The sequence below is a fragment of the Salipaludibacillus sp. CUR1 genome (assembly GCF_021028955.1).
Lineage (GTDB): Bacteria > Bacillota > Bacilli > Bacillales > Salisediminibacteriaceae > Salipaludibacillus.
In genome coordinates, this window is sequence record NZ_JAIWPE010000018.1 from 57,672 (window position 1) to 112,803 (window position 55,132).

The 55,132-nt window shown below is 42.9% G+C and carries 49 protein-coding genes (1 of these 49 running past the window's edge); 35 read left to right on the forward strand and 14 right to left on the reverse strand.

Annotation, left to right across the window (positions count from 1 at the left end; genetic code table 11):
• On the forward strand, positions 1-1,186 hold the 3' portion of the coding sequence (locus tag K8O68_RS04180; protein ID WP_230895685.1) for an anaerobic C4-dicarboxylate transporter family protein. 125 nt of this gene lie to the left of the window's left edge; only the last 1,186 of its 1,311 coding nucleotides appear in the window; its start codon lies beyond the left edge, outside the window; its stop codon occupies positions 1,184-1,186.
• Between the two features lie 425 nt (positions 1,187-1,611).
• On the opposite strand, the gene recQ is transcribed toward K8O68_RS04180, so the two are convergent.
• Positions 1,612-3,765, reverse strand: coding sequence for a DNA helicase RecQ (recQ, locus tag K8O68_RS04185; protein WP_230895686.1), 2,154 nt, complete (start codon positions 3,763-3,765; stop codon positions 1,612-1,614).
• Positions 3,766-3,884: 119 nt separating this feature from the next.
• A complete protein-coding gene (locus K8O68_RS04190) occupies positions 3,885-5,189 on the reverse strand; it encodes an acetamidase/formamidase family protein (RefSeq protein WP_230895687.1) in 1,305 nt (434 codons plus the stop codon).
• Between the two features lie 223 nt (positions 5,190-5,412).
• Here K8O68_RS04190 and K8O68_RS04195 point away from each other — a divergent pair, with 223 nt between their 5' ends.
• The 3 genes from K8O68_RS04195 (at position 5,413) to K8O68_RS04205 (ending at position 8,149) form a co-directional block, all read left to right on the forward strand.
• Positions 5,413-6,027, forward strand: coding sequence for an alpha/beta hydrolase (locus K8O68_RS04195; RefSeq protein ID WP_230895688.1), 615 nt, complete (start codon positions 5,413-5,415; stop codon positions 6,025-6,027).
• 8 nt (positions 6,028-6,035) lie between these two features.
• Entirely contained in the window at positions 6,036-6,641 is a 606-nt protein-coding gene (locus tag K8O68_RS04200) for a flavin reductase family protein (RefSeq protein WP_230895689.1), read from the forward strand.
• Between the two features lie 179 nt (positions 6,642-6,820).
• Positions 6,821-8,149, forward strand: a complete 1,329-nt coding sequence (locus K8O68_RS04205) for a diguanylate cyclase domain-containing protein (protein WP_230895690.1) — start codon at positions 6,821-6,823, stop codon at positions 8,147-8,149.
• A 250-nt stretch (positions 8,150-8,399) separates the two neighbouring features.
• Here K8O68_RS04205 and K8O68_RS04210 read toward each other — a convergent pair whose 3' ends face one another.
• Positions 8,400-9,650: a TraB/GumN family protein gene (locus tag K8O68_RS04210; RefSeq protein ID WP_230895691.1), complete on the reverse strand. Its 1,251-nt coding sequence runs from the start codon at positions 9,648-9,650 to the stop codon at positions 8,400-8,402.
• A 277-nt stretch (positions 9,651-9,927) separates the two neighbouring features.
• On the opposite strand from K8O68_RS04210, the gene K8O68_RS04215 reads away from it, so the two are divergent.
• Both K8O68_RS04215 and cshA read left to right on the forward strand, forming a co-directional pair.
• Positions 9,928-13,206, forward strand: coding sequence for a DEAD/DEAH box helicase (locus K8O68_RS04215; RefSeq protein ID WP_230895692.1), 3,279 nt, complete (start codon positions 9,928-9,930; stop codon positions 13,204-13,206).
• Between the two features lie 406 nt (positions 13,207-13,612).
• Complete coding sequence (gene cshA, locus K8O68_RS04220; RefSeq protein ID WP_304618742.1) at positions 13,613-15,109, forward strand: degradosome RNA helicase CshA; 1,497 nt, start codon at positions 13,613-13,615, stop codon at positions 15,107-15,109.
• Between the two features lie 368 nt (positions 15,110-15,477).
• Here the strand turns inward: cshA and K8O68_RS04225 are convergent, their stop codons facing one another.
• A complete protein-coding gene (locus tag K8O68_RS04225) occupies positions 15,478-17,169 on the reverse strand; it encodes a hypothetical protein (protein WP_230895693.1) in 1,692 nt (563 codons plus the stop codon).
• A 186-nt stretch (positions 17,170-17,355) separates the two neighbouring features.
• On the opposite strand from K8O68_RS04225, the gene K8O68_RS04230 reads away from it, so the two are divergent.
• From K8O68_RS04230 to K8O68_RS04240, 3 genes are all read left to right on the forward strand, one after another.
• Positions 17,356-19,275 (forward strand): ABC-F family ATP-binding cassette domain-containing protein, encoded by a 1,920-nt coding sequence (locus K8O68_RS04230; protein WP_230895694.1) that lies wholly within the window; start codon positions 17,356-17,358, stop codon positions 19,273-19,275.
• 167 nt (positions 19,276-19,442) lie between these two features.
• Positions 19,443-20,216 carry a TspO/MBR family protein gene (locus K8O68_RS04235; protein ID WP_230895695.1) on the forward strand — a complete coding sequence of 258 codons (774 nt, stop codon included), beginning with the start codon at positions 19,443-19,445 and terminating at the stop codon, positions 20,214-20,216.
• Positions 20,217-20,282: 66 nt separating this feature from the next.
• On the forward strand, positions 20,283-20,441 hold the full coding sequence (locus K8O68_RS04240; protein ID WP_177174220.1) for a hypothetical protein: 159 nt from the start codon (positions 20,283-20,285) through the stop codon (positions 20,439-20,441).
• Between the two features lie 233 nt (positions 20,442-20,674).
• Here the strand turns inward: K8O68_RS04240 and ytvI are convergent, their stop codons facing one another.
• On the reverse strand, positions 20,675-21,826 hold the full coding sequence (gene ytvI, locus K8O68_RS04245) for a sporulation integral membrane protein YtvI (protein WP_230895696.1): 1,152 nt from the start codon (positions 21,824-21,826) through the stop codon (positions 20,675-20,677).
• 420 nt (positions 21,827-22,246) lie between these two features.
• On the opposite strand from ytvI, the gene K8O68_RS04250 reads away from it, so the two are divergent.
• The 9 genes from K8O68_RS04250 (at position 22,247) to K8O68_RS04290 (ending at position 28,995) form a co-directional block, all read left to right on the forward strand.
• A complete protein-coding gene (locus tag K8O68_RS04250) occupies positions 22,247-23,146 on the forward strand; it encodes a diacylglycerol/lipid kinase family protein (protein WP_230895697.1) in 900 nt (299 codons plus the stop codon).
• A gap of 75 nt (positions 23,147-23,221) precedes the next feature.
• Positions 23,222-23,536, forward strand: coding sequence for a thioredoxin family protein (locus K8O68_RS04255; RefSeq protein ID WP_230895698.1), 315 nt, complete (start codon positions 23,222-23,224; stop codon positions 23,534-23,536).
• A 131-nt stretch (positions 23,537-23,667) separates the two neighbouring features.
• Entirely contained in the window at positions 23,668-23,805 is a 138-nt protein-coding gene (locus tag K8O68_RS04260; RefSeq protein ID WP_230895699.1) for a lmo0937 family membrane protein, read from the forward strand.
• 253 nt (positions 23,806-24,058) lie between these two features.
• Positions 24,059-24,625, forward strand: a complete 567-nt coding sequence (locus K8O68_RS04265; RefSeq protein ID WP_230895700.1) for a sulfurtransferase TusA family protein — start codon at positions 24,059-24,061, stop codon at positions 24,623-24,625.
• Between the two features lie 18 nt (positions 24,626-24,643).
• On the forward strand, positions 24,644-25,774 hold the full coding sequence (locus tag K8O68_RS04270; protein ID WP_230895701.1) for an MBL fold metallo-hydrolase: 1,131 nt from the start codon (positions 24,644-24,646) through the stop codon (positions 25,772-25,774).
• Between the two features lie 62 nt (positions 25,775-25,836).
• Positions 25,837-26,064, forward strand: a complete 228-nt coding sequence (locus K8O68_RS04275; RefSeq protein ID WP_230895702.1) for a sulfurtransferase TusA family protein — start codon at positions 25,837-25,839, stop codon at positions 26,062-26,064.
• 92 nt (positions 26,065-26,156) lie between these two features.
• Positions 26,157-27,821, forward strand: a complete 1,665-nt coding sequence (locus tag K8O68_RS04280; RefSeq protein ID WP_230895703.1) for a SulP family inorganic anion transporter — start codon at positions 26,157-26,159, stop codon at positions 27,819-27,821.
• Between the two features lie 9 nt (positions 27,822-27,830).
• Positions 27,831-28,400: a carbonic anhydrase gene (locus K8O68_RS04285; RefSeq protein ID WP_230895704.1), complete on the forward strand. Its 570-nt coding sequence runs from the start codon at positions 27,831-27,833 to the stop codon at positions 28,398-28,400.
• Between the two features lie 16 nt (positions 28,401-28,416).
• On the forward strand, positions 28,417-28,995 hold the full coding sequence (locus K8O68_RS04290) for a class I SAM-dependent methyltransferase (protein ID WP_230895705.1): 579 nt from the start codon (positions 28,417-28,419) through the stop codon (positions 28,993-28,995).
• A 193-nt stretch (positions 28,996-29,188) separates the two neighbouring features.
• Here the strand turns inward: K8O68_RS04290 and mreBH are convergent, their stop codons facing one another.
• Positions 29,189-30,199 (reverse strand): rod-share determining protein MreBH, encoded by a 1,011-nt coding sequence (mreBH, locus tag K8O68_RS04295; protein ID WP_230895706.1) that lies wholly within the window; start codon positions 30,197-30,199, stop codon positions 29,189-29,191.
• 247 nt (positions 30,200-30,446) lie between these two features.
• Between mreBH and K8O68_RS04300 the strand changes: the two genes are divergently transcribed.
• The 3 genes from K8O68_RS04300 to K8O68_RS04310 all read left to right on the forward strand — a co-directional run bounded on the left by K8O68_RS04300 (position 30,447) and on the right by K8O68_RS04310 (position 33,188).
• The gene (locus K8O68_RS04300; protein WP_230895707.1) at positions 30,447-31,619 is read left to right on the forward strand and encodes an acyl-CoA dehydrogenase family protein; all 1,173 of its coding nucleotides are present in this window, start codon (positions 30,447-30,449) and stop codon (positions 31,617-31,619) included.
• Positions 31,620-31,739: 120 nt separating this feature from the next.
• A complete protein-coding gene (locus K8O68_RS04305; RefSeq protein ID WP_230895708.1) occupies positions 31,740-32,375 on the forward strand; it encodes an MOSC domain-containing protein in 636 nt (211 codons plus the stop codon).
• Between the two features lie 486 nt (positions 32,376-32,861).
• A complete protein-coding gene (locus K8O68_RS04310) occupies positions 32,862-33,188 on the forward strand; it encodes a nucleoside triphosphate pyrophosphohydrolase (protein ID WP_093049103.1) in 327 nt (108 codons plus the stop codon).
• A gap of 389 nt (positions 33,189-33,577) precedes the next feature.
• Here the strand turns inward: K8O68_RS04310 and K8O68_RS04315 are convergent, their stop codons facing one another.
• The gene (locus K8O68_RS04315; RefSeq protein WP_230895709.1) at positions 33,578-34,549 is read right to left on the reverse strand and encodes a sensor domain-containing diguanylate cyclase; all 972 of its coding nucleotides are present in this window, start codon (positions 34,547-34,549) and stop codon (positions 33,578-33,580) included.
• Positions 34,550-34,657: 108 nt separating this feature from the next.
• On the opposite strand from K8O68_RS04315, the gene K8O68_RS04320 reads away from it, so the two are divergent.
• Positions 34,658-35,764, forward strand: coding sequence for an alanine racemase (locus K8O68_RS04320; protein WP_230895710.1), 1,107 nt, complete (start codon positions 34,658-34,660; stop codon positions 35,762-35,764).
• A gap of 42 nt (positions 35,765-35,806) precedes the next feature.
• Here the strand turns inward: K8O68_RS04320 and K8O68_RS04325 are convergent, their stop codons facing one another.
• Positions 35,807-36,415, reverse strand: a complete 609-nt coding sequence (locus tag K8O68_RS04325; RefSeq protein ID WP_230895711.1) for a small multi-drug export protein — start codon at positions 36,413-36,415, stop codon at positions 35,807-35,809.
• Between the two features lie 214 nt (positions 36,416-36,629).
• Here K8O68_RS04325 and K8O68_RS04330 point away from each other — a divergent pair, with 214 nt between their 5' ends.
• Positions 36,630-37,109, forward strand: coding sequence for a site-2 protease family protein (locus tag K8O68_RS04330; protein ID WP_230895712.1), 480 nt, complete (start codon positions 36,630-36,632; stop codon positions 37,107-37,109).
• 100 nt (positions 37,110-37,209) lie between these two features.
• Positions 37,210-38,583 carry an aldehyde dehydrogenase gene (locus tag K8O68_RS04335; RefSeq protein ID WP_230895713.1) on the forward strand — a complete coding sequence of 458 codons (1,374 nt, stop codon included), beginning with the start codon at positions 37,210-37,212 and terminating at the stop codon, positions 38,581-38,583.
• Between the two features lie 90 nt (positions 38,584-38,673).
• On the opposite strand, the gene K8O68_RS04340 is transcribed toward K8O68_RS04335, so the two are convergent.
• Together K8O68_RS04340 and K8O68_RS04345 are read right to left on the reverse strand one after the other, a co-directional pair.
• The gene (locus tag K8O68_RS04340; RefSeq protein ID WP_230895714.1) at positions 38,674-39,894 is read right to left on the reverse strand and encodes a GNAT family N-acetyltransferase; all 1,221 of its coding nucleotides are present in this window, start codon (positions 39,892-39,894) and stop codon (positions 38,674-38,676) included.
• Entirely contained in the window at positions 39,891-41,306 is a 1,416-nt protein-coding gene (locus K8O68_RS04345; RefSeq protein ID WP_230895715.1) for a cryptochrome/photolyase family protein, read from the reverse strand. Before K8O68_RS04345 ends, K8O68_RS04340 begins: the two co-directional genes overlap by 4 nt.
• A 166-nt stretch (positions 41,307-41,472) precedes the next feature.
• Here K8O68_RS04345 and K8O68_RS04350 point away from each other — a divergent pair, with 166 nt between their 5' ends.
• The gene (locus K8O68_RS04350) at positions 41,473-41,721 is read left to right on the forward strand and encodes a hypothetical protein (RefSeq protein ID WP_093049130.1); all 249 of its coding nucleotides are present in this window, start codon (positions 41,473-41,475) and stop codon (positions 41,719-41,721) included.
• A 200-nt stretch (positions 41,722-41,921) separates the two neighbouring features.
• On the forward strand, positions 41,922-43,250 hold the full coding sequence (locus K8O68_RS04355; protein ID WP_230895716.1) for a lysine N(6)-hydroxylase/L-ornithine N(5)-oxygenase family protein: 1,329 nt from the start codon (positions 41,922-41,924) through the stop codon (positions 43,248-43,250).
• 242 nt (positions 43,251-43,492) lie between these two features.
• Here the strand turns inward: K8O68_RS04355 and K8O68_RS04360 are convergent, their stop codons facing one another.
• Positions 43,493-43,765 (reverse strand): acylphosphatase, encoded by a 273-nt coding sequence (locus tag K8O68_RS04360; RefSeq protein WP_230895717.1) that lies wholly within the window; start codon positions 43,763-43,765, stop codon positions 43,493-43,495.
• Positions 43,766-43,964: 199 nt separating this feature from the next.
• Here K8O68_RS04360 and K8O68_RS04365 point away from each other — a divergent pair, with 199 nt between their 5' ends.
• From K8O68_RS04365 to K8O68_RS04380, 4 genes are all read left to right on the forward strand, one after another.
• On the forward strand, positions 43,965-45,068 hold the full coding sequence (locus K8O68_RS04365) for a 4Fe-4S dicluster domain-containing protein (protein WP_255717005.1): 1,104 nt from the start codon (positions 43,965-43,967) through the stop codon (positions 45,066-45,068).
• Between the two features lie 750 nt (positions 45,069-45,818).
• Positions 45,819-47,678, forward strand: a complete 1,860-nt coding sequence (gene arsA / locus K8O68_RS04370) for an arsenical pump-driving ATPase (protein WP_230895719.1) — start codon at positions 45,819-45,821, stop codon at positions 47,676-47,678.
• A 177-nt stretch (positions 47,679-47,855) separates the two neighbouring features.
• Positions 47,856-48,938 carry an ACR3 family arsenite efflux transporter gene (arsB, locus tag K8O68_RS04375; protein ID WP_230895720.1) on the forward strand — a complete coding sequence of 361 codons (1,083 nt, stop codon included), beginning with the start codon at positions 47,856-47,858 and terminating at the stop codon, positions 48,936-48,938.
• A 140-nt stretch (positions 48,939-49,078) separates the two neighbouring features.
• On the forward strand, positions 49,079-49,243 hold the full coding sequence (locus tag K8O68_RS04380; RefSeq protein WP_230895721.1) for a hypothetical protein: 165 nt from the start codon (positions 49,079-49,081) through the stop codon (positions 49,241-49,243).
• A gap of 210 nt (positions 49,244-49,453) precedes the next feature.
• Here the strand turns inward: K8O68_RS04380 and arsC are convergent, their stop codons facing one another.
• Positions 49,454-49,873 carry an arsenate reductase (thioredoxin) gene (gene arsC / locus K8O68_RS04385; protein ID WP_230895722.1) on the reverse strand — a complete coding sequence of 140 codons (420 nt, stop codon included), beginning with the start codon at positions 49,871-49,873 and terminating at the stop codon, positions 49,454-49,456.
• Between the two features lie 378 nt (positions 49,874-50,251).
• Here arsC and K8O68_RS04390 point away from each other — a divergent pair, with 378 nt between their 5' ends.
• Positions 50,252-50,989: a lysophospholipid acyltransferase family protein gene (locus tag K8O68_RS04390; RefSeq protein WP_230895723.1), complete on the forward strand. Its 738-nt coding sequence runs from the start codon at positions 50,252-50,254 to the stop codon at positions 50,987-50,989.
• A gap of 101 nt (positions 50,990-51,090) precedes the next feature.
• Positions 51,091-51,420, forward strand: a complete 330-nt coding sequence (locus K8O68_RS04395; protein WP_230895724.1) for an SCP2 sterol-binding domain-containing protein — start codon at positions 51,091-51,093, stop codon at positions 51,418-51,420.
• 166 nt (positions 51,421-51,586) lie between these two features.
• On the opposite strand, the gene K8O68_RS04400 is transcribed toward K8O68_RS04395, so the two are convergent.
• The gene (locus K8O68_RS04400; RefSeq protein ID WP_230895725.1) at positions 51,587-51,727 is read right to left on the reverse strand and encodes an FbpB family small basic protein; all 141 of its coding nucleotides are present in this window, start codon (positions 51,725-51,727) and stop codon (positions 51,587-51,589) included.
• A 352-nt stretch (positions 51,728-52,079) separates the two neighbouring features.
• Here K8O68_RS04400 and K8O68_RS04405 point away from each other — a divergent pair, with 352 nt between their 5' ends.
• From K8O68_RS04405 to K8O68_RS04415, 3 genes are all read left to right on the forward strand, one after another.
• The gene (locus K8O68_RS04405) at positions 52,080-53,051 is read left to right on the forward strand and encodes an MBL fold metallo-hydrolase (protein ID WP_230895726.1); all 972 of its coding nucleotides are present in this window, start codon (positions 52,080-52,082) and stop codon (positions 53,049-53,051) included.
• Positions 53,052-53,131: 80 nt separating this feature from the next.
• Complete coding sequence (locus K8O68_RS04410) at positions 53,132-53,575, forward strand: hypothetical protein (RefSeq protein ID WP_230895727.1); 444 nt, start codon at positions 53,132-53,134, stop codon at positions 53,573-53,575.
• A 586-nt stretch (positions 53,576-54,161) separates the two neighbouring features.
• A complete protein-coding gene (locus K8O68_RS04415) occupies positions 54,162-54,956 on the forward strand; it encodes a VLRF1 family aeRF1-type release factor (RefSeq protein ID WP_230895728.1) in 795 nt (264 codons plus the stop codon).
• Here K8O68_RS04415 and K8O68_RS04420 read toward each other — a convergent pair.
• Positions 54,949-55,132, reverse strand: a 184-nt coding sequence (locus tag K8O68_RS04420; protein WP_230895729.1) for a hypothetical protein, incomplete at its 5' end; no start/stop codon positions are given. The two genes, K8O68_RS04415 and K8O68_RS04420, sit on opposite strands and share 8 nt — an antisense overlap.

The following is a 55,132-nucleotide window of genomic DNA, read 5'->3' on the forward strand; positions in this document are numbered from 1 at the left end:
GCCCACGGCTCCGCCGATTGATGTCATGCTCATGATCGTAGCCGTTATTACGGCAGCGGGAGCCCTGCAGGCGGCAGGAGGGATGAATTATTTAGTGACTCTCGCTGAAAAAGCTTTACGGCGAAACCCTGACAGGATCACCTTTATGGCCCCTGTCGTAACGTACTTTTTCACTTTCTTCGCAGGTACAGGCCATGTCGCGTATACGTTATTGCCGGTTATATCTGAGGTAGCCCAGGAGTCAAAAGTCCGGCCTGAACGGCCGATGTCCATTGCCGTTATTGCCTCCCAGCAGGCGATCACAGCGAGCCCGATATCAGCAGCTACCGTCGCATTGCTCGCTTTACTGGCACCCTACGATATCACCCTCCTTCAAATTCTTGGAGTAACGATCCCGGCTACATTTATTGGTATTATGGTAGCAGCTTTTACTATTAGAAAACGCGGTGCGGAGCTCGATGAAGATCCTGAATATAACCATCGCTTAGAAGAAGGACTGGCGCCGATTAAAACTGAGCGTGAAAACATGGTGATCACCGGTCTTTCAAAAGTGTCGGTAGCCCTGTTTATGTTCGGGGCAGTATTAATCGTTCTGTTAGGAAGTTTTCCGGAAATGCGGCCTGCCTGGAACGTTGAAGGCGAAATCGAACAGCTGTCAATGCCTTTCGCTATCCAGATTATCATGCTTACAGTCGCAGCATTAATCATTCTTATTTGTAAAGCAGACGTGCAAAAAGTAGCAGGCGGAACAGTTTTCCGTGCAGGTATTGTCGCTGTTGTGGCTATTTTCGGGATCGCGTGGATGGGGGATACGTTCTTCCAGGCCAACATGGATACGATCGAACCGGCAGTCCAAGGCATGGTATCCGCAGCTCCATGGATTTTTGCCTTAGCCCTGTTTATAATGTCAATCTTATTAAACAGCCAGGCTGCAACAGTCAGAGCCCTTATGCCATTAGGATTGAGTCTTGGCATCAACCCGCTTTTCCTGATTGCCATGTTTCCTGCAGTCAACGGGTACTTCTTTATCCCTAACTACGGGCCAATCATCGCAGCAATCAATTTCGACCGGACAGGCACGACAAAAATCGGGAAATACGTCCTTAATCACAGCTTCATGCTCCCGGGACTTGTCACCAGTGTAGTCGCCGTTACATTAGGCTTCCTGTTCGTCATGTTCTTATAAAAAATAGACTTTATTGTCCCCTCATGCAAAAGCATGGGGGGATTTTTTGTGGAAAAAGCAAGGGGAAAAAGAAGAAAAAGCACAGGGAGTGAGGTAGGTGCAACGGGTGTAGCACTCTTTACCTGCGACGAGCAAGCGAGAGCGAAGTGAGGTAGGTGCTACCAGAGTAACACCAACAGGTGTATCAGGAAGAAAACAAGAGGATGAGGGAGTAAAAAGAAGAAAAAACGCAGAAAGTGAGGTAGGTACAACCGGTGTAGCACTCTTTACCTGCGACGAGCAAGCGAAAGCGGCGCAGGAGCACCTACCTATGTATCAGGAAGAAAACCGGAGGATAGAGAAGTAAAAAGAAGAAAAAAGTGTTAGAAATGAGGTGGGTGTAACGGACCTGCCCGACACTTACTCCCTATCCATCCCGAACCTTCTTACTTCCTTAATAAATAATCCTGCACAAATACTTTAATTGTAAAGTAGTCTACTTCTTCGGGAAGTGCTTCTTTGATTGGTTTTAAGCCGTCTTCTAAGCCAACCCTATCAACGGCCTCTTCTACCATGGATAAATGTTCGCGGTCTACCAGGCTGTTAAAATTAACATCTTTGCCTTCATCGGCAGCTTGCAGCAGATGGTTTTTGACAGTGGGTTCGCCTATACCGCGCAGGTCTGCAATTTCTTCCACTGTGCGTCCTGATTCGAAAAGTTCGAGCGTCTTTAAGTAGCTGGGTGTTTTATCTTTTGGTACGCCGATGCCGTCGGGAACCGTCCCAGAAACCGGAGCAGCTGCTCTTTTAAAACTCTTTTTTTCTTCGGGATGCTCGTCCAGATATTCCAGGACGGCTCTCAGGAACGGTTCTCCGTAAGTTTCAACTTTTGCCTGGCCTACTCCTTTTACTTCAAGCAGTTCGTCTTCAGACTCAGGGAGCTTTGCGCAGATATCATTTAAAGTCTGATCTGAAAAAACCATATACGGAGCGACTTCATGCTGTTTTGCCAAATATAATCTAAGCTCCCGAAGTGTTTCAAACAGCGGGTGCTGTTTTGAAATCACACGTGGTTTGCGTGCTTGCTTTTTCTGAACTTTTACTTCTCCTTTCAGGACCGGCAGCACATTTTCAGTCAGCTGCAAAACAGGATAGGTGCCTCCGCTCATTTTTAAATACTGGGCGGCCGCAAGGTAATCAATAAACTGGCTGACTTCTTTTTGTGTCCGGTCTTTCATAAGTCCGTAGGTTGACAGTTTATGAAAGGAGAAATCTTTTACTTTTTTGTTAGTTGAGCCGACTAATACCTGCGCGACCATCGTTTTTCCAAACCGTTCGTTCATTCTTTTTATACATGAGAAAACCATTTGAGCTTCCCTTGTCACGTCGACCGATTCCCTGTCATCTGCACATTCAGAGCAGCGTCCGCAAGCCGTAGTGTCTTCGTCCCCGAAATAGTGCAGAATATAGGCTTGCAGGCATTTTTCCGTATGACAGTAATTCACCATTGCCTGGAGCTTGGCGTGCTCCTGTTCTTTTCGTTCCTCATCCATATTGGACTGTTCGATAAGGAATTGCTGAATACGGATATCCTGCGGAGTAAAGAGAAGAATACACTCACTCGGCTCCCCGTCCCGCCCGGCACGGCCTGCTTCCTGATAGTAGCTTTCAATATTGCGGGGCATCTGGGCGTGAATAACAAATCGCACATTGGATTTGTTAATCCCCATACCGAATGCGTTCGTTGCGACCATCACCTGAGTATCATCGTAAACAAATGATTCCTGCATGTCTCTGCGCTGATCTGCTGTCAGTCCTCCGTGGTATTTGCCAACCGAGACGCCAAGCCTGCTAAGCTGGTCATGGATCCTTTCAACCTCTTTTCTGGTCGCAGCGTATATAATGCCTGAATGGGTGCCGTTTTGCTTTATATAATCTTTTATATAAATGTCGCGGTCCATCCCTTTTATGACGTGAAAAGACAAGTTTTCCCTTGCAAACCCTGTCTGTACCACGTTCTCCGAATTGATAGCCAGGGCACTGCTGATGTCTCTAGTGACTTCAGGAGTGGCGGTTGCTGTCAGGGCAAGGACAACAGGATTTCCATTCAGTTGGGAGACAAGATCAGGTATTCTCATGTAGCTGGGTCTGAAATCGTGGCCCCACTGGGATAAACAGTGAGCTTCATCCACTGCAAGCAGAGACACAGGGAGAGACTGAAGCATATTTAAAAAACCTGCAGATTCCAGCCTTTCCGGAGCAACATAAACGAGACGGTAAACACCCTGCCTGATTCCCTGTATCCTTTCACGTACTTCATCGTAACTGAGGGAACTGTTTATAAATGTGGCTTCGATGCCTGCTTCCTGCAGTTCATCCACCTGGTCTTTCATCAAAGAGATCAAAGGGGAGATGACCAGCGTGACTCCTGTAAAAAGAAGAGAAGGGATCTGATAGCAGATCGACTTTCCTCCTCCGGTAGGCATGACTCCCATCGTATTTTTATTATGAAACACCTTTTCAAGTATTTCTTTCTGACCGTCACGGAATTCATCATATCCGTAATGTTCTTTCAGTCGTTGTTTAGCCTCTTGCAGCATAATTTTTCCTCCAAAAACGTACTATAAATCCAGCCTTTACTTAGTGTACAGGAAAAGGCTGGAGGATTGAACAGATGATATAAATAAAACTTGAAGGGAAGCCCTTCAAGTTTAAAATATTATTCCACTTCTCCATATTGTTCAATGGCAATTCGGTCAAGTTTGATTTTCTCCAACTCTTCCACAGGAACCAAAAAGGTTACGGTAACTACGCCGGGATTCCTGCCAATTTCGATCGCACCTGTAATCGTAGACCGATTCATGACTTCGGGGACAGAGACCTCAAGGAGTTTGGCCGCTCTTTCCATGCCGTTTGTTACTGCCTCATTCAGTGTAGGGCCTGTCCCTACAAAAGACAGGGGTAATGATTTTTCCAGCTGCTGTTCCATATGCCAGTCTTTAGCCAGTCGTTCAGCTTTTTCTCTTTCTTCTTTTGTAAAAGGTTTAGCCAGATAAGGCAAATCTTCATGAACCGGGAGTATAAGAGGCCCTTCAATGTTAAGGCCTTTAATGACATTTACTTGAAGCGTGACTATGCCTGACACATCAGTGGTATGGCCGGCTATTTCGCCATCGCCCTGCATGGCATGCATATCGCCAAGGTAGACGCCTCCTCCAGGTACTTTGACAGGACAAATGACCACCGCGCCTTCCCGGGCTCTATTAATGTCCATATGTCCGTCTGTTCGGTCTTCAAGCTGTTCTTCAGTGAGCGCGTATTCGTGAGGGGCATCTACCAGGAATGACCCAAAATCTCCGGCGTTATGTGAGTCAGGGAATGGCCTTGACGGGGTGGTGCCGAGCTGGCCAAGAAACGGCCGCAGCCGGGCCAGTGTTCCGGGCATATCGTGTGGAGCAAATGTAACTATGGGGTTTTGTACAGAATGTTCAGGAGTCGCCATATACTTATGACCATTTCCTGCAATTTTTTCTGCCCCTGCCTTATTAAGTGTCATACCAATTTCTTTAGAATCATCAAATGTCATTGTATAAGCGTGTGTAAATCTAAAAGGTGTGACATCTGCGCCGCATTCCGCACATCGAATGGCCTCCTGTCCGGTACCCTTAATCACCGTTTCAGGATACATTGTGCTGCATTCAGGGCATGTAACTGCTACAAAGGGATCTCCCAGGAATCGTCCTTCAACAGGGGCATCATTACCAGAGGCTGTGGCAATTGAGGTTACTCTGATAGATTTGATTCTTACAGCGATCGCATCGCCAGGTTCAGCCCCTTCTACGAAAACAGGTTTTGTTACTTCATGTCCTCCACGGAGGCAAGGAGTAATCATTGGTCCCCAGCACCCAGGCGCCGTATTCGCAATGATATGGCCTCCATCCTGCACTGGGCCTAACATGTCTTCTTTCGGGTCAAGAATGCCATTGACAAACTGGTTAACGAGTATTGATTCTTTACCTTTCATTTCTGTCCCTCCTTTATTTGAAAGCCCTTACAATTAAACTATACAATAGTCGCATAATTAAAGGAAAGCGAATGATTTTTGAAGATTTTTAAAATCACATATTTTGAAACTCAGCTTTAAATCACCTATAATATAGTCACTTACTTTTTGAAAGAACAAGAATAAACTTAAAGAATCACTTAAACTTCTAAAAGGAATTTAAATTATGAAGGAGTGTGGAACGGTGAAACATATTTTTCATAAAGGAAAAGAAGGAAATAATCAGACATTATTATTGCTTCACGGGACCGGAGGAGATGAAAATGATCTCCTGCCTGTTGCAGATATGGTCGACCCGGGAGCTTCTGTATTAAGTGTTCGCGGGAATGTGGATGAAAACGGTATGAACCGGTTCTTCCGGCGTATCCGTGAAGGGGTATTCGATGAAGAAGATTTAGTCTACAGAACACAAGAACTTTATAACTTTATAAACGAGGCAGCCATGGAGCACGGGTTCGACCGTAACGAGGTCACTGCTGTAGGGTATTCCAATGGAGCCAACATTGCAGCCAGCCTGCTGTACCATTATAATGAGCCATTAAAGGGGGCTGTTCTTCTGCATCCGATGGTTCCGAGAAGGGGAATAGATCTTCCGCCAATGGAAGGTTTTCCGGTGTACATCGGTGCAGGTTCGAACGACCCGATCTGTCCGCCTGGAGAAACAGAAGAATTAAAGAAACATCTAGAAGAAGCGGGCGCGAGAGTGGAGTTATTCTGGGAGAAGCAAGGACATCAGCTGACGAGAACGGAAATTGACAATGCGAAAGAGTGGTATCGTAAACACATAAGAGGAGAGTGATCATTCACATGGCCATTATCGATCCTAAAGACTTATCAAAAAAAGAAAATTACCGGTTTCTGACGTCTTCTGTTACCCCGAGACCGGTCGCCTTTATCTCTTCCATGTCTGAAAAAGGAGTGTTAAACGCCGCCCCATTCAGTTATTTTAACGTTATTTCAGCGCAGCCGCCCCTCTTATCCGTCTCAATTGGAAGAAAGAACGGCCAGCAGAAGGATACTTCCAGAAACATTTTGCAAGTGGGTGAGTTTGTCGTTCATATTACAGACGAAGATAATGTTAAACAAGTGAATGACACGTCAATGAACCTGCCTTCAGACCAGAGTGAGGTTGAGAAGGTGGGGCTTAAACCGATCGTAAGCAGTAAAGTGGGAGTGCCTTCAATTAAGGAAAGCAGGGTACGATTAGAGTGCACGTTAGAAAAGCATCTTGTATTCGAAGAAGGGGAGTCCGCCACAGACTTTATTATCGGCCGGATTGTCAGTTACTATGTGGATGATCAGCTGTACGAAGACGGAACCGTTAATACGAAAAAACTTAAACCAATTGCCAGGCTAGGCGGCAAACAATATGCGCCGCTGGGTAAAATTTTTGAACTGGACCGCCCGGAGTAACCAGCTTACATCCGTCATAAAACCCGTCAGACGAAAATCTGACGGGTTTTTGCTTCTTTCTTATATTTTGAGAAATTAATAATTATCAATTAATAACTCTTTAAATAATTGAAAATAGGGAATAGGTATATATAATTAATGATAAATACCTACGTCGGGAGCAGGGGGAATGGTTTTTTATGAGATCAGATATAGACAGCTGCCGGTTATTTGAAAAAGCTTTCCATTTTTCATCCATCGGGATGGCACTCGTATCAACAGAAGGGCAGTTTACGGAAGCTAATTCTGAGCTTTGTAACATGCTCGGCTATTCAGAAGATGAATTGACACATAAAACCTTTCAGGAGCTGACACATCCTGACGATCTCAGTGAGAGTATCAGAACGCTTCATCAGCTCGTGTCAGGAAAGAAAAATTCGGCCCGTCTGGAGAAAAAATATATTTGTAAAAACGGGGCAGTAATCTGGGTTCAGTTAAACGTCTCGGCTGTTCACAACGATAAAGGAGAAACTCACTATTTTATTTCCCAGTTCCAAAATATTTCAGAACAGAAGTTTTACGAGAAACGTCTGATGGAAAGCGAAGAAAGGCTGACCCAGATTCTCCAGACCGTTCCTTCAGGTGTCACGATTGCTGATCTTCAGGGCAGAATTATTTTTGCAAATGAAATGGCGGAAGAAATATTAACTCTTAATGAAAGTGATATTACTAAGCGTCAATTTGACAGTGCGCTGTGGAAAATAAAAACGATTGACGGACATGCGATTAAGAGTGAAGATTTGCCATTCACCCTGGTCATGGAATCAAAAAAACGGGTGCGCGATTATATTCTTACTATAGAGACAACTAATAATCAGAGGAAAATTCTTTCTGTAAATGCTGCTCCTCTGTTCGATCATAAAGGCGAACCGGCACAAGTAGTTTTTTCTATCATAGATATTACTCATAAAAAAAATACAGAGTGTAAGTTGACCAAGGCCAATCAGCTTCTAAAAAAGCTGTCGGAATCCGATGGGCTGACAGGGCTTCCTAACCGTCGTTATTTCGATGAACAGCTTCAAACGGCCTGGACAGAGTGCGAAGAAGCCGGCCTGCCGCTGTCTCTCGTCATGTTTGATTTGGACAACTTTAAAAAATATAACGATTACTACGGGCACCAGGCAGGGGATGACTGCCTGAAAGTCATTACCTCAGCAATTAATAAAAGGCTGGAGTATGAAACTCTGACTCTGGCACGCTACGGCGGTGAAGAGTTTTCTATCATTCTTCCGGGATACTCTGAAAAAGAGGCTTTGAGAGTGGCGGATATCGTCCACAAAACAGTTTTGGATTTAAAACTGCCCCATGCCCGATCGACTGTATCCAGTTTTATTACGGTGAGCCTTGGTGTCTCAGCAGTCATGCCTGATTCAGCCGGCAAGCCGGAAGAACTTGTAAGGGAAGCGGACTGGGCACTCTACTCAGCAAAAGAAGAAGGACGCAGCTGTGTGAAAGTGTATAAGAAGTAATCGGAAAGCTGTTCGAAAAGGGAGCTTCTTTTGCGGGGGAAATCTAAAAAAACGAGTCTGGAACAAAACTAAAGACAAGCCCCTGGGCAAGCGTCCGCCTGGCGGACTGAAATGACTGCTATTACAATTTAGCAGAGTTAATTTTTTATTAAGTACAAAAGCGAAAAGCCGAACAAAATTCGATAACTTTGTTCGGCTTTCTTTATGATTACTATTCTTTTCAGCCTCTTGGAAGCAGGCTGTTCCTCAATTATTGAAAGTCTTCCGGGGCTTCCACAGAATATCCCCGTTCAGTTAAGAGGTCTGGAATACTGTTTTCACCGGCAAGATGGAGGGCCCCTACGACTACAAAATAAGTGTCGCCGCTGTCGTCTGAAAGAAATTCTTCAATTTGGACAGTCATATCCTCGTCGCGTTCATCCATCGCGAGCTGGTCGGAATCACCGTCCAGTTCCCTGAGCTGAGCGAATATATCTGTGTTTCCAGCTTTCCAGACATTAATCATTGTGTCTAATTCTTCTTCATAGATATCGAACTGTTTAACCATTTCTTCTAAACTTTCAATTTGCTCTTCTTCTGGAGCTGAACTGAGCGATTCAATCTGGCTTTCTATTGATTCAAGACTGATTACCGGCAAGCCGCTTTCATGGGCACGCTCGATAAAATGCATATCAATGCCTTCTTCACTTCTGTAATCCGTCTCTTCCAAAGCGAGATCAGACAGCATCATGGAAACAAACCACGGTTTAAACTGATTAATCATCGCTTCATTCAGGCCGTAGGCGGCAAGGCGGTCGGCGGCTTCTTCATAAATCTCATCGTCTACCACATCTGAGAGCGAAGTGCCATCTGTATACGTCCCGTGTTCCATCATTACCTGGGAGGCTTCCATTTCATTTACATCTGCGATATCAATTTCGACAGCTAGATAATCAGCTTCCTGGAACGCATCTTCAATGTCGTCATGGAGTGGATACATCTCTTCATCTCCTACATGAACGGAACCAAATAAATAAACGGTCTGGCCGTTTTCCTCCACACGGTAAAAGACTCCTTTGGACGGGCCGTCATAAGTATCCTCAAACGCCAGCCGGGTCCTTCCTTCAATTTCTACTCCGCTTTCCTCTAACTCCTCAAGAACCTCTAACTTTGAACCTTCAGATTCGACCGTAATGAAAATATCTCCGGCATGAAGGTTTTCAAGATTTTCCAACGAGAGGAGGGGAGAAAAGTCATTAATGTCATTGTCAGAAAGGTTAAAGTCTCGTAAATTCGGGAGAGATTCGATGCCTTCAAGGCTGGTTATTCCAGCACCGCTTGCATCCAGCGACTGAATATCAGACAGGTCATTCTCTGATAAGCCATTGCCGCCCGCTTCCTCAGCGACTGCGTCTTTCAACGCTTCGTCTTCAAAAGGTGTTTCGTCTGTGCTTGTTTCATCAGTGCAAGCTGTAAAAAGTAATGAAAAGCCTGCCAGCAAGGTCAGTTTTCTAATAGTCATTATATTTCCTCCAATATGATTAACGTGTCTATAAACTGTTACGAAGAAATAACCGGAAAGTTCCATATTTTTAATTTGGGCGTATCGGGTAAACTTTTATAAATATTAAAGAGTTAAAACAGAAGAAACATACAAGTCTTCCGTCATAGCTTTGAAAAATCCAATTTTTTCTAAATGATTCTTTCTCATTTCGATTTAAACACAAAAGTTTGTTAAAATGAAGGGATAGTGTTTTTGCGCATGAAAAGATAATTAAATTAAAAAGCAGGTGAAAAGTTTGAACCTGAAAAAGTTAACTTATAAAGATATATACCGCGAATGCCAATATGACAATGCTTTCTATAAAGGTGAAAATTATTACTTAAAAAATGCTGTCTCCAATTTGAGAAATGGGGCGGGAACCTACCAGGCCTTAGTTAAAGGACAGTCAGATTATGAGGCCGGGGTGAACTATGATAGTGAATATGAAATTACCGGCTTCACGTGTTCCTGCCCGGCTTATGAGGCTTATCCGGGGCCGTGCAAGCATCTTGTTGCTCTCTTATTCAGTATAAGAAATTCAACAAAGGACGAGGGGAATGGGACGCCTGCTGAAAATTCACCTGTCTCCCCTGTTAAGGAAACTTTGCCTGAAACAGAAATTAATAAAACAAACCGGTTTATTGATTCTTTTGAACAATTGTACGTGAAACAGCAGGAAACCTATCACGAGCGAGAGCCGCTGGAAGTGGAATATGTGATGAGTCTTCAGTCCACGTTCAGTGAGCGTTTTTCCGGTTCTATTGACATTGAACTAAAAGTAGGACCGAGGAGGCTTTACATTGTAAAAGATATTCCGGAATTACTGAGAGCTGTGGAAGAGGATGAAGCGATAAAATTTTCAAAGCTGTTCACTTACCATCCGTCTGATTATTACTTTAAAAAAGAGGACATTGAAATTTTCCGGCTCATGTCCAGGATAATTGAAATGAAACATGGCGCTTCTGACAGCCTGTCTTTTTCTTACCGGCGACGTGTTGCAGCCCCTCAGCGCTCATTTACTATCCCGCCGTCATATGCAGTTGAATTTCTGTCTCTCCTGCAGTACCGAACGGTCATTGTCGAAGATGGCTTTTCTTCCAGAAACGCTATTGAACTGACTGAAGCAGCGCCTGTGCTTCAGTTTGAGGTGGAAGAAGACGGGGAACGCTCAGGAATTTACAGAATGACATGGACAGGGGCTGACTTTGCCCATTACTTCGGTAAGAAGTACGGGCTGCTTTACATGCAGGGCACCTTTTACCTTTTAAAAGGCCCGCAGTTGGAAGCCTTTGATGCGATCTTTTTTCAAATGGTGCTGGAAGAACCGGCTGAGCTGCTGCTGGATCAGAGCCAGCTTGAAACGTTTGCCTCTGTCGTGCTGCCGCGTCTGAATGAACTCGGTGAGGTTTCTCTCAGTCACTCTATTCGTAAAAATATCCAGATGTCCCCGCTTGTTCCAATGCTTTATTTAGATTATAAGGAAGGGCGAGTGACTGCAGAAGTTACTTTCCAGTACGGAGAGGTAAAAATGTCTCCTTTTCAGCCTGGCACGAGTGAAGGAGACCAATTGATTGTAAGGGATATGGAAAAAGAATATTATTTATTGTCATTTATTGAAGACATCCCTTTTAAATTCAATGGTAACGAACTGTTTCTTGATGAGATGGAACAGATTCTGGATTTTGCGGCGGAAGACGTTCCTCGCCTTTCTGAACTGTTTCACGTTTACGCTACACCTGAATTAAGAAATATCGTCCATCAGCCGGCAGAACGTCCTGCCGTAAAAGTGGAAACGGACGAAAAGCTGAACCTTCTGGAGGTCGCTTTTGAAGTGGACGGCATACCGGAGGAAGAATTGAATTCAGTTATTCAAAGTCTTCTCGCTAATAAAAAATATTACCGGCTCTCATCCGGGGCCTATTTACACTTGGAAAACGATGAATTTAAAGGTATGAAACAACTGTTGGAAAACCTGGACGTGTCAGCTAAAGAAGCGTCATCCCGTTCCCGTCATCCTTTGTACCGTGCTTTTCAGCTGGAAGAGATGAGTGAGGTTCAGCTGAAGAAAGACCGGGCATTTAAGAAACTGGTTGAAAGACTGACAGACCCGGAAGAACTGGATTTTCCGATCCCCTCCCATCTGGAAAACACGCTGCGCGATTACCAGAAACGGGGTTTCCAGTGGCTGATGTCTCTTTCTTATTATGGCTTCGGAGGTATACTGGCGGATGATATGGGCTTAGGAAAAACGCTGCAGACAATTGCCTATTTGCATGCTGCTAAAACAAATGGTACGGCCGAAGAGCCCGCATTAATTATTTGCCCGTCAAGTGTGGTTTATAACTGGCAGAAAGAAATTGAGCGGTTTGCGCCAAACTTAACTTCTGCCGTTATTTCAGGCCCCTCTGCAGAACGGGAGGAGATTCTGAACTCAGCAGAAGACTGTGATGTCTGGATCACCTCCTATCCATTAATCAGGCGCGATGTTGACCACTATAAAACCAGAACATTTTCAACAATGGTGCTTGATGAAGCGCAATATGTTAAAAATCAAGGGACGCTTACGGCGAAGGCCGTCCGTATGATTCATTCAGTAAAAAGCTTCGCCTTAAGCGGCACTCCGATAGAAAATTCCCTGGATGAACTCCATTCTATATTTTCCATCGTCCAGCCGGGACTTTTTAAAAACAGACAGGTTTATAAAGATATGGATGAAAACCGCATTGCCAAAAGAGTAAAACCATTCGTTTTAAGGCGGATGAAGCAGGACGTGCTGGCTGAACTGCCTGACAAAATTGAATCGGTGGAGTATACCCATTTAACCGGAAACCAGAAAGCGGTCTATCTGGGACAATTGCAAATGCTTCAGTCTGAAGCCAGTGAGGCGATCCAGTCAGATACACTTCAGGAAAACCGAATGAAGATCCTGGCCGGCTTAACGAGACTCCGCCAGATCTGCTGCCACCCGGGAATGTTTCTTGATGATTATAAAGGGGGCTCCGGGAAACTGGAACGGCTTATGGAGTATTTGGAAGAAGCACGTGATTCGGGTAAAAGGATTGTTCTTTTCAGCCAGTTTACCCAGATGCTGTCAATCATGAAAGAAAGACTTGCTGAAGCAGGGTGGGACTATTTTTATTTAGACGGAGCGACACCCGGCAAAGAACGGGTCACCCTCGCTGACCGGTTCAATGAAGGTGAGAAAAACCTTTTTCTTGTGTCCTTAAAAGCCGGCGGGACAGGACTGAATTTAACAGGAGGAGATACAGTTATTCTGTTTGATTCCTGGTGGAATCCTGCGGTTGAAGAACAGGCAGCGGACAGAGTTTACCGGTTTGGACAAAAACGGGTCGTCCAGGTTACTAAGATGATCACTACTGGAACAATCGAAGAGAAAATTCATAAATTACAGGAGAAAAAGCGTGATTTACTGGACCGGGTCATCCAGCCGGGGGAGACGATGATTTCATCTCTCGGCAAAGAAGACATTGAAGATTTGCTCGACTTGAAATACGCGGATTCGGCAGGAAAGTAATAAAACATTGGTTAATTTGCGTAAAGTATGATAAAGTGGAAAAGTTGATTATAAATTATATTTAAAATAAAGAGATTCATTCTTTTCGTAAAAAGCTAAAAACGTGGATAACTAGACCAGCTTGTTCCGTTTAAACGAATGAGCTGGTTTTTTGTTGTCAGATAAGAAAAGTGAAGGGGCCTCCTGAGCAGTTTTATATTGAAGCTCCGGTTGACGATGTTTCTTATTGAAATAAAGTGGTTAGTATAATAATAACTGATTATTTTTCAAAAGACGGCATAAATCATAAGAGCATCCAGTCAGACGGTGCTCCCTGTAAAGGTAAGTTACCCAGATGATTTTTAACTAAGCGGATTATGGCATTTGCCATAACGATAAAGTATGAACAAAAAGGAGATTAATAAACTTGGCACTATTTAAAGATTTGAACATTGAAGAACCCATTTTAAAATCAATTGAAAAGATGGGGTTTACGGAAGCGACACCTATTCAGTCTGAGGTTATTCCTGTAGCCAAAAATGGCCGGGATGTAATCGGGCAGGCCCAGACAGGGACCGGTAAGACGGTAGCTTTCGGCATACCTCTTCTTGAATCTGTCATGCCTGACCAGCGCCACCCGCAGGGCCTTGTGCTGGCTCCGACACGCGAATTAGCGATCCAGGTCAGTGAAGAACTGAATAAACTTGGACAAGGAAAAGGAATCACTTCGCTTGCGATTTACGGCGGGCAGGAAATTTCTAAACAAATCCGCGGGCTGAAAAAGCGCCCACAGATTATTGTTGGAACACCTGGCCGGTTTATGGACCATATGCGCCGTAAAACAATACGTCCGGAATATATGAATACGGTCGTACTAGATGAAGCTGATGAAATGCTCAGCATGGGTTTCATTGAAGATATCGAGACCATTCTGAAAGAGGTTCCTGAAGACCGCCGTACGATGCTGTTCTCGGCAACTATGCCTAAGCGACTTAAAAACGTGGTCACTACCTTTATGACTGATCCGGTTACTGTGGCGATTAAGTCAAAAGAAATGACAGTTGAAAATATCGAGCAGCGGTACGTAGTTGTTCACGAAAAACAAAAGTTTGACGCTTTATGCCACATGCTTGACATCGATCCGCCGGAGCTTGCGATCGTATTCGGACGTACAAAGCGGAGAGTTGATGAAGTAGCTGAATCATTAGGTATCCGCGGGTTTGCCGCTGAGGGGCTTCATGGGGATATGAAACAGGAACGCCGTGATGCGGTCATCCGGAAGTTTAAACGTGGAGCGATTGATATCCTTGTTGCTACAGATGTAGCTGCCAGAGGGTTGGACGTTAACAATGTGTCTCACGTATATAACTTTGATCTGCCTCAGGATTCAGAGAGCTATGTTCACCGTATCGGCCGGACAGGCCGTGCAGGGAAGAGTGGAATAGCTTTTAGCTTTGTAACTCCTAAAGAGCGCGATCATTTGAAAGTCATTGAGAAAAATACGAAGAAAAAAATGAAGCAGCAGTCAATGCCGACTTATGAAGAGGCACTGGCCGGACGGCAAGACCGTTCTGTAAACCATTTGCAGGAATCCCTGCGTAAAGGTGACTTTGAACACCTGATGGGAGCAGCGCGGGCTATGCTTGCAGAACATGATCCGGAGACACTGGTGGCTGCCGCTTTAAAAACAATGACAAAAGAGCCGGACCAGACCCCTGTAAGCCTGACTGGTGAATCACCTGTCAGGAGTAAACGCCGTAACAGCGGCGGACAGGGCGGTCAAGGTGGCCCCAAAGGGCAGAAGTCCTATAACCGCAATTCATCAGCAAGAAAGAGATCGGACCGTGACCGCCGCGGCCGTGGCGGAGGCGGCGGAAAGCCTGACGCCAAAGTGAAATCCCTTGCCTTTAAAAAGAAAAAATAAATGAATGATCCCCTGCCGGTGAAAGGCAGGGGATTTTTTGATGGGAGAAGGAGGAGAAAGACGGACAAATGCCCGAGCGTACGGGGGGGGGTGAAAGGTAAAAAGAGAGGCGGACAAATGCCCGAACGAGGTGTTGAGTGGTGAGAAAGGTAAAAAGAGAGGCGTGCAAATGCCCGAACGAGGTGTTGAGTGGTGAGAAAGGTAAAAAGAGAGGCGTGCAAATGCCCGAACGACGAGATAAGCTGATTGAAAGGTGAAAAAAGAAGGCCGACGATTATCCACGCCCCTCATCACAGCCATTCTCAACACTAAAAAAATCCGCTGACACACCTGCCAGCGGATTTTTCTTAAATATTGTCTACCAACCGTTAATAATCCAGTTCTTCAATAGCCTGCACCGCTTCACCTGAATCTATGAACGAGATCGAAATTTCATCACCCGGTTCAATAAACACGGCGCGCGGATAGGAGGAGGCATTTACAGTGAAGATGCGGTCTTCACCTTCAAGTAAAATTCTGACGGTCACGTTGTCCTCACGGTCCCATTTATAAACACGTTCGACTTCAGCAGTCAGCTCAACCATTTCCGTATACTCGCCCGGCACGACATCTTCGTCTGCTCTTGAAGCGAGTTCAAGCTGGTAGGCGCCGAATGCTTCCCGTTTCGTCTCGCCATACCCGTAAATGTTTTCATCCCTGGCGTTTACGAGCATCGTCTGTCTATGAACATTATTCCGGTCCATGAGAGGGACAACCCAGGAGTACTGACCGTATATGTTGTATAAAGAAGGTGTTCCGGCAATATAGTCATCCCGGCGGAAGGTTCTTTCGGCTAAATCCATTGCCGTTCTCCCGTTTAGAGAGCCGCTTGCGTCCCGGAAATACCTTAAATCACCTGTCCTGGTGTCAAACATGGTGAAGCCGACCATCGAACGGGAAGCTTCCTGGCCTTCACTTTGCAGCCTCATATGATCTGTAAACCAGCTCAGTTGAAGGTCTTCATTTACCACGCCTGTGACAGAATCCACATCGCCCCATCTCGTAGGCTGGGTTAACCCTTCCCTTCCAAAGAACCGGTTAACCATTCCTTGCTTATATATCCCAAACCAGTCGTTCCGTTCTTCGGCTATATGAGGAGGGTAAATTCTGTTAACCCACTCTGGCACGTCGTTTTTTTCGAACATTTCTGTTTCTCCGGAAGCTGGATCGACGATGATGACGCCGTCTACATCGGCAACACGGCGAAACTCTGTATAATGCCCGTAACTGACAATGTAATATGGATTTCCTTCACCATCGATTTCAAAGGTCGTATCGAGCATCACGACATCCGGATGCTGGCTGCGTACGTGCCTTTCAAGATTTTCATGGAAAAAGCCAGACGGGACGTAAGTCATTTCTGTTAAAACCAATTCCGGCTCTTCCCTGGGATTCTCTGCACTGACCATAATATACCCGGGTGCATGGCTGCTCCGGTACCACCGGAAGAAACCGTCATATTCGATAGGTGTAATCCAGTAAAGCGACTCATTTACCCGCTGGATCCTCGTAGACCCTAAATTATAAAAAGCAGGATTATCCAGCTGGCCCATTAAGACATCAGAACGGTATTCTGCATATCTTCTTGAAACAACCGGAATGTGTTCTTCATTAATTGGCTCCATTTCATCCACCGTTACCTCTTCACCATCTGCCATTGAAAACTTGGCTTCTGCAAGGAATAAAGGCTGAAGCACCCAGAAAACACTGAAACCTACCAGAATGACAAGACCGATGGCGGCACCTGTGGAGGCTTGCTGCTTCCGGAAGGTTTTTACAAACATAAACACGAGAGTATTATCTACAATCAGTCCAAGTCCTATAACAGGAATATAGGCAGTGATTATAGCAGTTGCGCTTTGATCCAGTAAACCGCCGTAAAATAATATAAGCCCATAAATAAAGCCGGCTGCCAATCGCAAAGGAAACCATTTCCGGAAATAAGCCATTTTCCACCATACAGGCTGAAGGGGGAGGAACAGCAATGAGAGCAGCAGACTCAGAATAATCATTTGTATCATCTTTTTTCACCTCATTAAATATGTAACAATAATTAACGTACTATACGATATACGGCCGATCGGGACGAAATGTTTCATTGGGATTATATCTATTTTACCATAGCTTCAAGCAGCCTGAACCTGTCGCTGCAGGTTTTTTTCATATACAATGGGTAGAAGAGTAATTTAGCGAAGGATGATTAATCGATGAGTATGTTCAGAGCAGAAGGATTATACAAAACATATGGGGAAAAAACATTATTTGACCATATATCATTTTCACTTGAAAAAAAAGAAAGAATCGGTCTTATAGGCGTGAACGGAACGGGCAAGTCAACATTGTTGAAAGTGCTGGCAGGTATAGAAGGGAAAGAATCAGGAGAGCTCATTCACGCGAATGATTTCTCAATGGAATATCTGCCTCAGGAACCTGAACTTGATGATGAGCTTACCGTGCTGGAACAAGTCTATTACGGCGATGCTCCGGTTATGAAAGTCATGAGAGATTATGAAGAAGGTCTGTTGGCACTTGAGAAAAATCCTGCTGACGAAAAGGCTCAGAAAAAACTGACCGTGCTACAGCAAAAAATAGATGAACTGGGAGCCTGGGAAGCTAACACCCTGGCAAAAACAGTCCTTACTAAACTCGGAATCAGCGAGTTCTCAAAAAAAGTGGCACATTTATCAGGCGGGCAGAGAAAGAGAGTCGCTATTGCAAAAGCGCTCATTCAGCCTGTAGATTTGCTTCTCCTTGATGAGCCTACCAACCATTTAGACAATCTGACTATTGAATGGCTGGAGGGGTTCCTTGCCCAATATCCCGGAGCGATCATGCTTATCACCCATGACAGGTATTTCCTTAACCGCGTCACAAAGAGAATTTTCGAATTGGATCGCGGCAAGTTATACCAGTACGATGGAAATTACGAATTATTTTTAGAAAATAAAGCAAAAAGAGAGATAGAAGAGGAACAGCAGGAATCTAAAAGGCAGAATCTGCTCCGCAGGGAACTGGCCTGGTTAAAACGGGGCGCAAAGGCCAGAACAACTAAGCAAAAAGCGAGAAAACAGCGGGTTGAAGCTATACAGGATGACAAACCTGATGCTAAGGAAGGAGAAGTGGACTTTTCTATCGGCTCCGCGCGTCTGGGTAAAAAAGTGATAGAACTTGAACACGTATCCAAGTCTTTTGGGAACCAGAAATTAATTGACCGGTTAGATTATCTGGTGGTTCCCGGGGAACGTCTCGGAATTATTGGACCTAACGGCATCGGGAAAACGACGCTCCTTAACATGATGGCCGGGCGCATTGAACCTGATGAAGGGGAGATCCATACAGGTGAGACGGTGAAAATCGGCTATTACACACAGGACCACGAAAAAATGGATGACAGTCTTAGAATGATCGATTATATCAAACAGACCGCTGAAGTGGTTCATACAGCAGACGGACAGGTTATTACAGCCGAACAGATGCTTGAAAGGTTCTTATTTTCCAGAGCGATGCAGTTTACTCATATCCGCAGGCTGTCAGGCGGAGAACGGAGACGGCTCTATTTGCTTAAAGTATTAATGGAGGAACCGAATGTCTTATTCCTTGATGAGCCTACAAATGATTTGGATACACAGACACTCTCTGTCCTCGAAGACTATCTGGACCAGTTCCCTGGTGTGGTTATAACTGTCTCCCACGACCGTTATTTTCTCGACCGTGTTGTTGATAAACTGCTTGTTTTTAAAGGAAATTGCAGCATTGACCGTTATATTGGCACTTACAGCAGCTGGCTTGAGACTGAGAAAGAAAAAGCTGTTCAGCAGCCGAAGCATGCCGGGGAGAGCGATAAAATATCAAGTGCTGATGGGAAGCAGCCGCAGCCAAAGCCTAAAAAACTCTCTTATAAAGAACAGCAGGAATGGCAGACGATTGAAGACCGTATTGCTGGCCTGGAAGAAAAACTTGAAACGATCGGCCATGATATAGAAAATGCAGGCAGCGATTTTGATAAGGCAAGGGATTTGTTTAACGAACAGAAGGCAGCAGAAGAGGAATTGGAGCTTGCGATGGAACGATGGGAAGAACTATCTGTAAAAGTAGAAGAAATAGAAGCGGAGAAAAGTAAAAAGTAACCGTGTAACTGTCTCTTAATATAGAAACGTGGTTCGAAAGGCTCCCTTTCTGCTGGGTTTTTTCTTTTCTCTTATATTCTGCGTAAGAGGAAAATGAGACGGAAGGTTGAAAGGGGCATGGAAAGGGTAAAATTCCTGTAAGAATTTACATAAAGGAGACATGTCCTATGAGCAGCAAGCATACACTGAAAGTATTCAAATGGATTAACCTTTTGACCTTGATTGGGGTCGTTATTATTAATGCTTTGTCTAATATTTTGCCATTTAACAATCTGACGACCGGCCAGTTGTCAGAACGGGTAAATGTTCTCTTTACACCAGCCGGTTATGTGTTCAGTATTTGGAGTTTTATTTATATTCTGCTGGCAATTTGGGTAATCAGGCCCTTCTTTTCAATCAAAAAAGGAGATGTACAGGCTTATCAGTCTGTCGGCTATGCTTTTCTTGTCAACGGAATATTAAACAGCTCCTGGCTGTTTCTGTTTCATTACGAGTTCTATATAACTACGATGTTTGTAATGGCGGCATTATTAATCAATCTAATAGTCATTTACCGGAGAGTTTTTTCTGTCTCAGGCACTACTGTATGGATGAGGCTTCCCTTTTCCGTTTATATTGGATGGGTATCAGTCGCTACTATAGTTAATACAGGAATCTTTTTTAATGCTTTAGGTTTTGAAGATGGCCTGCTGTTTTCCCCGCAAACCTGGACGAATACTCTTCTTATTGTAGCGGTGGCATTAGCTGTCTGGTTTATATGGTCACAAAGAGAAACAGTTTTTCCTTTAGTATTTGTGTGGGCGTTTACAGGTATAGCGGTTGAGCGTTGGAATGAATATCCAAGCATCGCTGTTTTTGCCTTATCGGCAGCAGCCGTATTATTAGTGATTGCCATAATTCAGACATACAGATTTAGAGGTTTTTACAAAATTCGTGATTGAAAGCGATACTTTTTGGGTAAAACTATTAGTAGAAACAGACTTCCTGAGAAGAAGGAGGGGACATCAATGAATGTCACGAAAAAAGATATCCTTCGGTTAATAGATGATCTGTCAGAAACAGAGATTAGGATCTTGTATACGTTTATAGAAGAATTCCGCATTGCAGAAGCGGAGAGGTCGTCCCAGCATTACCAGAGGAACGACATGGTTTCCCACGACCGCTGATCCTGAATGCAGACAATCTTTAAACAGCACTAATAGTTGCTCTATTTCTATTATACCGCAAGCTGTAATAATACGGAGCACGCTAAGCGTCTCCATTAATATATGAGCTTCCCTCATTTCAGGCGGGGGAAGCTTTTTCTTTTTGTACTTTAAGTGCTGCGTCAGACCCAGGGTTTTAGCTGAGGAAAAAGGCAAGCTTGCCACGAATGACAAGCTTGCCGCTGAAAAGTTAATTATTTTTTTCCAGGAAACCTGAGAGGGGGGTCTTCTTCCTTAAACCCTTCTCTTATAAAACTAAGCAAGTCTTTTATAATCCCGATGTCTTTTAGAATGACGATGATCACCAGAAGCAGCGGACCGAGAAATACTCCTACGACTCCAAATATCTGGAAACCGACAAACAGCGAAATTAAAACAGCCAGGGCATTTAAGTTCATACTGGAAGACAAGATCTTAGGTTCAATCGACTGCCTGATAACGACAGTTACTCCGTAAACGACAGCTAAACCGATACCCATGCTTATATTTCCAGTGAAAAACATGTAAAGAAACCATGGTATTAAAATTGTTCCTGATCCGAGATAGGGCAAAATTTCAGCTATACCTACAATCATAGCAATGGTAAGAGCATGCTCGACTCTTAACACAGCGAGGCCGATCAGGACAACAATAGAGGCCACCATCATAAGTATAAGCTGGGCCTGAATAAACCCGAAAACTCTGTACTGAAACATAATCTTGAATGCTTTAGCTTTTTTTACGAGAGGGGCGGGTGTGGCGGTATAAATATTTTTAAATATATTTTCCCAGTCTTTCCCAATAAAATAAAAGGCGATAAATATAAATATGAAAACAAGCAAAAAGGTCGGGACGATAATAAGTACCTGGGTCAGCCCGTCCGCTAAACCTTGTCCAATGTCTGCAAGACTTTCAGCAAGCCTGTTTCCCAGCGTGGCAATTCCATCTTCCAAAGTGGCCTGCTGTTCGGGGGTCAGAGCAGCCATAGCCCCGGTCACGGTTTGCCACACAGGGAAGATAGATTCATTAAAGAAATCCTGCATTTGAACAGCCGTTGTCTGGATCCATGCGGGTACAAAATCCGAAATCCGGCGGATACCGAAAATAATCAGAAATACAATTCCTGTTATGCCTCCAACCAGCGCACTCAATCCCAGGAGCAGAGCAGCCACGACAGATAAAGCGTTAGGCAGCCTGATCTTTTCTCTTAAAAACCGGATGAGAGGATAAAACATCCACACAAGAGCGGCTGCAATCCAGAATGGATATGAAATAGTAAAAAGCCATCCGATAAGCCACATGGCTGCAATTGCGGTAACTGAAACGAGGATTAACCTGGCAAAAATCCAGCCGTGCCTTTTAGTCATGGGCACTCCTCCAATTCTTCTAAGCGGCGTATATTAGACGTATGTTGTTTAGTCCAGCCCTTATATTATTATTATCATAGCAGATTATACCAAACATAAACATTTTTTCTAAAAAGACTTCTTTATACGGTACCACGTGAAAGAGAAATAAAACGTTGGATACAGGCAACAGCCATGTGAAAGGATCTTGTAAGACAAACCTGTCTGGATGAGGTAAAAGTGATGAGCTTTAGTGAACGGCTTTAAAAGGGATAGCAAAGCTGTTTCCAGACTTTGCATATATTAATGGACTAATTCTATCATAAACGCACTCAAAAATGTCAGATAATGGACGTAAACACACCTCAGGCCTATTGCTTGAGTTACCCGGAATAAGGGTAAAGTATCAATCAAGAGGTCAATAAAACGGGAGTGGAAGACATGTATAAAAAAGGGATGCTGCTTTTTAACGACAAAGCAGGCCAGGAGGATGTCCATAAAAACGTAGGAGTGGCCGCCGGCATTATCTCCAAAATCGTGGATGAATTAATTATAATAAAAGGGAAAAATCCAGGAGATTTAGAAAAAATATGCAGGGAAAGAGGAGAAGAAGCCGATCTGCTGTGTATCATGGGAGGTGACGGTACGGTTCACGATTGTGTGAACGGATTAGTTCACTTAAGTAACCCTCCTGTCATATCTGTTCTGCCTTCCGGTACGTGTAATGATTTTGCGAGATCCTTAAACTTACCTGCTAATATTTCTGAAGCAGCCGGTTCAGCAGTCAAAGGATTCACGAAGAAAATTGATATAGGGTATGCAAACGACAGAACATTTATAAATTTTGCCGGTATTGGCTTAATTACCGATACATCTGAAAATATAAATAAAGAAATGAAGGAATGGGTGGGATCATTCAGTTATCTTATGAGCGCGATGAAAACAGTAAACGAAACGGAACCTTTTCATTATAAGATAAGACTTCCTGACGAAGAGCTGGAAGGTGAAGCCGTTATGATCGCCCTCTTGAACGGAAAATATATAGGAACCCGGGAACTTCCTTTTGAAGGAATCTCTCTCTTAGACAGACAATTAAATCTCGTAGTCGTAAAAGAAGGAGGACTTTCTTTATTTATCGAATGGATCCAAAGAAAAACACCATTCAGTAAAGAAACGGAGAATAATAATCTTATTTTAAGGGAAACGTCTGACGTGCATATTGCTTTACCTGAAGATAAAAAAGCAGACACCGACGGAGAAGTTTACCTTCGTTCTCCTTTAAAGTGCGGAATAATTGAAAAGCCTCTTGAATTTATTTGTGGCGAAAAGGAAGAAAACTAACATCGAGGCACCAGGGAAAAGCGATTAGATTGAGATAGTTTTTCCCGGACAGAAGGAAAGGAGAATGGCACCCATATGGAAAATGTTCAAACAATCAGTCAAATAAAAGAGCGTCTCAGCAGGGAAGAAATAGTGATCCTTCTAATTAAATCAGAAAACTGTTCCGTCTGTGACGCGATTGAAAATCAAATAAAAGACGGAGCTATAAAAGATTACTCTGTGCCGGTAATAAAAGCAAAACTGGAGGATGCACCCGAAATTTCAGGTGAATTTCTTACATTTACCTCTCCCACTATCCTGTTATTTATAAATAATAAAGAGCATTGGCGGGCGTCCCGGTTTATTCCTTTTGACGATTTGAATAAACATATTGACTTTTGGAAGACATAATATTTCAGTTTTCTTACACTATTCTTTCCGTGTTTAAAGTCAAGGGGGATAGGAAATAGAAGTATAAGACAACAATTTACCAACTGTAGAAAATGATAAAGTTGTCAACTTAAAACTAGGAGGGAATTTTCTTGATCTGGACTATAATTGGTATTATACTTTTATTTTGGTTAATAGGCTTTGCAATTGATATAGCAGGCGGACTTATTCACCTGCTGCTGGTAGTAGCGTTAGTGGTCTTTATCGTTAATATGATCCGAGGCAGATAGATCAATGTCCTCTAAAGGTTTGCGCCTTTAGGGGACATTTTTCATTCACGGATTTAAAAGAAATTAAACGTTTATAAAAATAGTTTCGATCTTCTTCTTGACAATTCTGTGAATGTTTATTAATATACCTATAGGGGTAATGATAATAAACAGATACACCAATTAGAAAACAGCTATATTTTTTTACTTTTTTTAATACCCTATAAGGTATAAGTTGTTTGTAAATCGACTAATCATATAAGGAGGAAATTTTATGAGTATTAAAGTGAATAAAGTTTTGGACGCGAAAGGGCTTGCCTGCCCGATGCCGGTAGTGAAGACAAAAAAGACGATGGATCAAATTGAACCGGGAGAGGTCCTGCTTGTGGAAGCGACAGACCGCGGGTCACTTGCTGACATGAAAGGATGGGCTAAAAATACAGGCCATCAATACCTGGGATCTAAAGAAGAAGGTGATGTTCTTTACCATTACTTGCGAAAATCGGATCCAAGTGAAACATCAGAAATAGAAGAGTTCCCGCATGTGACCAGCAACGAGGACCTGATAAACAAGCTTGATGATGAAAATATCACTGTAATTGATGTACGGGAGCCCGCCGAATATGTCTTCTCACATGTTCCTGGTGCGGTTTCAATCCCATTAGGAGAACTGGAAGAGCGCATGGGTGAAATTGATAAGGAGAGCGAAATACACGTTATTTGCCGAACGGGCAACCGCAGTAATATGGCGGCACAGCAGCTGGCAGAAAACGGTTATGACAAAGTATTTAATGTAAAACCCGGCATGTCCGAATGGGACGGCCCGACAGAAAACAAATAAATCAGGAGGAGATTAATAATGACAATTAAAGCGATGAAAGCGGGAGAAGTTGCAAAAAAAGTAATCAATAAAGATGACCTGTTTATTGTGGATGTAAGAAATAACGATGCTTATGACGACTGGAAAATTGAAGGGGAAAATATCACATCAATTAACAGACCGTATTTTGATTTGCTCGACGGCGTCGAAGAGCTCGTTAAAGAATTACCTGAAAATAAAGAGGTATTAGTCGTCTGTGCGAAAGAAGGGTCTTCTCAGTTTGTCGCAGAGGAACTGTCAGAAGCGACTGGAAGGGATTTTTATTATCTTGAAGGCGGAATGAAGACTTGGAGTGAACACCTGGAGCCTGTAAAACTTGGCGATCTTGAAGGAGGCGGTTCTGTATATCAGTTTGTCCGACTTGGAAAAGGGTGTCTTTCCTATATGATCGTTTCCGGCGACGAAGGAGCAATGGTTGATCCGCTTAGATTAACCGATCAGTATGAAGCCTTTGCTGAAAAACTGGGCGTAAAAGTCCTTCACATGTTTGATACGCATTTACATGCGGATCATATTTCAGGAGGGCGCCGTCTGGCAGAAAAAACAGGCGGGACTTATTATCTGCCTCCAAAAGATGCAGAGGAAGTGACATTTAATTTTGAACCGTTAGAAGACGGGAAGGAAATTACATTTGGGCCGGATGAGGTAAAAGTTAAAGCAGTATATACACCGGGGCATACCATTGGCAGTACGTCACTGGTTGTCAATGACACTTACTTGTTTACAGGAGATATTTTATTCCTTGATTCGATCGGCCGCCCCGACCTGGCAGGACTGGCAGAAGACTGGGTTGGCGATTTAAGAGAATCTTTATATGTCCGATATAAGAAGATGAACCAGGATTTACTCGTTCTTCCTGCCCACTTTGCTAAACTTAAAGAGCTTGATGAACAGGGACGTGTGGAAGCCCGTCTTGGGGACTTGTATGAAGAGAATGAAGGGCTGCAAGTGGAAGATGAAAATGAGTTCCGCAAGATGGTAACAGAGAACCTTCCGCCTCAGCCAAACTCTTACAAGGAAATTCGCCAGACAAATATGGGGAAAGTAACTCCGGACGCCGAAGAGGAAACGGAAATGGAAATTGGCCCTAACCGTTGTGCGGTTTCTTAACTAATTGGTATAAGAAAATTAAACTATAAGATTAAATGAAGAATTGAAAGGGGAAATTAATAATGGAAAGTACTAAAGTTTTAGATGCAAAGGGTCTTGCTTGCCCAATGCCGGTAGTGAAAGTTAAGAAGGAAATGGACCAGCTTCAATCAGGCGATATTCTTGAAGTGCTTGCAACTGATAAAGGAGCGAAATCTGATATTCCTGCATGGGCGAAATCAAGCGGGAACGAAATTATCAAAGAAGACCAGGAAGACAGCGTCCTGAAATTCTGGATTAAAAAAGCGTAAAAAGAGAAAAAGAGTAAGTAAGGCCTGCACCGCGTACAGGTGTCAGGCCTTTTTTATGAACTGAAAGAATAGGTGAAAGGAGGGAAACCGTTATGAACCGCTGGTTCCCTTTCCTTAATTGGATGAAAAGCTATGACTTAAAAGAAGATTTTAAAGGAGATATGACCGCCGGTTTAATTGTAGCCATTATGCTTATTCCACAGGGGATGGCCTATGCGATGCTTGCAGGGCTGCCGCCTGTCATGGGGCTCTATGCCTCAACAATCCCTTTAATCTTATATGCATTGTTCGGTACATCACGGCAGCTATCAGTCGGCCCTGTAGCCATGGTGTCACTGTTAATATTTACAGGCGTCTCCGGACTGGCAGAGCCGGGCAGCGAAGAATATATCTCACTTGTCTTTCTGCTGGCTCTTATGGTTGGTGTGATCCAGTTCTTAATGGGTGTGTTTAAACTGGGGGCTGTAAGTAAGTTTATTTCTCATGCTGTCATAAGCGGTTTTACCTCGGCAGCCGCGATTATTATAGGGATGAGCCAGCTGAAACATATTATTGGAGTTGATATTGAAGCTTCTGAAAATGTGTTTTTAATTATTGCTGAAGTGTTCAGCCGTATAAATGAAATCCATCTGCCCACTTTGGCAATCGGGATTTCAAGTATTTTAGTGCTGATTATTTTTAAGAAAAAAATTAAAAAGATACCTGGAGCTTTAGTTGTTGTCGTTTCGATGATTACGGTTACCGGATTTTTCCGGCTTGATGAAGCGGGAGTAAACATTGTGGAAGACGTGCCGGGCGGGCTTCCTGGCTTTTCTATGCCGGCTTTTGAAATCAGCGCCATAAACTCCCTTTTGCCGATAGCATTGACTATCGCTATTATCGGATTTGTCGAGTCGTATGCGATGGCTAAAGTTATTTCCGCAAAAGAAAAGTATCCGATTGATGCCAATAAAGAGTTAAATGGACTCGGCGTGGCAAACATAGGAACAAGCTTCTTTTCAGGGTTTCCTGTGACAGGCGGTTTTTCCAGATCAGCCGTTAACTATGATGCAGGAGCAAGAACAGGGATGTCTTCGATTATTACAGCTGTGCTTGTCATTCTGACTCTTTTATTCTTTACGTCACTTTTTTATTATCTGCCGCAGGCTGTGCTTGGCGCCATTATTGTTGTAGCGGTTTACGGGTTAATAGACGTGAAGGAAGCCTTTCATCTATGGCATATTAAACGGATTGACGCGGTTTCCTTACTGGTTACATTCTTAGCTACACTCGCGATCGGAATTGAAGCAGGAATAGCGACAGGTGTCATTTTCTCAATCCTTGTTTTTGTTTACAGGAGCGGTAAACCTCATGTGGCAGAGCTTGGCTATTTGGAAAAAGATAATATATACCGTAATATTAATCGTTTTCCCGAAGCTGAAACAAGAGAAGATACATTAATTGTCAGGATAGACGCTTCTATCTATTTTGCAAATATTTCCTATATCGAAGAACAGCTTTCTGAATTCATCTACCGGAAAAAAGACCTGAAAACTGTTATTCTCGATTTTTCCTCGGTTAATGATATAGATGGTGTAGCTATGGATGATTTGGAAGAATGGATAGATAACCACAGTGCTGAGGGTATAAAAGTTTACCTTGCACAAGTGAAGGGACCTGTGAGAGACTTATTTAGAAAAGCAGGCTGGATTGAAAAGTATGGTGAAACAATTCAATATCACACCATTGATGCCGCTTTAAAAGACAGCAAAATATGAGGTGAGTTGATGGAAATCAGAAGTCTTGAAGTGTCCCATAATCAATTTATGGAAAAGATGAAAGCAGAAGACCCGGACTTTTTTAAAAAACTGGGGGAAGGGCAGCAGCCTTCTTTCTTTGTTCTCTCATGCTGTGACTCCCGTACATGTCCTTCTACAATTACAGGCATGCCTTTGGGAGAGATGTTTACGCACCGTAATATTGCTAATCAGGTAACCGAAGAAGACGACAGTTTCCGGGCAAGCCTGCATTATGCTCTTGATGTATTAGGTGTCAATTATGTTATTATTCTCGGCCATACGAACTGCGGAGGAATCCTTGCGGCAAGCTCCGGGGTTCAGCATGAATCACTCGACGGCTGGTTAAAGCATGTGAAAGCAACACTGGACGAGTATGATAAAAGTAAGCAGGCCCCAACACCGGCTGAGCTTGAGGAACATAATGTCAGACAACAGATTATTAACGTTAAAAATCACCCGGTTTATCAGCGGAAAGGCGAAGGTGTACCGGTTATAGGGTTATTGTTCCACTTAGATTCAGGAGAACTGCAATGGATCGACCCTGATGACAACAATTAGTAAAAGAGGGATAAATATGGCTGGACATCGGTTTAATCCGGAAAAAGCGGATAAATTATTAGATCCAAACAGGACATCTTTGATCGATCCGGACTGGGTAGCAGATAAACTTAAGCTGCCGTCTGAAGCACACGTAATGGATCTTGGAGCAGGAAACGGATTCTTTACTCTGCCCCTGGCGGAGCGGACATCAGGGGAAGTCTATGCGGTCGATGTCGAACCTGAAATGCTCGGTCTTTTGGGAGTCCGGGCAGAAGAAAAGGGTGCAGGCAACATCGGCTTAATTGAATCAGATCTTGAGGATATACCACTGGAAGATGGAACAGCAGAAGCCTCAATTGCCGCTTTTGTTATTCATGAAGTGGGGGACCGCCTGAAAGCATTTAATGAAATGAACCGTATTATGAAAGAGGGATCCAAAGGAGCTATTGTGGAGTGGGCCAGAGTAGAAGGAGAATCAGGACCGCCTCTCCATGAGCGGCTTGATCCGGAAATACTTATTGATGAAATGAAAAGCTCAGGCCTTATTATCGATGAACTTGTTGAAAAAGAAGAGGTTTATGTTATTTTTTTCTCAACAAAAAGTTCTAAGTAAGGATTTCCAGTGCTTTTTATAAAGCGCCTGGAGCCGGGTACTAAAAAAATCTGTTGCGGGATTTAACCTGCAACAGATTTTTTGTGGAAAAGTATAGCATGGCTTGCTTCGTTTGTTTCTCATGGCAGTGACTGAGGTAAGGGCTTTGCGGCCGGCTCGGCCAACAGGTATACCTGATATACACTCCGCTGATTTATTTAGCCTTGGAACTTTGAATTCTCTGCATCATTTTTAAAGAGCGGCCCGTCCCGATAGCGACTGATTCTAATGGGCTTGGAGCGATATGAACAGGAACTACAATTTCATTGGATAACCATTCTTGCACTCCGTTAAGAAGGGCGCCGCCTCCTGTTAAAATAACACCTCTGTCTACGATGTCTCCGCTTAATTCCGGCGGGCAATCCTCAAGGGTCGCTCTGATCGCTTCAAGAACAGAAAGAAGAGAGTCTTTAATTGCTCCCTGAATTTCATAAGAAGAAATTTCAATCGTTTTCGGAAGGCCGCTCACTAAATCACGTCCCCGAATATCCATTTTCAATTCAGCATGCTCGACTAGCGCGTATCCAACTTCCATTTTAATATTTTCTGCGGTACGCTGGCCGATCATTAAATTGTATTTCTTACGGACAAAATGAGTAATGTCATCATCCAGCTGGTCGCCGCCGACTCTAATGGAGTTGCATGACACAACACCTCCGAAAGAAATAATGGCGACTTCAGTCGTTCCTCCACCGATGTCCACAATTACGTTAGCGATCGGTTCTTCAACTGGCAAGTCAGCTCCTATTGCCGCTGCAACAGGCTCTTCGATTAATTGTACTTCTCTTGCCCCGCACTGTTTAACAGCATCAGAAATAGCTCTTCTTTCAACTGACGTTGATCCGGAAGGAGTACATACAACGACACTCGGCTTTCTTAAAGGGGCGCCAAGTTTTTTTGAAGCTTTTCTCATAATGTGTTTAAGCATATCAGTAGTCACCTGGTAATCAGCAATAACACCATCTTTTAATGGCCTGATTGCCACAATATTTTCAGGTGTTTTTCCAACCATTTTTTTAGCGTCCTCTCCGACGGCCAAAACCTGGTTTGTCTGCAGATCAATAGCTACTACCGATGGTTCGTTTATAATCATACCTTTATTTTTGGTATAAACCAGTAAGTTAGCAGTTCCTAAATCTATTCCAATTTGAACAGATGAAAACATAATTAAATTCCTCCCGTATCGCTTTTAGTATGACTACATAATCATTCTATCGCTTTGCCATTTTTTTAGGGGTAATTTTAAAGAAAAATAGTGTGAAATTATGTGTAAAATTTATTTCCCGGGAAAAATGAGGAAAACAGTATGAAAAAAGATAAAAGTGTTAAAAGAAATAAAAATGATTTTATCATTTGGCATTTTTCTTTATAATTTGATGAAAAGAGCATCGTTGACGGAAGGAGTTTTGGATATGACAGAAATTATGACAAAAAAACTGATAAAGAATGACAGGCAGCTGAAATTTTTGAAGAGAGCGGAAGCGTTAGTTCCCGGTTTTCAAAAAAGGCGGAGCATGTATGACAAAAAAGCCGAGTTCCCTTTTGAAAATATGAAAGAGTTAATAACCTCAGGGCTGGCGGCTGTAACTGTTCCAGAAATGTTTGGAGGGGAAGAAGCGTCTCTCTATGAGTTTTTACTGGTTCAGGAAACGCTCGCCCAGGGGGATGCGGCTACAGCTCTTTCTATTGGATGGCATAATGGAACAATCATGCAGCTTCGTGATACCCAAAAGTGGCAAAAAAACGACTTTGAGAAAATTTGCCGTGAAACAGTTGAGAATGGGATCCTTATTAACAGCGCTGCTACTGAGAAAGCGACAGGAAGCCCGGCTCGTGGAGGAGTTCCTGAGACTTCAGCGGTTCTTAGAGACGGAGCATGGGAGATAAAAGGACATAAAACGTTTACGTCGTTAGCGCCAGCCTTGGATTATTTTATTATTACAGCTTACATTGAAGAAGAGGGCAGAACAGGGGAATTTCTGATCCCGCGGGACATTTCGGGAGTGAGTCTTGAAGAGACTTGGGATGTTCTGGGGATGAGAGCTACAAGAAGTGATGACCTGATTCTCGATAATGTTCAGCTGGAAAAAGAGGCACTGAAGTCTGTCAAAGAGCCGGGCCATGGTAAAAGCCCGCAAGGATGGCTTCTCCACATCCCGGCTTGTTATTTAGGAATTGCAATTGCTGCGAGGGATGAAGCAGTTGAGTTTGCAAAAAACTATCAGCCTAACAGTTTAAACCACCCAATTAGTGAAGTGCCGGAAGTGCGCAGGAAAACAGCTGAAATGGACCTTGAATTAATGAAAGCACGGCATTTTATGTACCACATAGCTGAAACGTGGGATCACTACCCGTCGTTAAGGGCTGAGATGGGAGCGGAATTAGCTTCAGTGAAAACAGTGTGCACCAATGCCGCAATCAAAGTGGTGGACCTAAGCATGAGAATTGCAGGAGGGCACAGTTTACACCGCAACAGCTCTTTTGAACAGCATTACCGTGATGTGCGCGCCGGTCTCCATAATCCCCCTTCAGATGACATTACAATGATGATTTTGGCTAATCAGGCATTTAATGCCCGAATCTAAAGTCACAAAAACGAAAATAGTGTAAATTTATATAGACAACACAAATCGTTACACTTACGATATGAATATGACCAGTTTATCAGTTAGCAGCTCTTTCTAAAGTCTTTGGAGGTGTATGTTATGAAAAGGTTGAAAGCAAATATTATCTCATTGAACGTAGGAACACCGAAGACACTGAACGGTTTAGGGAAATCTGTTGAAACAGCTATCGTTAAAGAACCAGTAGATTCAGAGATATTCCTTTCCAAAGAGCAGTTAGAAGGGGACCAGCAGGCTGATCAGAAAAATCACGGAGGCCCGGATAAAGCCATATGTGTTTATCCTTTTGACCATTATCCATTTTGGGAAGAGGAATTAGGAAAGAAACTGCTCCCTGGCGCTTTTGGAGAAAATTTAACAGTCAAAGGCCTGATAGAAGAAGCAGTGTGTATTGGTGATCTGTTTCAGTGGGGAGAAGCCCAGGTCCAAGTGTCACAGCCAAGAAAACCTTGCCATAAGCTCGCAAAACGGCTAGAATCAGAAGAGTTGCCGAAACGCGTCGCGGAAACAGGGAAAACCGGCTTTTATTTGCGAGTGCTGAAAGAAGGGATGGTTTCAGAAAGCACCCCTCTTCAACTTATTAAACGTTACTCGGAAATTTCTATAGCCCGCGTTAATAACGTCTATTATGAACATCAGTATGATGAATCACTGATTCAGGAAGTCATCGCCGTCCCGGAATTAGCTGCTTCATGGAAAGATATGATGAAAGAATAAACGGGAATAGGAATGGGAAAGGGAGCGGGCTGGGTCATGGGAATGGGCCGGGCCGCGGGCTCGAGCTGGGCGAAAAATGTCGAAAATTGTTATACGGTAGAGTTCGGCAGTTATACGGTAGAGTGATCTGCTTATACGGTATAGTTCCACTTTTATACGGTAGAAAGTCATCCGCTTATAAGCCAGAATCCCACATTCATAAAGCAGATGCTCCGATTACAGGGCCCATTCCCCTAATTAACAAGTAGAATCTGGCAATAAGAGCCTTCTCGACACTTAAAATAAGTATCATTAACCGGTCGCCTGCACACACGAACGTGCCAAGGCCACCGGTTTTTTTCGGTAGTGAGCAAAGGGGTCAGACCCCCCATTTACTGGAAATTATAGAGTTTGGAATTTTTCGGCAGGATTTTTGGATTTTTTCGTGAATTTCTAAAAGCATAGGAAATAGTCCGTAAAATCTTTTAAGTGGGGGAGTGTGCTGAAATGCCGTCATATCATAAACTTGTCAGAGACAGAATACCTGAAATAATTCAAATGAACGGCGAGAAACTTGCATATAGAAGGATTGAAGGGGAAGAGTTCATTAGAGAGGCAAAGCATAAATTAAAGGAAGAAATGAAAGAGTATGTGGAAGCACAGAATGCTGAACAGGCGATAGAAGAACTTGCAGATTTACTGGAGCTTATTTATTGTCTGGCTGAACGGCATGGTTATTCCAGGAAAGAGCTGGAGGCGATCCGGGCTGATAAATCCGAGAGGCGTGGAGCTTTCCATGAAGGATGGTTTCTGGAAACAGTGGGGGATGATTAAGTAAGAGTGAATTGCGGCTTCCAGTCCAAAAGCTTCGTTATAGAAGCATGGCATCCAGAGTCACACAATCGGAGAACCAGCTGCCAGCTGCGAAATACAGCTGCAGCTTACTTTTTAACAGTTTCAGAGAGAAGTTTCCCTCTTTAATTGCAGCTAAGCGCGGGCAGTTCAACAGGCGCCGCTAAACTTTGTTGTACCTCTCCATCTCCCAACTTTTTTCCTCAGAGGACAAGTCCTCGAGGAGCAGAGGTCTTCCCAGAGGAGAGCTCCTCATCGAGGAGGGTGTGTAGCGTTCGAAGCCTCCCCTGGGCCACCGTGCTCGGTGTGCACCGCTTTACCCGGAGGAGGTGAGGCCTACCCGGGGAGATCGACTTTCACCAACAGACCATTTAATACACAGCCGTGCTCTTTCGTTTGACAGCCTTTTTCTGTTCGTACATAGCCAGGTCAGCAGATTTGAACAAGTCCTCCATTTGTCCTTTAGGTTCCTTACTGTAGGCAGATCCAAAAGCGAGCGATACAGCTTGAGAGCTGTTTTGGTTTGCGAGGCGGCTTTCAAAATGCTGACACTTTGAGAGAAACTCAGGATGGGAGAGATCAGTCATTATAATGGCAAACTCATCTCCGCCAATACGGAATAATGTGCTGTTTCTGTTATTAAAGTGATTTTTCAGATAGGCGGCTGCCGACTGGATTAATTGATCGCCTGAGTGGTGTCCGTATGTGTCGTTTGTTATCTTAAGGTTATTCATATCACATATAATTAAGCCGGCCGGCAAAGTACTTGAATTATTAAGCTGATTCATCTTGGACTTAAAAGCGTTCCGGTTCAGTAAACCGGTTAATTCATCATGAAGAGACTGGTATTCCAGCTTTTTCTGAAGAGTAACTTTCTCAGTAATGTTCCTTAAGATACCCTGGACTCCAACAAATTCTCCGTTCTCATAAACAGGGCGAGCTGTTTCTTCAAACCAAATGTAATTCCCTTCACTATGCTTCCATCTTTGCAAAAGAGGACGATTATAGTCCGCTTTTCCGTTGATTTTATTTAAAAGAACAGGATAATCTTCAGGGTGTATGAGCGCATAAATTTCTTCAGGGTTTTCATAATGCTGGATAATATCCCACCCGAGAACTTTATTGACAGAAGGACTTAGGTAAATGTACTCGGTTGAGGGCACTGTCCTGAGATAATAAATAATATCTTTAGAATGTTCCACCAAATCTATAACATCATTTTTTGATTGTTCAGCCTGCTTAATATAATAATTTTTTTGGCGAATACGTGTTTTTAACAGCAGAGAAACTGCGGAAGCCCCTGCCGCGAAGCCCAAACTAATTAAAAGAGTAGATATAAGCACTTTTGCCCCTCCTGAAAGTCTCTATTGTTTAATATTTCCTTTTATTATATCAGATTATATGATTAAATAACTACTTTTTTACTATTAAAACCTAGGAGGTTTTTATACATGTATGAAACGATTCAAACTCCAGCCATTCTTCTCGATGAAGTAAAGATGAACCGCAATATCCGCAGAATGGCTGCTGTGGGGGAGAAACACAAAGTCAGTGTCAGGCCTCATTTTAAAACACATAAATCATCTTTTATAGCGAATAAACAAATAAGTGCCGGAGCTGCAGGCATGACGGTGGCAAAAGTGTCAGAAGCAGAACTGCTGTTGGAGGCGGGGATAAAAGATATTTTGATCGCCCACCCGTTAGTAGAGAGTGAAAAAATCAAGAAGTTATTTCCGTATCAAAAATCGGCCCGTCTTATTTTTACAATTGACAGTAAAGAGCAAGCAGAGGTTATGAGCAAAGCTGCGGATGGCCATATGATAGAGGTTTGGCTGAAAGTGAATTCCGGGCTTAATCGGTGCGGCACCCAGCCTGGCAGGGAAACGTTGCAGCTCGCCAAAGACGTGAGAAGAATGAAAGGGTTAAAATTAACGGGATTATTCACTCACGCAGGCCATTCCTACGGCGCTGCCTCCCGGAAGGAACTGGAAAAAATTGCGGAAGAGGAAGCACAAAGTGTTGTACTATCTGCCAGGCTTTGTGAGGAACACGGTATAGAAATTCAGAACAGAAGTATCGGGTCAACGCCAACTTTTGAAAAGGGGGCATCTTATGAGGGAATTACGGAAGTGAGACCTGGAAATGCCGTCTTTTTTGATCGTATGCAAATGAGCCTGAATGTCGCAAAGAAAGACGAAGCAGCTGTCACTATTCTGACGCAGCTTGTCTCTAAAAGAGACTGCAGGGTTGTTTTTGATGGAGGAAGTAAAGCATTTACGACTGAAAAAGGGGCGCACGGAAAGGAAGGAGTTGCCGGGTTTGGGGAGGCGCTCTCCAATAAATTACTGGCGATCACCCGGCTTTCGGAGGAACACGGGATAGCGGACTTAACAAATGAAAACATGCACTTATTCCAGGACCTCGCCCTAGGGGAGAAAATACAGTTTATCCCTAACCATGCCTGTACGGCAGTCAACTTGTTTGATTCCTATATGATGCTTAAAGAAAATGGGGAAATTGAGCCCTTGCCAATTGATGGAAGGGGGAAATCCCAATAAATGGGGGGACAGCCCCCCCATTTAGACCCCCCATTTATTTCCTTATGAGAAGAGGTTGGTCACCCAATCGATGCCGTAGTAGCTGGCTGCAGTCAGAATAATTGTCCAGACGACAAGACTGCCTCCCATCCATGCGGTTGTTTTATGCTGGTCGGCTTTTAAGGAAAGAGCAATGACTGCAGCTAAGTGGATCCCTGTCACTGCAGGACCAAGAATTGCTAAGCCGGGAAGGCCGTATTTATGAAAAATGGAAGCTGCCTGTTCTTTTCGAGTTCGTCTCGCTTTTTTTGGAGGACGGGGTGCATCACGACCATCCCGGATATCCCGCGTAACCGGCTGATCCGAATGATCCACTGCTTCCTGGTCCTGGTTTTCCGCCACAGCCCTCTCTTCACGTTTTTTAAGTTCTTTCTGCTCTTTTTTCCTCCTGCGCCTGGCCTTCCATTGTTTATACCACTTAGTCCGCTGAAACCATTTTAAAGAATAGATGATGAGCAATATCGGCAGGAAATTTCCTGCGAACGAAATAAAGCCGACCCAGAATGGGTCCAGGCCCATTCCTATTCCAATCGGGATGACAATAAGAATTTCAAGCCAAGGGGTAGCCGCCATTATAAAAATTAAAAAATATTGCCATAAGAGTTCGACCATAAGCTTTCTTGAACCCCTTTCTTAAAATTGCTGCCGTTTTCCGGTTTCTCACCAAAGTGGGATCCACAGGCAGCCGGTGTTTTTTAAGTAAGTCATTATTCTAGCACTCCGGTTCTCAAGGTTGCAATGAAACTGGTTTTGTGGGGGTTTGATACGGTGCCTAAAGTGGTAAATGTCCGGTAGATAACTGAATTGACGGGAGGTTAGTTAGGAAATGTTCGGATGGTCAGATATTCCTACCTTTGTTATTTCTCTCGGAATAATATTACCTATTGTCGCTTTTATTCATGAATCCGGGCATTTTGTGAGCACCTACTTATTTGGCGGGAAAATGAAGTTTGTATTCGGGCGCGGGAAATTATTGTTCAAAAGAGGAGATTTCGAAATTAGAAGAGTGTATTTTCTGGATGCCTGGACCCAGCTTGAAAAATTAGATATTAATAACAGATGGACACATTCCATTATTTACCTCAGCGGCTCTTTGTTTAATATTTTGTCCGTTGTAATTATTAATACGTTAATTCATCTGGACATACTGCCGGCACACTTGTTTTTCTATCAGTTTGGCTATTTTTCTCTTTATTTCGTCTTCTTCTCACTTTTACCTGTTGAATTCGGAGAAGGGCAGCCCAGTGACGGAAAAGCATTTATAGATGTCGTCCGGTACGGTACTGAAAAAGGCCCAATTAAATAAAGGTAAACTTTGTAACTTTTCAGGGACGCTTAACGACACACTATAAAGGGAATATAATGATTACAGAGAGAGAGTTTTATTATACAAGGGGGGAACAGCAATGAAAGATGCTATTCAGTCATTGGTTCATAAACAGAAACAATTTTTTTACAGCGGGGAAACTAAAAGTCTTTCTTTTAGAAAAGAACAGTTGACTAAACTTAAAGAAGCTATTAAAAAGCGGGAGAGGGACATATTAAAAGCTGTTAAAAAAGATTTAAATAAAGGGGAACACGAAGCCTTTCTTACTGAAATCGGTTTTTTATACAGTGAATTAAAAGATATGCTTAAAAATATGGATTACTGGGCAGAGCCCCGTAAAACGAAGACTCCTTTGTCGCATGTAGGCGGTAAAAGCTACATATACAAAGAGCCTTACGGTGTCACACTGATTATATCACCTTGGAATTACCCGTTTCAGCTATGCCTCGCTCCATTAATCGGTGCGATCGGGTCAGGGAATACAGCTATATTAAAACCGTCCGAATTTACCCCTCATACGAGTTCGGTCATCCGGGACCTGGTGGCCGCCACCTTCCCTGAAGAATATATTGCCGTTGTCGAAGGGGATGCGGAAGTCTCTAAAGCCCTTCTGGATGAAAACGTTGATTATATCTTTTTTACGGGAAGCACGGCGGTCGGGAAAAAAGTTATGGAAGCCGCTGCAAAGCATCTCACTCCAGTCACACTGGAATTAGGCGGGAAAAGTCCCGCGATCGTCATGGAAGACGCTAATCTGAAGCTTGCCGCCAAGCGGATTGTATGGGGTAAATTTATCAATGCGGGCCAGACGTGTGTAGCCCCGGACTATGTTCTGGTTCCTGAAAAAAGGCGCAGAAAATTCCTTAAACAGCTCGTACACTATACAAAAAAGTGGTATGACGAAGAAGCACGAAGTCATAAGTCTTACCCTCAAATCATTAATGAACAGCACGTAGACCGTTTGGTGTCTCTGATTGATAAAGAGAAGGTTTTTTACGGGGGAGATTACGACCGGGAGAAGCGTTTTGTTGAACCAACGATTATGATGGATGTGACGATGGACGATGAGGTTATGGCAGAAGAAATATTCGGTCCCATCCTGCCCATCATGTTTTATAAAAATGATTATGAAATAGTTGATATCGTACGCCAGCGGCCTAATCCGCTTGCTCTCTACCTGTTTACGGAAAGTAAAGAGAATGAAGGAATGATTCTCGGCAACCTCTCTTTCGGAGGCGGGTGTGTTAATGATACTATTATGCATTTAGCGACGCCTTATCTTCCGTTTGGCGGGGTAGGCGAAAGTGGAATGGGGTCTTATCACGGTAAAAACAGTTTTGATACGTTTACCCATGAGAAAAGCATCTTAAAGCAGACTACAGCTTTTGATTTGCCCATCCGCTACAGTCAGTCACAGGCTTCTATGAAAACATTAAGGAAAATGTGGGAATAATATAAGCAGCCAGAAAAGCAGCACTGGGAATTTTCCCCTGTGCTGCTTTCTATAATTAAGGATCTGTTATTTTTTAACCAGCCACAAATTTTAAAAGAAATCATAGATAAACGGTTTTTGTCGGGGGATACGCCTGGCCAGCAGTTCCGCGGACTTTTCGTCGCCTGCAATCCACTCTTCTTCTATAAGTGTCTGAACAGACTGAGTACCAAATAACACGGCAGTCAGCGACTGGACTGAGAGTTTTAAACCCTTCTTTGGCGGATGCTGGCATGTAGCTCCTGTTTTCCCGTTCTCTTCATTTTCAGGTTGTAATGGGTAAAAATCGACCTGATTTCTGCCATCGTCACCTGCCGGCTTTATAATATAAGTTCCTTCATTCCACTTACATGTCTTATCCTCTACATGCAAAATTACAGGGGGGCCTGCCTCCCCGTTTTCGAAAGGAAATGAGGTGAGAAATTCTTTAACATCTACAATACGGGCCATAAAATATGATGAGACTTCCCGTTTTATTTTCGGGTCTTCCAAAAGGAAGGGCAGTCTGCCGTGAGCCGCGGTTTTGATGCTGATGGAGTCTGCCATTGAGTCATGGTTGGAAATAAAATTCCATAACCCTCTCCGGGTATCCGCATCTAACCAAATAAGCTCATGGATTGTCATTTTACGCTCTTTCATTTCATAGATGAGATAGCCTGTGATATGGCCGGATTCATTATAATAAGCCGCGACAGTTCCTTTTTTCCTTTTAAAAACCGACTGCTTCCACCATTTTTCACTTCTGCGGAGGGCACCGCTGTATTGTGAGGCCCACGTCTCGTAAACAGCACCGACGAGAGCAGGATCTTTATCAATTCTTCTCACATATCCTCTGCAAGGCTGGCAATTAGGAAGCTGTTCTCTTGTTAAAGTAAGAAGAGCAGAATCAGCAAACAGTTCCCAGCCGTATTTGCGGTAAAAAGGAATACTGAATGGGTAAAGAAAGGAGATTGTCTGCCCGTTCTGTTTCATTTCTTTTAAACAATGGTTCATCAGCCGGCTGACCAGGCCTCCGCGCCGGTGCTCCGGCCATGTCACCACACCGGAAACCCCGCCCATGTTGAAGGCTTTTCCGTTTATGTAGACTTCTAAAGGAATAATTGAGGCTTTGGAAATGATTTCTCCATTTTCTTCAATGACCCACGTTTCATCTGGGTTGACAGTTTCAAGCCTTTCCTGGCGTTCCTCATCGGTCATATAGTACTGGAATGCAAATTCAGACATGCGGATACTGTATTCGATCTCAGATTGTTTCAGTTTCCTGATCGTCACTCTTCTTCAACTCCTTTAAACAGCGCAATGGCTTTTTTTCTCTGGACAGCATGGTCCACCGTAGGTTCCGGGTAAGTGATTTCTGCCTCTTCACTTGCCATCTTCTCAGGGGTATGAATGTATTTCTCAGGTACTTCTGTTAATTCCGGTACAAATTTTTTTATAAAGCTTCCGTGGGGGTCGAAGCGAACAGATTGTCTGGCAGGGTTAAATACCCGGAAATAAGGCACGGCATCTGTACCAACCGAGGCCGCCCACTGCCAGCCGCCTACATTGGATGCTTCATCATAGTCGATCAGCTTCCGGGAAAAGTATTCTTCCCCAAGGCGCCAGTCGATTAAATAATCTTTTGTTAAAAAGGAAGCAGTGATCATCCGCAGCCGGTTATGCATCCAGCCCGTCTGATTGAGCTGTCGCATTCCGGCATCGACGATAGGAAAGCCGGTGTTTCCGTCTTTCCATTTAGTAAACAGCTCCTCATCTCTGTTCCAGAATATATTCCTGTATTTTTCCTGGTACTCCTGATTTTTTGTTTCAGGATAAAAATAGTAGATCATAGCATAGAAATCCCGCCAGGCAAGCTCTTTCAGAAAAGTTTCTGCTCCCTTGCCAGCTTCATCAATTCTGCTCGAAACCGAATGATAAACCATTCTGACAGACAGAGCGCCGGTTTTAATAAATGGGGAGAGTGCGCTTGTTCCAAAATAATCAGGCAGGTCGCGGTTATCGTGATAATGTGTGAGCCTCTCTTCGACAAATGTTTCCAGGCGGTTGACTGCTGCTTTTTCTCCTAAGCCGCCCCAGCTTTGTGTACACCGGGGGAGTAGTTCCTTTTCAAAATAATTATCAGCGGCCGTTTTGCCTTTCTTACCATTCACATAATACTCCTTAAGGTCATCTATACGGCTGTTAGCTAAAGACGGTTTTAAATGCCTGTTCCAGTTCCTGAAATAAGGCGTAAATACCTGGTAAGGCGTGCCGTCACTTTTTTTGATTTTATGAGGGGGTATAATATGGCTTCCTTCAAGAGGAAAAAGCTGCACGTTATATTTTAAAAGGAAGCGGATGACTTCCTCATCTCTTGTCCGGCCAAATGGTGTGTAGTCTTCAAGGCAGAAGACAGCCTTTAACTCAGGATAAGAGCTTACAAGTGTATGAAACGCTTCCTGGACAGGACCTTTAATCAGCTCCACTTTAATTCCTTCACTTCGGCAGTCATTTCTGAACTTGCGAAGAGTCTGGAAAAAATAATCGTATTGCAGGTCTATGTCCTGAAGAAATTCAGGATGAAGATGGAAAAACATAACGATTTGGCCGCCGTCAGATGCGGCAGCTTCCACCGCTTTCTGAATAGCCAGGTTGTCGTTGATGCGGAAGTCATTCCGCAGCCAGACTGCATAAACAGGTTTCATAAGTTAGTCACCTCTCGTTCTATCATAGCCTAAATTAAAAAAGAAATGAAAGGAAACCGTTTTAATGAAAGCGATTTAAAAACGGTCAAAATATGTTCAACATTTCACAAACATTTCCCTTTTTTGACATGATAGAATGAGATTAACGAAAGGGGTTGTGATAGAAATGAAAACAACAACAAGAAAACTATACTGTGAATGGCACTCTTTTTCTACTGATACCGAAACTTATACTCAGGAAACATTTGAAGAATTAGTAGGGGATGAATTTGAGGCCATGATGTTTGAAAAAGAGGATCAGGAAATTCCTTCTTATATTTGGACAGTGAATTTCGTTTGTATCATCAAAAGAAGCACCCGAATGATTAATGATATTTCTATTACTAAAATACCGCGTAATCCAGCGTGTGAATAAACGGTTAGTTTGCTCGACTGTTTTTTAACAGGTGAGCATTTTCATATAGCTATATCTCCATTTTTTAAATAGATGGAGGTGTACCAGATTCAAACCTCCTATTTGGAAAAGGGTCTCCCCCCTTTTCTTTTTTTTGTTTAAAAAGAGACTGGCCGAGGGAATAAATGATAAAGGGTAAATCCGAAAGTGAGGAGAAGACAATGCAGCAGACAAACACCTACGATCTGATTGGTATTGGAATAGGGCCGTTTAACTTAGGAATGGCAGCCCTGTTAGAAGATATTGAAGACGTTAAAGCAATCTTTTTTGATGAAACTCCCACATTTAACTGGCATCCGGGCATGCTGATCGAAGGAGCGGATCTGCAGGTGCCTTTCCTGGCGGATTTAGTGACTTTTGCAGACCCCACGAGCCGGTTCAGTTTTATAAATTACCTGCACCAGCATAACCGGCTGTATACGTTTTATTTTTTTAACCGGTTTGATATCCCCCGCAGGGAATATAATGATTATGCCCAATGGGTAGCAAGCCAGCTTTCCTCTTGCCAGTTCGGAACAAAAGTAACAGATGTGATTGATCACCCCGGCACAGACAATCCATTTTATGAAGTGGTTGTAGAAAACCGCGAAACTAAAGTCACTGAACGTTTTTTTGCTAAACATATTGTATTAGGCACGGGGACGAAACCAGCCATCCCTGCCGGGTTTGATCAGTTTCCTTCTGAAGACGTTCTCCATACAAGCCAGTATCAGTATTATAAAGAAGAATACGAAAAAGCAGATTCTATAGTTATAGCAGGCTCCGGGCAGAGTGCAGCTGAAGTTTTTCTGGAACAGTTGCAAAAACAGGAGCGCGGAAAACCTTTTTTATACTGGCTGACACGCTCACCAGGTTTTTTTCAGTTAGAAGCAGGAAAGTTAGGTCAGGAAGTCTTTTCTCCTGATTATATTGATTATTTCCACAGTCTCTCTTATGAAAAAAGAAAAAGTGAACTGCCAAATTTATCGCAGCTCAGAAATGGAGTAGAAGAAGATACCCTTCACGACATTTATGATCTGCTGTATCACCGGTCTGTCCCTACAAATGACCCCGCGGCCGTTATTCAGGCTAACACCGAATTGAAGAATATTAAACAGGAAGAAAACAGATACCAGGTTACCTGTTATCAGACCCAGCAGGAACAGACTTTCACAATTCAGGCGGATAAAATTATTCTGGCCACCGGCTATAAACCGGATATCCCCGACTGGCTTACTAAATTTAACGATCTGATTGAGTGGGAAGACAGCAAGCGTTATGCGGTCACAAGGGATTACAGGCTTCAATTTAAAAAAGAACGTTCTCATCATATTTTTACACTGACAAATTTGGAACACTCCCACGGGGCCGGCGCCACCAACCTTGCTTTATCGGTTCAGAGGAATATGACTGTAATCAACCGGATTGCAGGCAGGGAAGTTTACCAGGAGCCGGATAACACAGTGTTCCAGAATTTCGGCATAGACCAGCTGGAGGATAAAAGGGGCTGACAAACTAAGAAAAAGCAGATCCGTAAAGGGCCTGCTTTTTCTGAAAGATTGTGTTAAGCTGTCTGATTTACTGGTATCTGCTCTCTGTTTTTAAATAGTTTAGCACGAAGGTAAGGAACCACAAAATAGTCTCAGCCGAATCTTCCGGCATTGTGTCCTGTGACTAAGTATCCGACTCCGTCTTATACCCCTAACAGGTGATCTAATAATTTCTGCGACTGTAAAAGTCCAAAAAATTGAGCTTATCCTTTAACGGAAAATTCCTTTTCGTTTTCTGCTGTTTCAATTTCTTCAGTCTGAAGGTTTTCGATTTTCACAGGAAAACGGAGATTTTTAAGGGAGGAGATAAACGAGTCAATCTCATCCTCATTCCCCTGAACTTCCATTTCCACAGAGCCATCCAGTTTATTTTTGACCCAGCCGGTAAGGTTTCGTTCCTGGGCATTTAATTGCGCCTGAAAGCGGAATCCGACACCTTGGACTCTTCCTTCTGCAATGATATGAAATCTTTTCATCTTAACTGCCTCCTCTAAATACGTTATTCTATTTTCTTTTTTCCCTAAGCTAAAGTCTCTCACACCTTTATATTAATGAACGATTCACGTTCGTTTATTAAAAACTCCAAAATATATTCAAATCTCCAGCAGTTACTATGGTTTTATAAAAGTTATAATAAATATAAGCAATGACTGTTCAAGACTGGGGGGTGAGGGTATGTGGCGACAATTTCTGTATAAGCGGGTTAAGGAGAGGTCCTCCCTCCGCATTAACGAAAAAAAATGTTTGCGAAATCGATATAAATTCAGTGACTGTGATAAATGTATAAAAGTCTGTCCCTATGACGCATTATCACTTGTAAATGGAAAAGTTGAGATGGAAGAGGACCGTTGCCGCAGCTGCGGGCAATGTGTACACACCTGCCCAACAGAAGCTTTATATTTTGAAGCAGAAATGATGGACAAATATGATAACAGAATCTCACAAAAAGAAGCAGTGACGTTTGCTTGTACAATTCAAAGTTCAAACGATGAAGAGGATGTGACCTTCCCCTGTTTAAAGTCCCTGTCTCCTGAGCATTTAATGATCAGTGCACTTTATGAGAAAAAGTGTGAAGTATACTGCGACTATAAGCAATGCAAAAGCTGTGAGGCAGCATGGGAGCCTGAAGAAGGGTTGAAATGGCTTGCCGAGTGGAATGAACAGACGGAATCACCGAAGGTTCCTTTAGTCACTAATAAGGAAGAGAAGAGCGGCGCCAACAGGACCTATAACCGCAGGGAGTTATTCAAGATGACTTCCCAGCAGACAAAAAGCCAAATTGGAGATTTAATCCTTGATTCTTATAAAGAAGTCATAGATTTAAAAGAGAAAATCGCTCCAACCCAAAAGAGGCAGTATGCGATTGCATATCTTAAAAAAAATCAGGAACTTCTAAAAATGAATATGGCAAATGCAAAAACGCTCTCTGACAAGCTTAATCTTACCGGAATAAATGTAAAAGGCGACTGTAACATCTGTCAGACCTGTTCGAGTCTCTGTCCTGCCGGTGCCTTAAAAGTAGTTGAAAAAGACAGTTTAAAAGTGCTTGAGTTTGAAGCGGGCCGGTGCGTAAATTGCGATATTTGTGAAAAAGCCTGCCCGTCCATTCAAAAACATCCTGTAAGTCAATTATCAGATCTATTAAACAAAACGACACTAAAAACGATGCTATTAGATGAATGTCCTAAATGCGGATCTTCGAAACACACGGAAGAGGCATTGTGTGAAGAGTGTCAGAGGAGAAAAGATAAAAGGGAGTCTCTTCTTTCTGACTGGTAATAAGAAAAGGCTGCGACAAAAGAATAGTAACCATAAAGAAAGCCGAACAAATCTTATGATTTTTGTTCGGTTTTTCGCTTTTGTACTTAATAAAAAATTGACTCTGATAAATAGTAATGGCAGTGATTTCAGTCCGCCAGGCGGACGCTTGCCCAGGGGCTTGTCGTTTTAATCTGCCGGTTCACTCTTGGCGAAGGCTTACACCACAGGCATAAGTGCAACATCGTTGCAGGGATCTTCGGCTAACCCCTTCACGTCCTGTGAAAACGCCGAAGTCACCACATCCGTGTGGAAGTTCGCTGTGTTTTCTTTACCCGAGGGCTTGTCTTCAACTAATTTTCCCGAAGGACATTTTCAGGAAAGTGGATTTTCAGACTTCGCAAATCCTCCAGGTGTCCTCGTCTTCGTTCACCGGAAAAAAAGTATTTAGCGGGTGCGTTTTTCTACAGGATGAGCTAAAATCAACTCAGCCGGGAGCTTCGTTGAATTGGATCTTCAGCCTTAACCCCTGTGGCGTCGCCGCCTTCTGTCCTTCAATCAAAAAACCAGAGGCTATTTAATAATTCGTAAAACTAAAATTAACTCACCTTATAAGATGTCTGATAAAAATTATTGTTCGTCCTTTACAAACTTGTCTTTAGTTTTGTCTCAGTATATAAACCATTGATTATATAACTATTAGGTTATATAATGGATACGTTATGTTGTTCCGCATTGTACATATTAAAAATAAATTCAGCAGAAGTTCGTATGCTCGCTTTAACGTATAGATTAAAAAGGGCTTTAAACACTAAACTATACAAAATATATCATGACGTTATTAAGTATAAAAGGAGCGTTTTCTATGAAAGACTTTCTCCAAGCGACATCTCAACCACCCGCCACTTATTTTTTACCGGAAAAGGCGGTGTCGGAAAGACTTCAACAGCTTGTGCAACAGCTGTTGCTTTAGCTGACTCAGGAAAAAAAGTATTAATTGTAAGCACCGACCCCGCATCAAATCTGCAGGATGTGTTCGGCATGGATTTAAGGAATGACCCCTCTCCTGTGAGCTCGGTCCCAAATTTATTTGCTGCAAACCTGGATCCCGAAGAAGCCGCAAGACAGTACAGGGAAAAAATGATAGGGCCATACAAAGGCAAGCTTCCAGAATCAGTTGTGAGAAATATGGAAGAGCAGCTTTCCGGCGCATGCACCGTGGAAATAGCAGCTTTTGACGAGTTTACAAATTTACTGGCTGACCAAGAAACGACGAACCAGTTTGACCATATTATATTTGATACAGCCCCCACAGGCCATACGTTAAGACTTCTCCAGCTGCCGACAGCGTGGAGTGATTTTCTGGAGGGTAACGAGAATGGCGCGTCATGTCTAGGTCCGCTCGCAGGATTGGAAGAAAAGAAAGCATTATATGCCAAGACGGTAGAAGCTCTTTCTAACGACGAAGAAACTGTCCTCGTATTAGTGTCACGGCCGGATCAATCTTCACTGGCAGAAGCGGAGCGGGCAGGCAGTGAATTAGCTGAAATCGGTATTACTAACCAGTCACTTGTAATTAATGGCGTTTTTAATCGCCAGTCAGATGACGAAGTGGCTGTTAAGCTCGAAGCGAAACAGCAGGCTGCATTAAAAAATATCCCTGCTGCTTTTAAACACATGGCGACGTATTTTTTACCGTTAGTCCCATTTAATTTAACCGGGCTTGATGCTCTAAGGAATTTTTTCGAAACAGAGCCGGTATACACTAATGACTTGAAAGCTGTTAAAGCCTCACACGATCTTCCATCTATTAAAGCAATCCTGGATGACATGGAACCGAGAAAACATGGCGTGTTTATGACGATGGGCAAAGGCGGTGTTGGAAAAACTACCATTGCTGCCGCTGTTGCTGTCGGTCTGGCAGAGAGGGGGCACACTGTTCATTTAACGACCACTGACCCTGCGGCCCATTTAACCCATGTATTAAACGAGGAGTCGTTTGAAGGATCGTTAAACGTGAGTAAAGTCGATCCGAAAACAGAGGTGGAAAATTATAAAAAACAGGTGCTTTCCAAGGTCAGCGATGATTTAACTGAGGATGAACTGGCGTATATTAAAGAAGATTTAGAGTCTCCGTGTACAGAAGAAATCGCTGTTTTTCGCGCGTTCGCTGAAGTTGTTGACCAGGCGCAGGATGCATTTGTAGTAATTGATACGGCCCCTACAGGCCATACTTTACTGCTTCTTGACGCGGCAGAGTCTTATCACCGCGAAGTGGAGCGGTCGTCAGGGGATATGCCTGAATCCGTAAATAAGCTGCTCCCTCGGCTAAGGGACCCAGATCAAACATTCATTTCACTTGTTACTTTACCAGAAGCGACACCGGTCTTTGAGGCAAGCCGGCTGCAGAATGACTTGCTTCGCGCTGGGATTAAACCAGCCTGGTGGATCATCAACCAGAGTTTTCAGGCCACTGAAACGACAGACCCTGTTTTAAAAGGCCGGTCTTTTGCAGAGCAGCAATGGATTGAAAAGGTGAAAAATGAGTTATCACCTCAGACAGTAATTGTCCCTTGGCAGTCTGATCAGATGATTGGACTGGAGAAACTTAAACTAATGGCAGGGCAATAATACATGAGTGAGAAATAGTGTTGAAGTCAGCAGAACCTTTTTAGGCAGTGTATCCAAAATATCGTTAGAAGATCATCAGTTGATGTTTTAGTTGTTAAATAATTCCAGGCCACTGATTTTTAAAATACTTTCAAAAAAATAGATTAAATCAGGCAAAGTTCAGGGAGGAAGTTATATATGAGTAAAGAAGTGGACCAACAAGACAGTAAAGGCGGCATAGGTTTTTTCGAAAGATATTTATCTGTCTGGGTGGCCTTGTGTATCATTATCGGAGTAGCGGTCGGACAGTTTATCCCGGCCGTGCCTGAAACGTTGAGCCAATTCGAATATGCACAAGTGTCTATTCCGGTTGCTATTCTCATCTGGCTTATGATTTACCCGATGATGGCACAGATTGATTTTTCAAGTATCGTAAATGCCGGCCGTAAACCTAAAGGGCTGGCGGTGACCCTTGTAGTAAACTGGCTAATTAAGCCTTTCACGATGTTTTTCTTTGCCTGGGTGTTTTTCCGGTTTGTGTTTTCACCGTTTATACCGGAAGCTCTTGCGACTGAATATATTGCAGGGGCCGTGTTACTCGGTGCAGCCCCATGTACCGCAATGGTTTTTGTTTGGAGTTACTTAACAAAAGGGAACGCCGGATATACTTTGGTCCAAGTCTCGGTGAATAATTTGATTTTAATTTTCGCGTACGGGCCGATTGTCATGGTATTGTTAAGAATGAATAATGTCATAGTTCCTTTTGATACCATTTTCTTATCAATCCTATTATTCATCATTATTCCTTTAGCTGCAGGATACATTTCCAGGGTGGTCCTTATTAAGCGGAAAGGTCTGGAATGGTTTGAAAATGTCTATCTTAAAGCAGCGGGTAAATTTACGATTGCCGGTTTACTACTGACATTAATTATTATCTTCTCTTTCCAGGGTGAAGTCATTCTGCAAAATCCATTCCACATCGGGTTAATTGCTGTTCCTTTAGTTATTCAAACGCTATTTATTTTTGTTATTGCTTATTTCTGGGCTAAGAAATGGCGGATTGAGCATAGTGTCGCTGCACCAGCCGCTATGATCGGTACAAGTAATTTCTTCGAGCTTGCTGTAGCAGCTTCCATAGCACTTTTCGGATTAAATTCGGGAGCAACGTTAGTTACTGTCGTAGGTGTGCTTGTTGAAGTTCCTCTTATGCTGTTTTTAGTACGGATTGCTAATAATACGAGAGAATGGTTCCCTGAAAGCAGCTTAGTTAAGAATAACTGATTATAATTAAGGGAGAGGGGGATGTCATGTTTATCAGTGATAGTGCGAAGAATTTTTTGCTCAGTATGATGAAGAAACACGATACCCACGCCCTCCGTATATACAAAGAAGCCTCCGGCTGAGGAGGTAAACGTTTAGGAGTGGTTCTGGATGAACCGCGTGAGACTGATCACTTGCAACAGGTAAACGGTATCCTCGTGGCTGTCGAACCGGATATTGTAAAGGAAGCAGAATACGTTAAAATATATTATAAGAAACGTGGGAAGCAACAAGGATTAAGTATTGAAGGTTTAATTCACATGTGAGCAGCAGAATATTTATATGGTCGAGAAGACAATTCAGCCATGAAATATTCAAATAAAAAACCTGCAGTCATTGAATAAAAATGACTGCAGGTTATTTAAATTCCTTTATTTGCTTTAAAAATTGATACCCGCTTTTTTGGTGATCAAACTGCCGGGCAGTCCTTGCACCTCCACAGTCATTTAACAACTGTGACTTGTAACAGGTATGACTTATTTTCCTGTCTCTGCAAAGGTTTGGATTCGCTGGCCAATCTCATCACGTACGCGTTGGAAGACTGCCCACTTTTCTTCCTCTGAGCCTTCTGCTTTAGCTGGATCATCAAAACCCCAGTGGACGCGTTCTTTATTAGGAGGCGTCGCCGGGCAAACATCATTGGCGTGCCCGCATAATGTTACTACGAGACTGGCTTCTTGAAGCAATTCCTGGTCGATTGTATCTGAAGTCTGATCCTGAATATCTATTCCAACTTCATTCATTGCCTTAACTGCTTTAGGGTTCACACCGTGTGCTTCGATGCCGGCAGAATACACTTCATATTTGTCTTTAAGGTACTTCTTCCCAAAAGCTTCAGCCATTTGGCTCCTGCATGAATTCCCTGTGCATAGAAAATAGATGATAGGTTTTGCCATGATAAAAACTCCTTTAAAATTAGTTTAATTAGTTCGTGTGTGATTACAGACAAACCTGCTGTTTCAGCCAAAGCAGAACACTTAAGGTTTACCTAATGTGAGTCTGAAATTCTCACTTTATTATATAATTAGTTTTTTATATAAGTCAATGTTTATACAAAGGTTAATAACGAAGAGATATTAACATTATTACCAACAATTCAGCTGCAGTTTTATAAAAAATGACTTAATTAAATAAGCACATGTTGTTGAGGAAACTGTCAAATCTTATCGTTTTCTGTGGGGAGGAAGACACATAACCGTTGATTTGTACTCCTCAGACGTCTCTGTTTTCTGCTATAATATAAAAATATAAATGGACAGAAATGGATGATCAGCATGCTTAGAACAGGAATTTGGTTTATTTACTTTTTTATTTATTTAATAGTCGTCTCACCTGCTTTACTGAAAGCAAGATACCTTAAAAATAGAGGGAAAACAGAAGAACTGGACGCTTTTATACTTAAAAAATCGTCAAACTGGGCTAGAAGATTAGTGAAACTGGCAGGCGGAAGGATTCATGTGAGGGGGCAGGAATGGATATCGGATGATGAACCTGTCCTGATCGTAAGTAATCATCAGGGAAATTTCGATATTCCTGTGCTCCTCGGATATCTTGGTTTGAATATCGGATTTATTTCTAAGGTTGAAGTGAAAAAAATACCCATGATCAGTTCATGGATGACTTATATGGGATGTATTTTTATGGATCGGACAAACCGGAGACAGGCAGTTAAATCTATTTTGGCTGGCGCTGAAGCCTTGGAGAAAGGCCAAAATCTTGTCGTGTTTCCTGAAGGAACCAGAAGTAAAGGCGGGCCTGTTGGAGAATTTAAAAAAGGAAGCTTTAAACTGGCCACGAGATCAAAGGTTGCTATACTTCCAGTGACCATAGAGGGCTCCTATAATATGATGGAGGCGAACAAAAATAAAATTACTCCTGCCGATGTGACTGTTACCATTTCGGAACCTATCCGAATCCATCAGCAGAACCCGGCCATATCAGACCAGGAATTAGCTGACTTAACACGTGCTCAGATTGCTGGTCACATGAGTGAAAAGACTGTGGCTTTGTAAAATCCTCTGTTTAGAGGGTTTTTTCTTTTACCCAAAATCGTTAAACTATTGTATAATAAATAAATGAATGAACATTCAATCATTTTTAAGGGGTGTAGAAAATGTCAGTAAAAAGTACTTTTGAGGAGTTAACTGCCAAAATGAATGAGGATCCCAGCCATATTGAAGGCTTATCGTATGTGTACCAGTTTAATTTATCCGGTGAGGACGAAGGGAAGTACCAGCTGAAGCTTGAAAACCAGCGGGCAGAGTATAAGGAAAATGTGGAGTGGGAGCCCCGTCTGACTCTGGAGATGAGCGATAAAAATTTTATTAAACTGGCACAGGATGATTTAAATCCTACTATGGCCTATATGAGCGGTAAGCTGAAAGTTCATGGAGACCTGGGCCACGCATTAAAATTTCACACGTTAATTAAAAAATATCAGTAACTGCATACAAAAAGCTGATCCTTTTCTTCCGCAGGGTCAGCTTTTTTTAAAGAAGGTATGAGGTTTGTAACTTGTAAGCATGTGATCGGCAGGCACACACGCCAGCAGGGAGCGTGTCATGAATCAAGCAGTCTTTGGCTGCCATGGATAAAAAGATCAGTGTCTTTCAGGCTTTTTGAAGATCCCTGCTATTATATTTTTCATCAATCTTTTTCTCAATTTGAATAATAGCTTGCTGATCCTGCATAATTTCCTGCTTATTCTCTTTAACTAATTCTTCAAAACTTTTGTGGAAGCGTTTTCTCATTTATGATCATCCTTTTAATCAAAATTTTCTTTCTATTTCATTATAAATAAAAAACATTAGCGACATATGTGAAACTTGTTACAATTTTGCGAACTTTGGATAAATTTGTTGGAAAAAGTCTATTTATCTCTAAATACCCTTAACATTTTCTTGATAATCGTATATTTACGGACTTCGCCATGCTTTTTCCAGGAACTTAAGCACCGCGTTTTTCACAGGAGGTATAGGGCAAGGGTTACTTATGCTTTGATATGTCCTTTTAAAAAGGTAAAATAAGTAATAATAATTGAATGAGCGACCATTCATTATATCGGTCACTGTGGCCGTAATTTAACAAAAACAGGAGGATAGTATGAAAACGACAATGATTCAGCGTTCTAAAGAAATCTATCAAATGACGATTCCAACTCCGTTTTTAGTAGGCCCTGTCAATACTTATTTAATTAAGGGAGATGCTTTGACATTAGTGGATACAGGGCCTAAGACTGCAGAAGCCAGGGAGCAGATGGAAAATGCACTGGCAGAATTAAACCTCAGTTTTAAAGATATTGAACTTGTCGTTCTTACCCATCACCATCCCGACCATATCGGGATGATTGGAGAGTTTCTTCCTAACGCTAAAATAGCAGGGCATCTGAAATTAAAGCCTTGGCTGGAAAAAGATGAACAGTTCTACTCCAGAACAAGACAATTCTTTTACAGGTTTTACAGGGAACATGGGGTGCCTGAGTCCTGGGTACGGGAGATGGACCGCTCTCAAAACTATTATATGAACTTTACCACTCCGGCCTCCGTAGATTTTATTTTAGAAGAAGGCGATTCAATCGACGGGCTGCCGGGATGGCGGGTATTGGAAACACCGGGGCATGCCCAGAGCCATCTATCGCTTATTAAAGAAAAAGACGGAACGATGATTGCGGGTGACCACCTTATCGAACATATTTCTTCCAATGCGATTATAGAAGCCCCTTACTTTAACGAAACGGAACGGCCGAAAACCTTATTGCAATACCGCGAGGCTCTCAAAAAATGCAAAAATGCCTCTTTAATTTTTTCAGGCCACGGCCGCACGATCAGGAAACCGAAAGAATTAATTGAAGAACGCATCAATGCAATGGATAAAAAAGCTCAGGTCTTTAAACGCAAAATGGGAGAAGACCCTATTCAGGTATTTAGTTTATGTCAAAAAATGTATCCTGAAATTTACAGGAAGCAGACAGCTCTTACTTTTTCAGAGACATTAGGACATTTGGACTTACTTGAAGAACGGGGAGAAGTGAAAGCTGAAATGAGTGAAGGGGAAATTTATTACATGAAAGCTTAGAAAACGTTTGTTTGAGGTTTCACTTTGTTGGTAAGATAATAAGAGACAGGGAAACCAACATTTGAATGGAGGCACGAAAAATGGAAAAACAGATGAAGAAATGGGTTATCAGCGGATCGGTTCTAAGTGTAATAGCAGGGTCTATTTTTGTCGCATCAAATAAAAAAACACGTGAGGGAGTAACAGACTTTGTAAGCACTGCCTCTTCACAGACAAAACACTGGTTTCAGGTAATCAATGAAAATCGCGATACGGTGGTTCAGCAGCTCCGTTCATCTGGCGATAAGATTTCTGCCATTGTAGATTCTGCCTCGGATGATGTGGAAAAACTGGTGGAGACGTCGAAGAGCTTAAAAGCACATGTATTTGATTTACTGGAAGCTGTACAGGATTCGACAGAAGAAATTAAAGGGCTTAAGAGTAAGTTTGAAGAAAGGGAAACAATTGAAGCTGAGACTGCAATGGCCCCTGACCCTGAGTCACTTCTGCCTCCTGATACCGGGCAAAAGAAACTTGAAGAATAACTGTTTAGTATGGAAAACCTCTTTTTTAAAAAGGGGTTTTTTCATTTTTTAAGAAGGTTTTTGTTAAAGGTGAAGATCTTTATAAAACTGTTAAATTTTATTGGTGATTTTCGCTTCAGGACGCTCGCTTTTCCTCACAGAGGACAAGCCGCGGGCGGTTCCGGAGCCTCCTCGGCGCAAAGCGCCTGAGGGGTCTCCCCTGAATCCGCTCTTCCCGCAGGACTTGGATAAGCTCCTGCGAAAAGCTTCGCACGAAGGAAATACGAATGTATTTCCGAGGAGTCTCGCATCTTCCGCTATAATCACCCCTTATTTTAACCCTTTAAGAAAGGCTAAAGATTGAAAATAAAGAAGAAGGTTTTTTGCGGGGGAATGGCGGAGTGCCCGGTGAGCGGCAGGAGACAGCTTATCTTTTTAGCCATTAATCAGCACGACCTGCGGGACCGGTCATGAGCCGGCCTTCTTTTAAAGCAGCTTATTCAAATGCTTGCTGCATATATTTTCTATTTTTAAAGAAAAGAAGTTTTAATTGTCTCTGATTCGGATACAGAATTATACAAGCGATCGTAAGGAGGAATGACAACACATGGCATTATTAGATGAAGTTCAAAAATTAAAAGATTTTAAATGTTCCGATGAAAAATGTGTGTTAACCGTATATTTAAACACTGACCCTGCCAACCAGGACCAGCAAAAAGGCGAGTGGCAAATCAGACTGAAAAACGGATTAAAACGGATTCAGGAGTATTTAGATGCTTCTGGAGACGAAAGTGAAATTAAGAGTTATAAAAAGCTTAAGAAGAAAGTGGATGATGAGATCCAGTCCAACAGAACAAACTTCCAAAAAAGTGTTGTGATCTTTGCGTCAGAAAAAGAAGATCTGTTTAGCGTGCACTATTTGCAAGTGCCGGTGGAAACGAGTTTCCATTGGGAGGAAGGCCCTGTTCTTGATCAGCTTGAAGAGATTCAGAGACATTATCCGCGTTCCGGTGTGGTCCTTCCAAATCTGGATGAAGTAAGAGTGCTTGATACGTCACTTGGAGAAATCCATGATGAAAGAACGTATGAATTTGATCCGGGAAGTGAAGAGTGGACCTTTAAAGAAGGACTTGCTTCTTCCGACAGAACGGCTTCAGGTGCAAGCCACGTAGACAAGATTGATCAGCGGTTTGCTGAGAACCGCAACCGGTTCTATAAAAAAATGGCCGGAAACATTGAAAGACTGAAGAAAGACTGGGACTGGCAGGAAATTTACCTTGTAGGTGAAACGGAAAATATCCGTTCGCTGGAAAGCAGCCTCAGGACTAAACCTGCAGAATCCATTTCCAAAAACTTAAATAATGCGGAAGCCTCTAAAGTACTTGAGGAAGTATTTAAATAACAACACTTGCCCCGATGATGAACTCTTTTATCATCGGGCTTTTTAATTGTAAATAACTGGGGGGTCTGTCCCAGTAGCCTTGCATGAATGGAATATAATGTAATTTTGAGTTTACAAACACAAAAAAAGCTCCTATTGTAGAGGAGAGACCAATACTTGTTCCCAATCCTCTACAA

Coding starts and splice junctions, on each gene's coding strand:
- recQ (WP_230895686.1), bottom strand. CDS start 3,765: ATGCTGCAAGAGGCTAAACAACGACTGAAAGAACATTACGGATATGAT.
- K8O68_RS04190 (WP_230895687.1), bottom strand. CDS start 5,189: ATGAAAGGTAAAGAATCAATACTCGTTAACCAGTTTGTCAATGGCATT.
- K8O68_RS04200 (WP_230895689.1), top strand. CDS start 6,036: ATGGCCATTATCGATCCTAAAGACTTATCAAAAAAAGAAAATTACCGG.
- K8O68_RS04205 (WP_230895690.1), top strand. CDS start 6,821: ATGAGATCAGATATAGACAGCTGCCGGTTATTTGAAAAAGCTTTCCAT.
- K8O68_RS04210 (WP_230895691.1), bottom strand. CDS start 9,650: ATGACTATTAGAAAACTGACCTTGCTGGCAGGCTTTTCATTACTTTTT.
- K8O68_RS04225 (WP_230895693.1), bottom strand. CDS start 17,169: ATGATACAAATGATTATTCTGAGTCTGCTGCTCTCATTGCTGTTCCTC.
- K8O68_RS04230 (WP_230895694.1), top strand. CDS start 17,356: ATGAGTATGTTCAGAGCAGAAGGATTATACAAAACATATGGGGAAAAA.
- K8O68_RS04235 (WP_230895695.1), top strand. CDS start 19,443: ATGAGCAGCAAGCATACACTGAAAGTATTCAAATGGATTAACCTTTTG.
- K8O68_RS04240 (WP_177174220.1), top strand. CDS start 20,283: ATGAATGTCACGAAAAAAGATATCCTTCGGTTAATAGATGATCTGTCA.
- ytvI (WP_230895696.1), bottom strand. CDS start 21,826: ATGACTAAAAGGCACGGCTGGATTTTTGCCAGGTTAATCCTCGTTTCA.
- K8O68_RS04250 (WP_230895697.1), top strand. CDS start 22,247: ATGTATAAAAAAGGGATGCTGCTTTTTAACGACAAAGCAGGCCAGGAG.
- K8O68_RS04255 (WP_230895698.1), top strand. CDS start 23,222: ATGGAAAATGTTCAAACAATCAGTCAAATAAAAGAGCGTCTCAGCAGG.
- K8O68_RS04265 (WP_230895700.1), top strand. CDS start 24,059: ATGAGTATTAAAGTGAATAAAGTTTTGGACGCGAAAGGGCTTGCCTGC.
- K8O68_RS04270 (WP_230895701.1), top strand. CDS start 24,644: ATGACAATTAAAGCGATGAAAGCGGGAGAAGTTGCAAAAAAAGTAATC.
- K8O68_RS04275 (WP_230895702.1), top strand. CDS start 25,837: ATGGAAAGTACTAAAGTTTTAGATGCAAAGGGTCTTGCTTGCCCAATG.
- K8O68_RS04280 (WP_230895703.1), top strand. CDS start 26,157: ATGAACCGCTGGTTCCCTTTCCTTAATTGGATGAAAAGCTATGACTTA.
- K8O68_RS04285 (WP_230895704.1), top strand. CDS start 27,831: ATGGAAATCAGAAGTCTTGAAGTGTCCCATAATCAATTTATGGAAAAG.
- K8O68_RS04290 (WP_230895705.1), top strand. CDS start 28,417: ATGGCTGGACATCGGTTTAATCCGGAAAAAGCGGATAAATTATTAGAT.
- mreBH (WP_230895706.1), bottom strand. CDS start 30,199: ATGTTTTCATCTGTTCAAATTGGAATAGATTTAGGAACTGCTAACTTA.
- K8O68_RS04300 (WP_230895707.1), top strand. CDS start 30,447: ATGACAGAAATTATGACAAAAAAACTGATAAAGAATGACAGGCAGCTG.
- K8O68_RS04305 (WP_230895708.1), top strand. CDS start 31,740: ATGAAAAGGTTGAAAGCAAATATTATCTCATTGAACGTAGGAACACCG.
- K8O68_RS04310 (WP_093049103.1), top strand. CDS start 32,862: ATGCCGTCATATCATAAACTTGTCAGAGACAGAATACCTGAAATAATT.
- K8O68_RS04320 (WP_230895710.1), top strand. CDS start 34,658: ATGTATGAAACGATTCAAACTCCAGCCATTCTTCTCGATGAAGTAAAG.
- K8O68_RS04325 (WP_230895711.1), bottom strand. CDS start 36,415: ATGGTCGAACTCTTATGGCAATATTTTTTAATTTTTATAATGGCGGCT.
- K8O68_RS04330 (WP_230895712.1), top strand. CDS start 36,630: ATGTTCGGATGGTCAGATATTCCTACCTTTGTTATTTCTCTCGGAATA.
- K8O68_RS04335 (WP_230895713.1), top strand. CDS start 37,210: ATGAAAGATGCTATTCAGTCATTGGTTCATAAACAGAAACAATTTTTT.
- K8O68_RS04345 (WP_230895715.1), bottom strand. CDS start 41,306: ATGAAACCTGTTTATGCAGTCTGGCTGCGGAATGACTTCCGCATCAAC.
- K8O68_RS04350 (WP_093049130.1), top strand. CDS start 41,473: ATGAAAACAACAACAAGAAAACTATACTGTGAATGGCACTCTTTTTCT.
- K8O68_RS04355 (WP_230895716.1), top strand. CDS start 41,922: ATGCAGCAGACAAACACCTACGATCTGATTGGTATTGGAATAGGGCCG.
- K8O68_RS04360 (WP_230895717.1), bottom strand. CDS start 43,765: ATGAAAAGATTTCATATCATTGCAGAAGGAAGAGTCCAAGGTGTCGGA.
- K8O68_RS04365 (WP_255717005.1), top strand. CDS start 43,965: ATGTGGCGACAATTTCTGTATAAGCGGGTTAAGGAGAGGTCCTCCCTC.
- arsA (WP_230895719.1), top strand. CDS start 45,819: ATGCTCGCTTTAACGTATAGATTAAAAAGGGCTTTAAACACTAAACTA.
- arsB (WP_230895720.1), top strand. CDS start 47,856: ATGAGTAAAGAAGTGGACCAACAAGACAGTAAAGGCGGCATAGGTTTT.
- arsC (WP_230895722.1), bottom strand. CDS start 49,873: ATGGCAAAACCTATCATCTATTTTCTATGCACAGGGAATTCATGCAGG.
- K8O68_RS04390 (WP_230895723.1), top strand. CDS start 50,252: ATGCTTAGAACAGGAATTTGGTTTATTTACTTTTTTATTTATTTAATA.
- K8O68_RS04395 (WP_230895724.1), top strand. CDS start 51,091: ATGTCAGTAAAAAGTACTTTTGAGGAGTTAACTGCCAAAATGAATGAG.
- K8O68_RS04400 (WP_230895725.1), bottom strand. CDS start 51,727: ATGAGAAAACGCTTCCACAAAAGTTTTGAAGAATTAGTTAAAGAGAAT.
- K8O68_RS04405 (WP_230895726.1), top strand. CDS start 52,080: ATGAAAACGACAATGATTCAGCGTTCTAAAGAAATCTATCAAATGACG.
- K8O68_RS04410 (WP_230895727.1), top strand. CDS start 53,132: ATGGAAAAACAGATGAAGAAATGGGTTATCAGCGGATCGGTTCTAAGT.
- K8O68_RS04415 (WP_230895728.1), top strand. CDS start 54,162: ATGGCATTATTAGATGAAGTTCAAAAATTAAAAGATTTTAAATGTTCC.